Source organism: Amycolatopsis balhimycina FH 1894 (assembly GCF_000384295.1).
GTDB classification, from domain to species: Bacteria; Actinomycetota; Actinomycetes; order Mycobacteriales; family Pseudonocardiaceae; genus Amycolatopsis; species Amycolatopsis balhimycina.
Genome location: NZ_KB913037.1, coordinates 1,159,975 through 1,217,645, shown reverse-complemented (window position 1 = coordinate 1,217,645; position 57,671 = coordinate 1,159,975). Strand labels below are relative to the sequence as shown.

The window sequence follows — 57,671 nt, the reverse complement described above, 5'->3', positions numbered from 1 at the left end:
CGAGCAGGGCACGCTGTACAGCGCGATCGTCGACGAGATGATGAAGAAGATCGAGAACAGCCACGGCATCAAGCGCCGCGGCAACATCCTCGCCGCGATCACGAAACTCAAGCAGGTCTGCAACCACCCCGCGCACCTGCTGCACGACGGTTCCCCGATCGGGCACCGCTCCGGCAAAGTCGTCCGCCTCGAAGAGATCCTGGCGGAAATCCTGGCGTCGGGCGATCGGGTGCTGTGCTTCACGCAGTACACCGAATTCGGCCACATGCTCGTGCCTCATCTGTCGGACCGGCTCGGCACCGAAGTCGCGTTTTTGCACGGCGGCCTGGCAAAAGGGGCACGAGACGCGATCGTGGAACGCTTCCAGTCCGGCGACGGGCCGCGGATCCTCCTGCTCTCGCTCAAGGCAGGCGGCTCCGGGCTCACGCTGACCGCCGCCAGCCAGGTCCTGCACCTGGACCGCTGGTGGAACCCGGCCGTGGAGAACCAGGCCACCGACCGGGCGTTCCGGATCGGGCAGGGACGCACCGTCCAGGTCCGGAAGTTCGTCTGCCCGGGCACCATCGAGGAACGCATCGACACCCTGATCGCCAAGAAGCGCGCGCTCGCGGGAATGGTCGTCGGCGAGGGCGAAGGCTGGCTCACCGAACTGTCCACGGACGCGCTGCGCGGGGTGCTCACCCTGGGGGAGGAGGCGATCGATGACTGAGCCGCTCCCGTGGTGGCCGAAGCGGTTCATCCGGGCGTTGACGGCGATCGGCGTCCTCCTGCCCGCTCGCGGCCAGGGGCGCGTCGTGTCGATGGAGGTCGGCGCCGGGCGCGTCGACGCCGAGGTGCGGGACGACCGGCCTTACCAGGTCCGAATCGGACTGACGGCGTTCGGGAAAGCGGACTGGGCGGCGATCACCCACGCCCTCGCCGCCAAAGCGTCGTCCACGGTCCTGCTGCTCAGCGGCGAGCTGCCCCGTGACGTCGAAGAGACCTTCAAAGCGGTCCGGCTGCCGTTGTTCCCGTCGTCGGCGCGGGAGGTGTCACTGGACTGCACCTGCCCGGACGCCGAGGTGCCGTGCGGCCACCTGAACGCCGTGTTCTCCGCGCTGGTGGCGCGGGTCGGCGACGATCCGTTCACGATTCTCGCTCTGCGCGGCCGGGACCGCGAAGCGCTGCTGGAGGAGCTGAAGAACCGGCTCATCTCGGCCGAGCCGCTCGATCCTGACGACAGGTCCCCGGCCCTGACCGAAGTCATGGACACCTTCTTCGACTGCGGTCAGGCCCCGGGCCTGGGCGGCGCGGCGCCATTGCACGGCCCGCGAACGTCGTCCGACGCGCTGGTGGACCAGGCTCCGCCGTTCGCGATCACGGCGGGCGGCGAAGACGTCACCGAGCTGCTCCGGCCGGTGTATCAGGCACTCGCCGGAGAAAACGGCACTCAGTAGGGGTTGCCGGGCACGTTGAGGTGCGTCTGGTACAGGCCGAACCCGCCACCGGAAACACCGGAGGTGAGGTACAGGGTCCGCCCGTCCGGTCCGCCGAACGCCGCGTTGGTGGTGTTGCGACCGGCGGAGATGGTGCCGAGCTGGGCACCTGACGGGGAGAAGACGTGGACGAGCCCTTCGTCGTAGGAGGCCCAGTACAGGTTGCCCGCGCAGTCGATGGTCGCGCCGTCGGGTGTCCTCATGCTCGCGAACGTCGCGCGGTTGCCGGTGGTGCCGTCGGGGAAGACGGTGTACCTCATGATCGCGTTGGCGCCGGTGGCCCCCACGTAGAGCGTCCTGCCGTCGGGGGACAGGACGACGCCGTTCGGCTGCGGCAGCGTGTCGTCGACGAGGCTGACCACACCGTCGTGGACGCGGAAGACACTGGTCCGGCCGCCTTGCTCGTCGGCGCGGTTGCCGCGCTGGTAGTTGGGATCACTGAAGTAGGTGGTGCCGTCGCGGCCGATGGTCAGGTCGTTCGGTGAGTTGAACGCTCGGCCGAGGTAGTTCGCCGCGACCGTCGTCCGGCTGCGGTCGGTCAGGCTGTAGGCGGACACGGTGCGGTTGTCGTGGGTGGCGGCGAGCACCCGCGTGCCGTCGGCGGTGATCGCCAGGCCGTTGCTGCCGGAGTCGGCGATGAACGTCTCGAAGGTCGCGGGCGGCGTGTATCGGAGCACAGCCGAGGGCTGCACGCCTTGGGGACCGGTGGGGTTCTGCATGTTCGACAGCAGCAGGGTGCCCGTCCGCTGGTCCCAGGTGGGCCCTTCGAGGAAGGTGAACCCTCCCCGGATGAGCTGGGACGCCACCGCCTGGCTCGGCAACGGCGAACCGTAGGTCGCTCCCGGTGTGCACGGTGCGGACGTGGTGGCGCCGGACGTCGCGGGCGCCACCACGCCCGCGAGGACGATCGCCGCCGCCGGTACCGTCCACTTGCGACAGTCAAGTGTCCTGCGGTGAGCCATGACGGCTCTCCTTTCGTGAGCGGCCGGGGTTCACCGTCCGAGCTCGACCTTGAGGATGCTTTCGTTGCTGTTGTCCGGGATGCTGTCCTTGTCGCCGTAGTTGCTGGTGGTCAGCCACAGGCCGCCGTCGGCGGACGGTTCCACGGTGCGCAGCCGCCCGTACGTGCCGTTGAGGTACTGCTGGACGTCGGTCAGGCTGTCACCGGAGATTTCGGCCCGGTACAGCCGCGTTCCGCGCTCGCAGGCGATGTAGAGGCCGGTGCGGACCACGGCGATGCCGCTGCACGAACCCTCGGCGACGGGATAGGTGTGCTTGGGCGCGACGAAGCCGGGTTCGCCGCAGCTGCCCGAGGTGCCCTCGCAGCGGGGCCAGCCGTAGTTGCCGCCGCGGACGATCAGGTTGGTTTCGTCCATTATGGAGTTCCCGAACTCCTGTTCCCAGAGCCGGCCCTGGGAGTCGAAGGCCAGGCCTTGCGGGTTGCGGTGGCCGTAGCTCCACACCGGGGTGCCGAAGGGGTTGTCCGAGGGAATGCTGCCGTCGCGGTTGATGCGCAGGACCTTGCCGGCGAGGCTGGTGAGGTCCTGGGCCCAGTCGCCGTTCTGGCCGTCGCCGGTCGAGATGTAGAGCTTGCCGTCGGGCCCGAAGCGCAGCCGGCCGCCGTTGTGGTACTTGTTGCGCGGGATGCCGGTGAGCAGCACCTGCGGGGTGCCGGTGAGGACGCCACCGGTGTAGCGGACGCGCACCACCCGGTTGTCGGTCGAGCTGGTGTGCATGACGTACAGCCACGGGTCGCTCGCGAAATCGGTGGCCACGGCGAGGCCCAGGACCCCGCCCTCCCCGTCGGTTCCCGAGACGTCCGGCATCCGTCCGGCCACGGTCTTCGTGCCGGTGGCGGGGTCGAGGCGGACGATTTCGAAGGTGTCGCGGCGGCTGTAGAGCACCTGTCCGTCGGGCAGGGTGGTCAGCCCCCACGGCAGGTCGGTCTCGGTGGTGACCCTGGTGACCGAGCACAGCGCCGTGGCGCAGGAGGAGCCCGTGGTGACCGCGACCGCCGGGCTCGGGGCCGACCGGTTGCCCTGGGCGTCGCGCGCCCGCACCTGGTACTGGTAGCGGGTGTTCGCGGCCAGGCCGCTGTCGGTGAACGAGGTCGTGGCCGCGCCGCCGGCCGAGCCGGCCACGGTGCCGTCGCGGAGCACCTCGTAGCCGGTGACGCCGACGTTGTCGGTGGCCGCCGTCCAGCGCACGGTGACCGTGGTCCCCGACGTCGCCGCCGTCACGCCGGCGGGGGTGGTGGGCGGCTCGGTGTCGGCCTGGCACTGCGGCACGGTGACGGGGACCGTGGAGCTGGCCTGGGAGACGTTGCCCGCGGCGTCGCGGGCGTTGACGTACAGGCCCCAGGTGGCCCCCGGCACGACGGTCAGGTCGGCGGACAGGGCCGTACCCGGCACCGACGTTATCAGCTGTCCGTCGTGGTAGACGTCGTAGAACGCCACCGCGACGTCATCGGACGACGCCGACCACGACAACGTCACCCCGGTGCACGTCAGGTTCGAGGTGCGGGGGTTGGCCGGCGGGGTCGGTGGCGTCGTGTCGTCGCCGATCCTGACCAGCTGCCACCGCTGATTGGCGCCGTCGGCGTCGGGCAGCTGGACGACCCGCGCACCGTCGGCGGTGGAGGAGTTCAGCACGTCCACGGCCTTGCCACTGGCCCGGTTGAGCAGGCGTACGTCGCCGCCGGCGGAGCCGGCCAGCCGGAACTGCTGGCCCGCTCGGTCGGCGTCGGCGCTCTGCACCAGGCCGGCCCGGTCGGCGGTGGAGGGAAAGCTCAGGACCTTGGCGCTGTGCTTGGACTTGATGCGGTAATTGCCGCCGCCGGAGTCGACGAACTGCCACTGCTGCGAGACGCGGTCGTCGCGGGTGCGCTGGGTGATCCTGGCACCCTCGTAGGTGGCGCCTCCGGACACTTCCAGCGCCTTGCCGCTGTTGCGGTTGACCAACACGTACGAGCCGTGGGTGTCCACGGTGGCGGCCGACGCGACCGGTGACGGAAGCACGGCACCCAGGCCCAGCAGCACCACTGTGCACACCGCGCGGAGGCCCGAGCGGGCGACCGTGCGCTTCCTTCCCGGGGTATCTCGCATGGTGTTCCTCTCTCAAGGAATTCGCTTTGTTGTCGCTGACAGAGGTAGGCGGCCTCATGCCCTGGCGGCCGTCGGCGCGTCCCGAAGTGCCGGCCCACAAGGCTTTGCGCACGGAGAGCCATGCATCGCCTCCTTGCGAGCAGGGTGCGTACCGAGCGGCGAGGGCGCTGAGCCAGCGACTGGGAGCGCTCCCAGGTCACGGTAGCGCAAACTCTTTGCCGCGGACAAGACCGGTGAGTGGGTATCCAACTACGTCCGCCTCGGCTGTTGCGGCATGCTCCGCAACGACGCACAACCGCACCGAGGAACGGTATGGCTCACTGAGCGCTACTGCGGGCGCGATCAGCTCGTCGAGCGCACCGACGCGGTCGTGGCTCCGCCGACCGAGAAAGTCGCCCCGGGGGCGGCGTGTTCGACGGGCCCGCCGAACCGGGCCGAAGCGCGGGTCACCGCTTGCTCCGGGGTGAGGAACCGGCCGGCATGCCGTGCGACACGGCCCGGCTGGTGAGCCGGAGCGAGCCGATCCTCGCCTGGTGCCCGTCGCGCAAGTCGGTCACCGCGAACGCGGCTTCGATCGGGCTGCGGGCCGGCGTGTTGGTGAGGAAGCCGGCCAGCCGGTCGGCGATCCCCGCCGGATGATAAGAACCCAAGATCCATCTCAGGTTGCTCACCCCGCAGGATCGAGGCCTCGCCTTCACGAACCCGGCGCGGATGCGATGCCGTCGGCGGGTTCGAGCCCGAGCGCGGCGAGCAGCAACGCGCAGTCTTCGGCGTCGATCGCCGCCGACGCCACCACCCGGGCACCGTGGTAGCGCTGGTCGCGGGTGAGCTCGTAGCCGGTCTCCGGGAGTGGTCGTGGCGCGGCGCGCCTCATCGGCGCGGAGACGGGCGTGGGCAGCTGGGGCATCGAGAGGTCGCAGTGGTCATCTGTCCTCCGCCGGTATCGGCTGCCGGTGGCGCCGCCGGGGGTCGGGGCGGGACGCGCGCCTCCGGCTGACGCGGTGTCAACGCAGCCGGACTCTCCATGGTAGCCCCCGCGGCGGGGCTGCGAAGCGGAGTGCGGAACGTCTCCCCGCACCACCCGCCTGGTCGACTACTTCGCCGGCCGGCGGATCTACGCTGGGTGCTCGTGCCCCGGACCTCGGCGACCGCGAATTCCAGCGGGCCGAGGGGACCGGCAATGCCGCCGTCCGAAATCGTCGCCGTTCCGAGTTCCGCCGGATGGTGGACGCACATCACCTGATCCGGGGTCCGACACCGTGCCAACCCGAGGAGATGTGCCGTGACCACGACGACCACCGAACTCGACCCGGAAGAAATCGCGCAGATCGGCAAGGAACTGGACACTCTGCGCCGGCGGGTGGTCGAGGATCTCGGCGCGGCCGACGCCGGCTACATCCGCGGCGTCGTCGCGGCGCAGCGGCTGTGCGAGGTGTCGGGCCGGGCACTGCTGTTCGCCGGCTGGTTCCCGCCCGCCTGGTTCGGCGGGGTCGCCGCGCTGGCGGTGTCGAAGATCCTCGACAACATGGAGATCGGCCACAACGTCATGCACGGCCAATACGACTGGATGAAGGATCCCGCGCTGAACTCGCGGACCTTCGAATGGGACATGGTGTGCCCGGGCGAGCAGTGGCGCCGCTCGCACAACTTCATGCACCACACCTACACCAACATCCTCGGCAAGGACCGCGACGTCGGTTACGGCATCCTGCGGATCAGCGAGGACCAGGAATGGCACCCGTACTACCTCGGCAACCCGATCTACGCCGCGGCGCAGGCGTTGTTCTTCGAATACGGCATCATGCTGCACGACCTCGAGGTCGACCGGATCCTGCAGGGCCGGCGTTCCTGGGCCGACGTCCGCCCGCTGGTGGCCCCGATGCTGCGCAAGACCGCCCGCCAGGCGGGGAAGGACTACGTCGTCTTCCCGTTGCTCACCGGCCCGCTGGCGCCGCTGACGCTGACCGCGAACATCGGCGCCAACCTGATCCGCAACCTCTGGGCGTTCGCGATCATCTTCTGCGGGCACTTCCCCGACGGGACCGAGGTGTTCACCGAGGAGGAAAGCGAAGACGAGACCCGTGGGAAATGGTACCTGCGGCAGATGCTCGGTTCTGCCAACATCACCGGGAGCCCGTTGTTCCACCTGCTTTCGGGAAATCTCAGCCACCAGATCGAGCACCACCTCTTCCCGGACCTGCCCTCGCGTCGCTACCCGCAGATCGCCGCGGAGGTGCGCGAGATCTGCGAGCGGCACAACCTGCCGTACAACACGGGTTCCTTGTCCCGGCAGTTGGGTTCGGTCGTCCGGAGGATTTTCCGGCTGGCTGTTCCGTGGGCGGCGTAGCCTGGATTCGGCTCAGAATCGAGCCACGTCGACGATCGAGCCGACTGCTTCATGCAGTTGCCGGAGCAGCGGCTCGAGTGGTGCGGGGAGTGTGGGACGAAAAGAATTCGCAACTCGCATCAGGTGCGTACCGCTGATCCCGTGGTCTCGGAGCAGGTCGGCGGAGCCGAGTTCGTCAAGAACGCAAATGATGAACCCGCCACCGATGCTGACCCGGGCCGGCTGTTCCGGCATCTGGACGATCAAGGCGAGTGGTCTGGTGGCGTCCCATGCCGATACTGTCGATAGATCTCCTGGCGTCGACCGAGAACCTTGCGTTCCGTACTGGATCTCATGATCCCCTCTGTTACCAGCCGGCGGAGTTCGAGGTCGTGTGCCTGTGTTCCGATGGCTCTGTGCAGCAGTTTGACGGTGGGATTCCGGGTGCGTGACAGCTGATCCACGTGCTGGACGTCAGGAACGAAGGGTGCGCAGGCCGGTGCGGATTTCGCTGACCAGGATCTCGGGCTGTTCCAAGGCCGCGAAGTGCCCGCCCTTGTCGGCCTCGCCGTAGTGGATCAGATTGCGGTAGGTGTCTTCGATCCAGCTTCGGGGCAGGCGTGGGATGTCCTTCGGGAAGACGGTCACCGCGACCGGAAGCGTCAGCTTCGGGCCGGCGAGAGTACCCGATTTGTTCTCCCAGTAGATGCGGCCGGACGACGCTGCGCTGTTGGTGAACCAGTAGAGCGATATCGCGTCGAGCATGTCGTCCATGCTGAGGGCGCTCTCGGCGAGCCCGTGGTTGTCGGTCTTGGACTGGAACTTCTCGTAGATCCACGCTGCCTGACCGGCGGGAGAGTCCGCCAGGGCGAATCCGACCGTCTCCGGCTTCGTGCCCTGAAGGTGGTTCGATCCACCGAGTTCGCCGGTGTAGAAGGCAAGGCCCTCCACGGCGTAACGCTGTTCGGGCGACAAGGTGCCGGGTATCTGCGCGGGAAAGGCGTACTGGGTGTTCAGATGAATTCCGAGAAGCCCCTCGGGTCGCATGGCCCCGAGGGCGGTGGTGACGACGGCACCCCAATCGCCGCCTTGCGCGGCCCATCTCGGGTAGCCGAGACGCTTCATCAGCTCCACCCATGCGCCGGCGATGCGCGCTACGGTCCACCCGGTCTCCGTGGGCTTCTGGGAGAACCCGAACCCGGGGAGCGACGGGACGACGACGTCGAATGAATCGGCGGCGTCTCCTCCGAACGAAACCGGATCGGTCAGCGGGCCGATCAGCTTCAGGAACTCGACGATCGAGCCCGGCCATCCGTGCGTGAGTATCAGCGGCATCGCGTGGGGGTTCTTGGACCTGACGTGGATGAAGTGGATGTCCAGCCCGTCGATCTCGGTCAGGAACTGGGGGAAGCGATTGAGCTCGGACTCGAAGCGCCGCCAGTCGTAGCCGCGTTCCCAGTAGCCGACCAGAGATCTGGCGTTCTCCACGCGAACCCCTTGCGACCAGTCGTCCACCGTTTCCGGATCCGGCCATCGAGTTCTGGCCAGTCGCTGCTTCACGTCGTCGATCTCCGAATCGGGGATCGAGACGGTGAACGGGCGGACGAGGGCCGAGGCCGGTGACGTCGGTGCGGTCATTGCCTACTTCTCCTGAGCTTCGAAGCGCGGCGCAACTCGTCGTTGCACACTGGTGTGCAATCTACCTCGTTGCACACCAGTGTGCAAGAATGTGTCGTGCCCACCGAGTCCTCCCGTGCGCGCTCGATGAACGAGACACGCGATCGCATCCTCGACGTCGCCCTCGATGTGCTGGGGGAGAACCCCGACGCCGGAATGGGCGACATCGCCTCCGCTGCCGGCGTCGTCCGTCGCACCGTCTACGGCCATTTCCCCTCGCGCCTCGACCTGGTCCGGACACTCACGGAACGGGCCGTCACCGAGATGGCGGCCGTGCTCACCGAAGTCAACGCCTCCGGCGCGGAAGCGGACGCGACGTGGGTCGAATTCATCGCCCGCGTCTGGCCGGTGGCGCACCGGTACCGGGTGCTGCTGGCGCTGCGCCGCGGCGAGTACGGCGAGGCGATCCACAGCCTGCTCGGGCCGGTCGACGAGCTCCTCGCCGACCTCGTGAAACGGGGTCAGGACAGCGACGTTTTCGCCCAGCACCTGCCGGCGGGCATTCTGAGCCAGCTTGCCTACGGCGCCGTGTTCGCCATCGCGGACAGCGAACTGCCGGACGGGACCCTCGGCGCCCGGGCAGCGACGATCACGAGCCTGCTGATGCTGGGAGTTCCCGAGACGCGCGCAATCGCTCTCGTGGGCGACCAGCCCTACGCCGCTCCGTGATCAGGGTTGGATCGCGACCGACTGGTACCTGGACATCTGGCCGCGGGCCGGGAACGGGGACCCGGCCAGCGGCGTCAGCTGTCCGTCACGGGACACGTCGAACCCGAACAGCTGGGCGCTGAGGTCCTGGTTCGACACGTAGACGTGGCGGCCGTCGGACGCCGGCCAGAGCGGTACTTCGCCGGTCGCGGTCGGCGTGTCACCCACCCGTCGCAGGGTGCCGTCGGAGCCGATCGTGAAGACCCACACGCCGTCCCCCGCGCCGGCGTCGTCTCCGCCGACCGTCACGAACATCAGGTGGCCGAACGGTTCGCCGGTGGTCTCGACGGGTTGGCCGATCGGTGTCAGCTCACCGCGCGCACCGACCGGTACGACGAGACCTTGGCCGCCCCGCCGTTCACCACGTAGGCGAAGTCACCGCTCGGCGGTAACACGATGCCGCGTGGCTGCTCCAGCGTCTTGACCGGGTCGCCCGCCGGGGCGAGATCCCCGGAGGGCCGGATCGTGAACACGGAGACGCTACGTTCGCGACATTGCAAAACGTCGACAACGAGCGACACGGCGGGCTACCCGGAAGAGAGCTCTGCCGAATTCGGTCGAGACGTCACCAGGTCACCGGCAGGGATGTGACGCCGAGGACCGGCGAGAGGGTTCTGAACTCGAGCTGCTCGAACGGGACCGCCAGGCGCAGCTCCGGGAACCGGCGCAGCAACGCGGGCAGCGCCGACTTCAGTTCGATGCGGGCCAGCTGCTGGCCGAGGCACTGGTGCGCCCCGAACCCGAAAGCCAGATGGGGCACCGGTTTGCGGTGCACGTCGAGCCCGGCGTTCCCGCCGACGAGGGCGGGGTCGTGGTTGGCGGCCAGGAGTGACAGTGACAGCCACTCGCCGGCGGCGACCTGGTGACCGTTGACGTCCACGTCCTTCGTGGCGCGCCGGTCGAGGTAGGTGCCGATGGACAGGTACCGCAGGAGTTCCTCGATCGCGGAGGTCGTCACGTCGTGGTCGTCGCGGACGGCGGCCAGCTGTTCCGGGTGCCGCAACAGGGCCAGGGTGCCGAGCGCGATCATGTTCGAGGTGGTTTCGTGCCCGGCGATGAGCAGCAGGTTGCCGAAGCCGACCAGTTCCTCGTCGGTGATCTCGTTGCCGTGCTTGCCGATCACTTCGCCGAGCAGCCCGTCGCCGGGCTCGCCGCGCAACCGGGCGACGAGCTCGCCCATGTAGGCGTGCATTGCGGCGTAGTTGGCGAACTGCTCTTCTTCGGTGCGGGTGGCGTCGAGCAGAACCGCGCTGCGGTGCTGGAAGTCGGCGCGGTCGGCGTAGGGGACGCCGAGCAGGTCGCAGATCACGAGTGAGGGGATGGGCAGCGCGTAGGCCTGCACGAGGTCCGCCACCGGCCCGGACTCCTGCATCGCGTCCAGGTGCTCGGCGGCGAGCTTTTCGATGGTGGGCCGCAGGTTCTGCAGCCGGCGGACGGTGAAGGCGCTCGCCAGCATCCGCCGCAGCCGCAGGTGGCCGGGACCGTCGTAGCCGAGCAGGAAGCCGGGCTGGTTGAACAGGGTGCGCGGCGCGTCGGGATCGGCGTTCATGTCGGCGCCGATGTGTTCGTGCGCGAACACGGCGCGAACGTCGCCGTAGCGGGTGACGGCGCGGGCGTCGAACTGCCCGAAGAACGGGTGGTAGCGGGGGATGACGGGCAGATCGGGTCGCTCGCGCAGCGCGGTCAGCTCGGCGGCCGGCTCGAAGGGGCAGCGTTCTGCCCGGCGGCCGGTCGGCACCACCGTGGGGTGCGGGGAATCTGGCATGGTCTGCTCCTCGGCCGGAAATGTGAGACAATCTGTCTCATAAGTTTGACTGTGGCACGACTCGATCTATGAGTCAACTTGTCTCAGAGGACCTTGCTCGTATGCTGTGACAGTGAGTTACTCGACGGACCCGCGCGCGGCACGTTCCCGGGAGGCGATCCTCGTCGCCGCCCGGGAGTTGCTGGCGAGCGAGGGACCCGGCGCGGTCACTCATCAGCGCGTCTCCCAGGAGGCCGGCGTGGGCCGGGCGACCGTCTACCGGCACTGGCCGCGGTCCGAGCAGCTCTTGCTCGACGTGATGGAGGGCGCCGACCTGCCGTTGTTCAAGGACCCCGAAACACCGGTCCGGCCGTGGCTGCACCGGCAGCTCCGGCAGCTGGCCGACGAGCTGATGCCCCCGGAGGTGGCCGGTCTGTCGCTCGCCATGATGCAGTCGGCGCTCTGGGACGCGGAGATGGCACGCCGGCGCGACGAGTCGACCCGGACGATCAAGGAGCGGATCCACGCGGCGGTCCGCTCGGCCGTCGCCGGGCAGGAGCTGGAGACAGACGCCGGGCCGGCGGACCTGGTGTCGATGCTGGTCGGGCCGATCGTCTACCGCACGGCGATGCAGCGCGACGTGGTTCCCGACGGACTCATCGACCGGCTTCTCGACGGCATCGGAACCTGGCACCGCTGAGCGCGGGACCCGGTCACCTCCCCGCCACCGGCTCGACGGCACCGGTGGTGCGCAAGGGTGTTTCCCGGATGCGCCAGGCCGCGACGGCGGCCACCGCCGCCACCACCGCGGCGACGGTGAAGATGCGCGACATCCCCGTCGCCAGCGTGCCGCCGGTCAGCAGCGCGCCGAACACCGAGGTGCCGATGGCGCCGCCGATGGTGCGGAACATGGTCGTGTTCGCCGTCGCCACGCCGATCTCTTCGGCCGGGACCGTGTTCTGGGCGATCAACGTCATCATCTGTGTGCTCAGGCCGAGTCCGGCGCCGATGAGCACGAGCGCGGTGCTGGTGAGCCAGACCGGCGTGCCGGCGTGGGCGGTGGCGAGCACCGCGCACCCCACGGCCATCGCCGATGCGCCCATGATCGGGAAGAGCCGGTACCGGCCGGTCCGGCTGCTCACCCGGCCGGCCACCTGGGACGCGACCACGACGGCAAGGGTCATCGGTAGCAGCAGTGTTCCGGAGTCCGACGCCGACGCGCCCTGCACGGTCTGCTGGAACAGCGGCACGAAGGTGATCGTGCCGAAGCTGATGACACCGACGACGAAGATGATCACGGTCGTGAGCCGGATGTTCCGCTGCGCGAACAAAGTCAGTGGCAGGACGGGCTCGCGGCTTCGCCGTTCCACCCACACGAACGCGCCGGACGCCACCACGGTGAGCGGCACCAGCACCACCGCCGCGCCCACGCCGTTGGTGAGCAGCAGCAGTGCGGTGACGGCGGTCGTGAGCAGCAGCGCACCCCCGACGTCCAGGTGCACCCGGCGCCGCGGCGCCGGCGGCACCACCAGGACGATCGCGGTGGCGGCCAAGACGACCAGGCCGAGCGGGAGGTTGAGGTAGAAGTTCCAGCGCCAGCCCAGCAGGCTCGTGACGACGCCGCCGAAGAGCGGGCCGCCGATCTGCCCGGCGGCCATGACGCTCGCGGTCAGGCCCTGGTAGCGGCCGCGGTCGCGCGGCGGGACCAGGATGCCGATCAGTGACAGCGCACCGACGACGAGCCCGCCGCCGCCGAGGCCCTGGACCGCGCGGAACGCGATCAGCTGCGTCATGTCCTGGGCGAACCCGCACGCGACGGACGCGGCGGTGAAGAGGGCGATCGCAGTCAGGTGCACGCGTTTACGCCCGTAGAGGTCGCCGAGCTTGCCCCAGATCGGCGTCGAGGCGGCCGTGGTGAGCGTGTAGGCGGTGACGACCCAGGACAGCCGGTCGAGGCCGCCGAGCTGGGCGACGATCGTGGGCATCGCCGTGCCGACGACGGTGTTGTCGAGCATCGCGAGCAGCATGCCGAGCAGCAGCACGGTGAACGCCGCGCGCAGCCGCGCCGGGCTCATCGGTGCGGCGGCGGGCTGGGGACGCGGAGGTGAGACGACCATGACCGGGCTCCGTTCAGGCCAGGGAGCCGAGGACCAGGCCGGCGACCCGGTCCGGCTGCTCGAGCTGCGGCTGGTGGCCCGCCTCGCGGACCACCGTGAACTCGGCGCCTTCGTCGTTTTCCCCGGCGAAGGCCGCCGCGTACGCGCGTCCGTAGGACAGGTCGGCGATTCCGTCGCTTTCGCCCCAGACCACCCGCACGGGCAACCGCACCGATTCGAGCCGGGTGCGCAGGGCCGGGTCGTGCATGTACGGGTCGCCGGCGTAGCGGTTCAGGGCCACGGCGTTCCCCTGCATCGCGGCGAGGCGCTCCGGCGGCAGCAGGGCGGGGTCCAGCCGGAAGCGGTCGGGGGAGTGGAAGACGACGTCGGCGAGCTTGTCCGGCGGCGTCGCGGAGAGGTCGGTGATCGGGTGCCCGTCGACGGTGATCCCGACGGGGTCCAGCAGCACGAGCCGGCCGACGCGGGGCGCGTCGCCGGCGTCGCGGGCCGCCTGCTCGTCGACGCCCATCTGTGCCGCGATCCACCCACCGACCGAGTTGCCGGCCACGAGGACGTCGGTCAGGTCGAGCTCCTCGAGCAGCCGGCGGAAAATCCGGGCGAGCCCCGGCACTTCGGCGTCGGCGGCCGGGGTGCCGTCGAAGCCGGGGATGACGGGCGTGAGCACCCTTGTCCCGCGCGCGGCGAGCAAGGCGGCCAAGCCGGCGACCGACGCCGGTCCCGCTCCGCCGTGCACCAGCAGGACAGGACGTCCGACGCCGCGGTCCTCGACCCGGACGACGAGGTCGTCGACCCGGACGTCCGTGGTTGCCGGCTCGGCCACCGGCGTCTCGTCGGCGTACGTGGTGGCCGGTTCCGTGTGGTAGCGGGCCATGATCTCGGTGATCTCGGCGTCTTGCGCGGGCCGCCCCGCCTTTTCGGCGAACGCGTGCAGGTCGCGGAAGTACTGGACGTACAGGTCCGGCGTGAAGGTGTTGAGGATGACCGCGGGCTCGTCGCCCGGGTTGGCGAAGGTGTGCGGCGCGCCCGGCGGCACCATGACGAGGGTTCCGGCGGGCGCGTCGTGGGTCTCTTCGCCCACGGTGAAGCGGGCCGTGCCGCGGACGACGTAGAAGCCCTCGTCGTGCTGGGCGTGCCGGTGCTGCGGCGGGCCGGCCGTGTGCGGGGCGACGACGATCTCGCCCAGGCCCAGCCGGTGGCCGGTGGTGCTGCCGTCCTCGAGGATCCGCAGCTGGATCGGACCGGTGAGGGTGATCTCGCCGTCCTCGGGTCCGACGATCGCGATGCGTGTCATGTTCCGCCCCTCATGAGAGTCAACTGTCATGAGGAAGGTAGACCTTCATCTGGTGTTCGTGCAAGTGGACTCTTATGATGAGAGGGCACTCAAGTACGAAAGGTCGTGGAGATGGACGGCGGACGGGTCAACCAGAAGCGGCGGACGCGCAACGCGATCGTGGTGGCCGCCACCGAGCTCGTCCGTGGCGGCCACCCGGTGACGATGCCCGAGGTCGCGAAGGCGGCGGAAGTCTCCGAGGCGACGGCCTACCGCTACTTCCCGGACCTGGCGAGCCTGCTGCGCGAAGCCGTCGCGGGGACGCTGTTCGACCCGGCGGAGGCGCTGGCTCCGCTCGCGGGCTCCGCCGATCCCGTCGCCCGCGTCGCGGCCGCGACGGAACACCTGCTGCGTCACGTACTGACGCACCAGAGCGCGGTCCGCGCGATGATCGCGGCGACCATCACCCGGCCCGCCGACACCGCCGGTCGTCCCGGCCTGCGCTTCGGTCTCATCAACGAGGCCCTCGCGCCGCCGGCCGACCTGGGCGACCTCGACGCATCCGGGTTGGCTCAGCTGAAACGGGATCTCGCGGTCGTCATGAGTGCCGAGGCGCTGTTCGGACTCACCGATCTCCATCGCCTGCCGCCCGAGGAAGCTGTCCGCAGTGTCATCCACACCGCGGTGACGCTCACCAAAGCAGCTCTCGGCGAGAAGGCGACGACGGGCGAAGGACGCTCTGGTGACCCGCGCTGACCGGCTTCCGGTGGCACACCGGCAAAACGACCCCCGTGGCCGCCGGCTGGGACTCGGCCGACGTCGGGCCGCGATGGTCCTTCAGGGGCGCGCGACGGCAGCGGGCGCGGCGAGCAGATCTCCCAGTCCGCCGCGGGCGTCCTCGATCACGAGCGCCTCGGCTGCCGCCGGGTCGCCGACCCGCAACGCCCGGACGAGCGCACGATGGCTCCCGTAGCGATCCAGGCCGAACTGGTCGTTCCCGGCGATGCGTTCGATCAGCCGGGCCCGCCGTTCCGGCGGGGAGAACACTCGCGTCTGGCTGAGCAGGCGCACGAGAACCGGGTTGTGGGCACACGCCTCGACGACCTCGTTGAAGCGCTGCATGGCGTCGAGCAGCCGCTCCAGGTGCCGGGCCACGTCCTGCCCGGCCTGCTGCCGCTGCTTGATGACGATCAGCAGGTCGTCGGCTTCGTCGAGGACGGCGTCGAGGTGGTCCAGCTGGGCCGGGGACGCGTGCCGCGCGGCGAAGCGGGCCACCATGCCCCGCAGGGCCACCTCCACCTCGGCCAGGTCCTGGATCGCGGCCTCTCCGACGGCCGTCACCTGGACCGTCCGCGGCCCGGTCCGTTCCAGCAGGCCGTCCTGCTCGAGGCGCCGGATGGCCTCTCGCACCGGAGTCGGGCTCACCGACAGCCGCTCGGCGAGGCCGCGTTCGGTGACCTTCTGTCCCGGCCGCAGCTCGCCGGTGGTGACCGCGTCGCGGATGGCGCGGTACGCGCGGTCGGCCAGCGTGTCGGCCGTCAGGCCCTTCAACGTCTCACTCGCCATGGCGTCACTCTATCTGCCACAGCAAAGTCAATAAGAGACACTTGACATTCTTGCTATAGCACAAGTAGCTTGGCGGCATGACGACGACGTCGAGCGCACAGCACGTGCGGAGGGGACGGGTCACGTTCTTCGTGGCCCTGGCGGTCTTCGCGCAGGAGTCGACGTGGAACCTCTACGACTCACAGGTGCCGCCGCTGCTCCGCGAACACATCGGCAGTGCCGCGCTGATCGGTCTCCTGATGGGGATGGACAACGTGCTCGGCATCTTCATCCAGCCGTGGATGGGCAACCGGTCGGACCGCACCCGCACCTCGTGGGGCCGGCGCATCCCGTACCTCGTCGTCGGCATGCCCGTGGCAGCGTTGCTGTTCCTCGTCATCCCGCACGTCGCGGCCTCGTTGCCGCTGCTGATCGTGGTGATGTTCGGCTACGCGCTGGTCGCGAACTCGTTCAAGCCGATCGCCGAATCCCTGCTCCCGGACTTCGTCCCGCCCGAGCGGCGCAGCCGGGCGAACGCGGTCGTCAAGATCGCGGCGAGTCTCACGGTGATGTTCGCGGCCCTGATCAGCATCTTCCTGATCGACACCCATCCGAAGCTGTCGTTCGCGATCCCCGCGATCCTGATGGTGGCGTCCCTGGTCGTGCTGGCCGCCAACGTGCGGGACAGCCGGTCCCCGGCCTACCGGAGCGCTGTCGACGAGGAACGCGAACAGCCCGGCGCGGCAGCACATGGCGGGCGGGTGCGGGACACCGTGCTCGACATCGTCCGAGACAGCGATCGCAGCCGGCTGCTGCTCATCGTGGCCATCCTGCTCTTCGGCGGCGCGTGGGCCGCCTCACGGGCGCTGATCACGCCGTACGGCATGGAAGTGCTGCGCCTGTCCCGCGGTGAAGCGGGCGGGCTGACCCTGCCCAGCGGAGTGGCCTTCATCCTGGCCGCCTACCCGGTGGCGAGGCTCGCCGAACGCTTCGGCCGGCTGCGGGCGATGACCGTCGGGATGACGGTGTTCGCGGCCGGCATGGTGCTCGCCACCGTGATCCGGAGCCCCGCCGGCGTCGTCACCGGTCTCTGCGTGGCGACCGCGGGGGCGTCCGCATTCCTGGTCAACGCCGTCGTCGTCCTGTGGAACCTCGCCCCGTCCACCCGCGTGGTCGGGACCTACACCGGGCTCTACACCGTCGGCTGGGTGGGAGGCGGCTTCCTCGGCCCGGCCGTGGTCGGCGGGCTGGTCGACCTGACCGGCTGGTCCCTGCTGCTGCTCCACGTCGCGGTCGTCGCGCTGCTGGCCGTGGTGGCGGTCGCGCGCGTCAGTGCCCTGCAGCGCCGGTCGTCCGCGAGCCGTGCGCTGTGAACGGGCGCGGATGAAGCCGACGGCACTGCAGGTCAACACCGCCCGCGGCGCCATCGTCGACGAAGACGCGCTCGCCGCGGCGGCAGCCCTCGCGGGACGGGCGCGGTTCGTGGTGAACGGAGAGAAATGAGGACCATGGAGACAGTGCGCGTCCTGGCACCGAGCGGCATGCTCGGCGCCGGCTGGGACCACGCGACGGTCGAGCGCGGCATCGCCCTGGGTGCCGACGTCATCAGCATTGACGGCGGGTCCACCGACTCCGGCCCCTACTACCTCGGCGCCGCGACGGCCAAGACGACGGCCAAGGCGGTGGCACGCGACCTGCGCAGCCTGTTCACGGCCGCCGCGGGGGCGGGGATTCCGGTGATCGTGGGTTCCTGCGGCACGAGCGGGACCGACGCCGGCGTCGACTGGGTCGCCGGGATCGCCGCCGGGGTGCTGGCGGAGGAAGGCCTGGACATGAAGGTCGCGCGGATCTACAGCGAGCAGAACACCTCCGACCTGAAGGAGTACCTCGACGCGGGGCGCGTGCACCCGTTGCCCCCGTTGGGGGAGCTCGACGCCGAGACCCTGGAAAGCTGCACGCACGTCGTCGGCGCGATGGGTCACGAACCGATCGTCGAGGCGCTGCGCGCGGGTGCCCAGGTCGTGCTGGCCGGCCGCGCGACCGACACCGCGGTGGCGGCCGCGTACCCGCTCATGAAGGGCATGCCCGCCGGGCCCACGTGGCACGCAGCGAAGATCATCGAGTGCGGCGGCCAGTGCACGAGCAACCCGCGTGCGGGCGGGGTCCTCGCCACCATCGACGCCCACGGTTTCACCATCGAGCCGCTCGACCCCGCGGTGTCGTGCACGCCGATCTCGGTGGCCGCCCACATGCTGTACGAGTCCGTGAACCCGTTCGAAATGCGCGAGCCCGCCGGGACCCTCGACGTCCGGGACGCGCGGTACACCGCGGTCGACGACCGGATCGTCCGCGTCGAGGGGTCGGAATTCCACGTCGCCGAGCAGTACACGATCAAGCTGGAAGGTGCCCGGATCACCGGCTACGAGACGATGTCGTTCTCCGCGGTCCGGGACCCGGTCATCCTCGCCGGCATCGACGCCTGGGCGGAGCTGATGCGCACGATCATCACGCAACGGGTCGGGCAGACGCTGGGACTGACGGACGATGAGTACGCCTTCGACCTCCGCCTCTACGGTCACAACGCGGTATTGGACGACCTCGAGCCCGAAAGCGGGCCGCCGCGCGAGGTCGGCGTCATGCTGCTCGTCAACGCCCCCGACCAGACGACCGCCACGGCTGTGGCCAAGGTCGCCAACCCGGTGATGCTGCACCTGCCGACGCCCGGGATGGACTACCTGCCCAGCCTCGCCTTTCCGTTCTCGCCCGCCGAGATCGAGCGCGGCGCGGCGTACGAGTTCGTGCTGAACCACGTCGTGGACTGCGCCGATCCCGCCGAGCTGTTCCGCACCGAGCCGGGGGAGAAGACCCATGCCTGAGACGACCCTTGCGGATCTCGCCCATGAGGTCCGTTCCAAGAACGCGGGCCCGTTCTGGGTCACCATAGAACTCTTCATGCGCGACGCCGAGGGCTACCGGATAGCCGCGGACTTGGTGAACGAGCGGGTGATTGCGGAGCTCTACCGCGTCGAGGAGAAGTCGGTCCGGCTGTTCCGGATCCCCGCGCTCGACGTCGTGAAGATCTCCTTCCCGCGCCCGGTGAGCCAGGGCTCGCTGCGGGACCGCGACGTCCACGCGGGACAGCACCACGTCCCTCTCGCTCGCTTGCCGATCGCCGGCCGCCGCGGGGAGGTCTCGTGATCCGGGTCGCGGACCTGCCTGCCACCCACCCCGGCCGACGGTTGCTGACCAAACGCTCGCCCTTCTTCGCCGCTCCGGGCGAGCCCCGCTGCAGTTACTGCGTCTACGTGCCCACGAGCTGGACCCCGGACGCCGAACTGCCCGTCCTGGTGGCCGTGCACGGCACCGGCCGCAGCGTCGGCGAGCTGCGCGAGGGGTTCATCCCCTTCGCGGAACGCCACGACCTGATCGTGGTGGTCCCGCTGTTCCCGGTCGGCATCGACGACCCGGACGACGTCGACGACTACAAGCTCCTCGATGCCCACGGCATCCGGTTCGACCTGGTGCTGCTGGACATCCTGGAACAGGTGCGGTTCCGGTGGAACGCGCGGATCGGCACCGTGCTGCTGTGCGGGCACTCCGGCGGGGGCCAGTTCGCCCACCGCTTCCTCTACCTCCACCCCGGCCGGGTCGCTGCCGTCGCGGTCGGCGCTCCCGGCGGCGTGACTCTGCTCGACGACTCGCTCGCCTGGCCGGAAGGCATCGGCGACACCCGGCAGCGGTTCGGGATCACCGTGGATCCCGGCGCGGTCGCCCGGGTGCCGGTGCTGCTCGTCATCGGCGGCGACGACGACGGGCGGGCCGACCTGGCCGCCATGTGCGACCACGGCCACAGCCGGCCGGAACAGCTCGACCGGCTCTCCGAAAGCCTGACCCGCCACGGCACGGCCGTGGAGAAGGCCGTGGTCCCCGGCGTCGGCCACAGCGCAGCGGGAACACGACCGCCGGTCACCGGCTTCTTCGCCCGGCTACTGTCCGAATGAGACATCTCGTGAAAGGCAATTCCTTGCCCAAAACCGGCTCCGGTCTCCGCCGGCGTCGTAGCGGACCTGGTCAGATCCCGGCGCGGGTTTCCGCCTTCGTATCAGTGTTCTTCGAGGAGTGCCTTGAGGGCGCCGGCGACCTGCGTGGGGCGTTGGATGGGGCCGAGGTGGCCGCCGGGGCACCCACATCCGGGGCCTCGCCGACCTGCAGGAGCGCGTCGCGGTGCTCGCGCTCACCCAATGGGCCGACGCTGCGCCGGGGGATGCTGTTCGGCGCACCCGGCAGTCCAGTGAGGGGAGTGCCCGCCCGATACCACTATCGAGAGCTATCAAGGGGCTGCGTGTCAGGCTTTCGCGGGCGCCGGGCTCAGGAAGACGATGAGGAACGTCGCGAGGGGACCGAGCAGGAGCGAGAGCAGGAACCAGAGCAGGCCGCTGCGATTCTTGCTCTGAGCGAGTCCGGCGTTGATGAGGCTCAAAGTGCCCCAGCCCGCGTAGTAGCCGGTGTTGATCATCGAATGCTCCTTGACGTCGGGTTGTCGGCCGCGTTCAGAATCGGCTACGAAGGTCAAAGTAGCGGTGTCATCGAACAGCCGCGACCCGTCGCGTCTGGAAACGGTCTTCGGTCGGCTTTATGGCGGTTTCGCGTCCGATCCCGCTGGTCGAGCCCGTGAGTTGCGCACTGCGGAGTCGTTGCCGCTCATGGGGATTTCCTTCAGTTGACGATGAGGACCAGGCGGCCGCGGACGTGGCCGGTTTCGGCGGCGCGGTGGGCTTCGGCGATGTCGGCGAGTGCAAAGGTCCGTTCGACCGGGAGCCAGAACTTGCCGGCTTCGATGAGTTCGCCGATGGTCGCGAGGGTGTGGAAGGCGTTGCCGTCGGCGAAGCCGTTGCTGAAGTGCACGCCGTGCCGCTCGGCCCCGGCGAAGTCGGCGAGGGTGATCACGTTCTTCGCGTCGCCGCCGGCGAGAGCGATGAGCTCGGGTAGTACGCCGTTTCCGGCGACGTCGAGGGCGACGTCGACGCCGTCGGGTGCCAGGGCGCGGACGCGGTCGGTCATGCCGTCCCCGTAGATGACCGGTTCCGCGCCCAGCATGCTCAGGAAGCCGCTGTTGCGCGCGCCGGCGGAGCCGATCACCCGTGCGCCGCGGGCAAGGGCGAGCTGGACGGTCGCGGTGCCGATCCCGCCGGAGGCGCCGTTGACGAACAAGGTGGTTCCGGTGGTCACGTGGAGCTGGTCGAGGCCGCGGGTGGCGGTTTCGAGGGCGACGGGGATGCCGGCGGCGTCGACGAACCCGAGCGACGGTGGGATTTTCGCCCGGAAGCTCAGCAAAGCGAACTCGGCCGCCGCCGCTTGGTCGTCCGAGATCCCGAAGACGCGGTCGCCGACGGTGACGTCGGTGACGCCGTCACCGATTTCGTCGACGATGCCGGCGACGTCGGCGCCGGTGGTCTGGGGGAGGGTGGCGCCGAAGCTGAGTTCGCCGCGGCGGATCTTCGTGTCGCTGGCGCTGATCCCGGCCGCCCGGACGGTGATCCGGACCTGGCCGGGGCCGGGGTGCGGATCGTGCAGGTCCACGAGCTCGAGGACTTCGGGACCGCCGTACTGCTTGAACTGCACTGCTTTCACGGTGATCGTCTCCTGTCAGACGTTGCGGCTGTGGGGAACTTGCTTCGTGTAGTCGACGTCCCAGTCTTCGACGCCGATGGCGATGATGCGCCGGGGGTGGACGCGGATCATCGCGTCGTCGTGGTGGCCGGGGGTTTCGACGTCGGTGAGGGCCTCGGCGTGGCCGCGGATCTCCAAGGAGCGGACTCGCCAGGGGTCGGTGCTGGGGACGTCGTCGATCACGAGTGCGATACGCCCGTTGTCGGCGACGTTGCGGAACCTGCGGCTCTTGCGGAGGTTGAGCCCCATCAGGTCGATGGTTTCGGTTTCGGGGTTGTAGGTGAAGCCGACCGGGCTGACCTGGAGGGTTCCGTCCGGCTGGGCGGTCGCCACCCGGCACAGCGGCTGGTCCTCGAGGTACTGGACTTCCTTTTCGGTGAACACGTGTCTCCTCGGGTCGGTCAGTGGGTGGGGACGGGTTCGGCGTCGGGCTCGACGGCCAAGGGACCGCCGCGGAACAGCACGGCCGAGAACAGGGCGCCGCCCAGGAACAGCGCGGCGGCGATCCAGAACACGAAGTGGTAGCCGGCGAAGGTCGCCGCGGCGATGGTGGCCGGGTCGGTGGCGGGGTGGGCGGCGAGGTAACCGGCCGTTGCGGTGGCGCCGAGGGAGCTGAACACGGCCAGCCCGATCGAGCCGCCGACCTGCTGGGTGATGTTGGCCATCGCGGACGCCACCCCGGTTTCGTGGGGCCGGACTCCGCTGGTGGCGGCGTTCTGCCCGGGCCCGAAGACCATGCCGAGACCGAGGCCGATGACGAGCAGGGCCGGCAGCACTCCGCCGGTGTAGGTCGAGCCGGCGTCGATGCCGGTGAGCAGGACCATGCCGGCCGCGGCGAGGAGGCTGCCGAGCGGGACGATCGGACGGGGTCCGACGCGGGGGAGCAGCACCGCGCCGGAGAACACCGCGCCCGCCATCACCAGGACGACCATGGGCAGGAACGCCAGGCCGCTCTGCACCGGGGTGAACTTCAGGGTGTCGGCCAGGTAGTACGTGACGAACAGGAACACGGCGAAGCCGCCGGTGCCCGAGATCCCGATCGTCAGGTAGGACGCGCCGCGGTCGCGGTCCAGGACCACCGACAGCGGCAGCAAAGGGTCCCGGATGCGGCGTTCGACCACGACGAACGCGATGACGAGGACCAGGCCGAGCGTGGTCGGTCCGAGGGTCCACGGGTCGGTCCAGCCACGGGTGGCGGCGTTGCCGAGGCCGTAGACGATGCCGAAGAGGCCGAGCAGGGCCAGCGCGGTGCCGGCGAGGTCGAGCGGGGTGCGTTCCGGGCGGGTGCGGTCGACGAGAAAGACGAGGGCGCCGGCGATGGCGATGGCGGCGATGACGACGTTGACGTAGAGGCACCAGCGCCAGGACAGGTTTTGGGTGAGTACGCCGCCCAGCAGCAGGCCGAGTGCGCCGCCGGCGCCGGAGATGGCGCCGAAGACGCCGAAGGCGCGGCCGCGTTCGTCGGCGTTGTCGGCGAAGGTCACCGAGACCATGGACAGCGCGGCGGGGGCGAGGATCGCGGCGAAGGCGCCTTGGGCGATGCGGGCGAGGAGCAGGAGGCCGAATCCGTCCGCGGCGCCGCCCAGTGCCGAGGCGGCGGCGAAGCCGATCATCCCGATGATGAACAGCCGCTTCCTTCCGTAGAGGTCGCAGAGGCGGCCGCCCAGCAGCAGGAGGCTGCCGAACGCGAGGGCGTAGCCGGTGACCACCCATTGGCGGTTGTCGTCGGAAAACCCCAGATCGCGCTGGGCGGTCGGAAGGGCGATGTTGACGATCGTGGAGTCCAGGATGACCGTCAGCTGCGCCAGGCTCAGGACGACGAGCGCGAGCCACCGGTTCGGTACGGCTTCGGATTTCATGGGGGACCTTCGATCGCTCACGAGCTTGACTTACCAATGTTATATTAACTTACCGACGATAAGTCAAGTGCCGACGGGTAAGGTGCTCGGTCATGACCGATGACGTCCTCTGGCTGCGGGACGAGGCGCCGCGTCCGCCGAGGCGGAACACACCGCTCACCCTGGAGCGGATCATCACCGCGGCGATCGCCGAACTCGACGCGGCGGGAGCGGAACGGCTGACGATGCGCAAGCTCGCCGAACGGCTCGAGGTGACTTCCACCGCGCTCTACTGGCACGTCGCGACCAAGGAAGACCTGCTCGACCTCGCGCTCGACCACGTCGTCGGCGAAGTGCCGGTGCCCCCGCCCGGCTCGGAGCCCAGGTCAGGACTCCGGGCGCTGCTCGTCGGCTGGCGTGCCGCGATGCTCGCCCATCCCTGGTCGCCCGCCCTGCTCGGCCGTCCGCTGCTCGGACCCAACGTGCTGGCGCGGACCGAGTTCATCCAGGCGATGCTCGTCCGGTCCGGGTTGGCCGGGCTGGAGCTGGCCGCCGCCACCAGGACGCTCGCGGGCTTCGTACTGGGGGCGGCAATGGCGGACGCCACCTGGCGGCGGCTGGACGACCCGGCCGCGATCGCCAAGGTCCGCGCGCACATCCTCGCCTCCGCCGAGCGCTATCCGACGCTCAGCACGTCCGGGTTCGTCGAAGCCGGGTGGTCGGACGACGAGCTGTTCGTCTTCGGGCTCGACCGGGTGCTCGACCGGCTTCTCGCCGGCACCTGATCGGGGCCGGCGGCATGGCGTTGTGGGCGGCGGGTTGTTGTTCGCCCGTGCCGGGAAAGCGGAACCCCGCCGCGGGCATCGCCTGAACCTGCGCGTCATTGCGCCGCTTGCCGCCTTTACGGCGCCCTCGGCGTTCTGGTCGGCGCCGCGGTGCCCGCCGCCTGCACAGCAATCGCCACCCGGCGCCGCGCAGGTCTTCGTGCTGGCCACCGAGGCACTCATGGTGCTGTTCGCCTTCGTCTCCGGCGACCCGCGCCGGCAACGCCGGACAAGCCTCCTACGCCGCCAAAGCGGGGGTGTCCGGCCTCGCGCAGGCGCCGGCCATCGAAGGCAAGCCCATGGAATCACGGGAATCCACCTGTGGACCTTCGACGTGACCGGTTCCGCGGTGCGCGTACGCACAGAGGAATCCTGGGACGGAGACCGGGTTCGTGCTGACACCCCGTTCATGCAGGCCGCCCTCGACCAATCCCTCGCCGCCTGGCCCAACCACCTGAAGAAAGCGGCGGAAAACGCAAGCTGATAACCGCTTGCGCAGGTCATCCCCTACTTCACCCGAAACCTCGACACCGCCGCCCTGTCCTGGTCGAGAACTTGGTCAACTGGAAGTGCCAGATGAGCATTGCCGGCACACCTTCGTTCGCGGCTTGTGCTGCCTCGGGAATCAGGGCGGCCAAGCTCCACGGCCAGACGTCCCATGGACCCATCGTCCCGGACGCTGGATGGGAGTCCGGCGATTCGGCGTGGTCCCTCGTCGGTGTGCGGGGCTCCTCGCAGCTACGGGGTTGCAGGCCCACTTGCAGGGCTGTGCGCAGGTAGTCCCCGATCAGGTGGCGGTAGCTGACCAGTCGCCCGGGTCGCCCGTCCGGTCCGCGTACCGGTGGGATCGAGCCGCGCGCTACCGCCTCTGGGTGCACATCGGCGATCACCAGGTGCCCACCTGCACGCAGGACCCTGGCGAACTCCGCCATCACTGGCTTGAGCGCAGGGAGATGCGTCAGCGCCAGGCCACAGACGACCAGGTCCACTTCGGAGTCCGCGACCGGAAGCTGGTACAGATCGCCGAGCAGGAACTCGCCCGGCGGCACCCGCACACGGGCGCGTGCGAGCATGTCGGGCGAGCTGTCCACTCCGATGACCCGATGTCCGCGCTCGGCCAGCCATTGTGCATACCGGCCCGTGCCACATGCGGCGTCCAACGCAACGCCCGTTGGCAGCGAATCGAGTATTCGCTTCACCTCGGGCTCGTCGATGGAGAACGCCGCGTTGCCGGGCTGGTCATACGTATCGGACCACCTTCGGTAGCCCTCAATCGTGTCGACGCGGTCTACGTCCACGGCCGCGTTTGCCAGCGACGCCTCATCGAGCAACCGACGGACTTCGGCGATCCGCGAGTCCACGAAGTCGCGGTCGAACTCCCCGGTGAACCCGCGCATCAGAGCGAGACCCTCAAGCCCGAGCAGGTAGGCCAACGGATGTTCGTAGATCACCGGGGCGAGGGTAATGGTGAACACCTGAACGGGCCATCGATTTGTCAGCCCGCCTGCGGGGCGTGCGGATCAGTCGCCTGGTTCGAGGTGGCGCCGCAGCGCGCCGGTGAACTCTTCCACGTGCGCGAGCTGCTCCGGAGACAACGCATCGACGAACAGTTCGCGAATGTCTCGCAGGTGCGGTGCCGTCGACGCGCGGAACGCTTTCGATCCGGCGTCGGTCAGGCGCACGTCGATGCCGTGGACGCTGTCGTTGCACGCGGTCCGGGTGATCAGCTCGCGCTTCTCCATCCGCCCGAGGTGGTGCGAGAGCCGGCTGCGTTCCCAGCCGATCGCGGTCGCGATCTCCGAGGATCGCAGGGTGTTCTCCGGCGCTTCGCTCAGCGCAAGCAGGACCTGGTAATCGCCGGAGGACAGCGCCGAGTGCTGTTGCAGCCGGCCGGCGAGGCGGACGCGCAGGGCTTCGGCCGTCTCGATGTAGTCCCGCCAGATGCGCAGCTGGTCCCGTGTCGGCACTGTGCGGCGCGTCTCGTGGGTCATGGAGCCTCCTCGACTTGACATGTCAATCCTAACGAGCGCACGGGCGAGCTGGCGCCGTCGTACGCGCCGGAGCTGCACGTCGCCGGCATCACGGCCGGCGGGACGCCCGCGGACCTGAACGTCGTGGCGAAGAACCTCGACGGCAGTGTCGGGTTCGGGTTCCTGCTGCTGTCGGCGCTAGGCCTGGACGCGGCGTACCCGGAGCTGGACCTGCCCGCCTACCTCAACGACCGTGGCCGCACGCTGTACGAGACGCAGCAGGACGCGTGCGTCGACGCGGTCTTCGGGTACGCCTTCGGGCACATCGCCGACTACACGACGTCGAACCCGCTCACGACGGCGAAACGGCAGGCCCGGCTGGCGCAGAACGAGCTGGGTGCCCGCCCGCCGCACGCGCCGGTCTTCCTGTTCCACGGCAGCCTCGACGAGATCATCCCGCTGTCGCAGGCACAGACGCTGCGGCGCGAGTACTGCGCGGCCGGGGTGGACGTCACGTGGGGCACCTACGTCGGCGAGCACGTGACGACGCTGGCGTTCTCCGCGGGTGACGTTGTGAACTACCTCGGTGACCGGTTCGCGGGCAGGCCCGCGCGGTCCAGCTGTTGACCGATTTCGTCCTTCGGGTAAGGCGTCATGCGACTTTCCCCGTGCAGGGACACGGAGAAGTCGTTGACGACGACGGCGAGCGGGGCGTACCGCGGCAGGGAGGTGGTTCCCGGGGGAGATTCCGGTGGCAATCACACCAATCGTGCTGCCGGACGGGCTGCTGATCCGGGTCGACGTGCTGCTGGTGATGGAGCGTCGGCCGCGGGGGAGCAGCCGATGAGCGTGATGCGCAGGTTCGAGTCTTCGGCGGGACCACCAAAGGACGGGAACAGTACTGAACTGCGGTTGTTGACCGGGACGTTGGTCGTGGAGGCAAGGTTCGGCTCGAGCGATGGGCGCTCGGACCTTCATCGCGCTCGCCAACATCGGCGAACTCGTCATCGACAACACTGTCACCACCTGGCAGACCGCCGACCGTCACCTGCGCACCCTTCTGACACCGCGCCGGCGCGGACGCGCTACTGGTTTGACCACGTCCGACTGGCGCGCACGCGCTCCCAAAGGGATACGAATTCCTGGCTCGGCGCGTGCCACTGCGGCGGAATCAGGCCGTCGCACTTGCCCAGCACGCGCAGTCCATACTACGGCTGCAGTTCTCTATTCATAGCTACGCCGATCATGGCAGTTAGATCAAATCGCCCAGCGCGACCCCCGGTGGAGTCGAAGGTGATCTTTCCTCTATATTATGTGAACTGAACTGCTGAACGTCCCTGTCGTCAACGGAGGTGGGATGGAAAATCCACAACCTGCGGTCCATCGTACGATCATCGCGGTGGACATCGAGGGATACGGCGACCCGCGTCGCACCAATCCCCATCGAGTCGCGGTACGTACTGGACTGTATTCGGTCATGCGGCAGGGCTTCGAGAACGCGAATATCCCGTGGGCTAATTGTGATCTTCAAGACCTGGGTGATGGGCTGTTTATACTCGCGCCGCCAGAGATGCCCAAAGCTCAATTCGTGGAAGTGCTACCCCCTCTACTGGTTGCCGGTTTATGGGAGCATAATTCAACTCATCCGGCGGAGGAGCGGATCCGACTGCGGATGACACTGCATGCCGGTGAGGTGGCTTACGATGATCACGGGGTTACGGCAACGTCGATCAACCTCGCTTTTCGGCTGCTGGATTCGAAGCCGTTGAAGGATGCACTTGCTGAATCTTCGGGCCCACTTGCCATCATTGCTTCCGAATGGTTTTTCAATGAAGTTATCAGAAACTGTCGTGAAATTGATCCGTCCATGTTCAGGTTGGTTCAAGTCAGTGTGAAGGAGACGATGGCAACCGGCTGGGTCAATGTAATTGACCGCCATGTGCCTGACAGTGTGAGCCGGGCTGCCAGTAATCTACCTGTCGAGCTGACCAGTTTCATTGGCAGGCGGCACGAGTTGAAGAAGGCGAAGCGCCTGCTGTCGACGGTGCGGTTGTTGACGTTGACCGGTACCGGCGGTGTCGGCAAGACGCGGCTGGCGCTGCGGATCGCGGCCGAGCTACGCGAGGGTTTCGCCGATGGCGTGTGGCTGGTCGAGCTCGCCGAGCTGCGGGACTCGAGGTTGTTGCCGAGCGCGGTGGCAACCGTGTTGGGGCTGCGTGATACCGCTGATCCGGCTGCCGGTCTCGCGGAATTTCTCAGGGACAGGCAGTTGCTGTTGGTACTCGACAACTGTGAGCACATGGCTGACGAGTGCGCGGCCCTGGTCGCCAAGTTGCTCGCAGTGGCCGACCGGGTTCGCGTTTTGGCCACCTGCCGCCATGTACTACACGCTGAGGGCGAGCACGTCCTCTGTGTCGAGCCGATGGCGGTCCCACACGACGTCGACGCGAGCGGTGGAAGGGGAGCGGCCGGAGGGAAGCGTCAGACCGACGCGGTTGCCCTATTCGTCGATCGGGCGGCCGCGGCCCTGCCTCACTTGAGGTTCGCGCCGCGCGACATGGCGGTAGTGAAGCAGATCTGTGTGCGGCTGGAGGGCATTCCGCTCGCACTGGAGTTGGCCGCCGTTTGGTTGCGGGTGTTGTCGGTCGATCAGCTGCTGCAACGCCTGGTGGACCGGTTCGCCTTGCTCACTATGGGCCCATGCACCGTACAGGCGCGGCAGCGGACGCTCGAGGCCACGATCGATTGGAGCTATGAGCTGTGCTCTCCGGACGAGCAGTGGCTGTGGGCGCAGCTGTCGGTCTTCCCCGGTGGGTTCGACCTGGAGGCGGTCGAGTACATCGGTGAGGTTGAGCACGCGCCGAACGCCGGTGTGCTCGGTGTCCTGACCGGATTGATGGACAAGTCGGTCCTGTTCCGCCAAAACGGCGCGTTTTGCGGGCACACCTGGTATCGGATGTTGGAGACGATGCGCGTATACGGTGCGGGCAAGCTCGCCGAGCGGGGCGGCGAGCAGGAGGTGCGATTGCGCCAGGCCGAGTACTACGTGGCTCTGGCCCGGCAGTACCGATGCGACGGGTTCGGGCCTGGGCAGCTGGAGTGGGTCGCGCGGCTGCGACGTGAGCACGCGAATCTCCGGGCCGTGATGGACCACTGCCTATCGATCCCCGACCGGGCGAGCCGGGCGCTGGACATCGCCGCTTCCCTGTGGAACTTCTGGTACGGAGGCGCTCTCGTGCGCGAGGGCTACAGGTACCTGTACGAGGGACTTGAACTCTGCCACGGCTACACACTGGTGCGGGCGCAAGCTCTGTATGCGGCATCGTTTCTGGCAATCCAGATCGGTGAGGCCGACCTCGCGGGGGAGATGCTGGCCGAACTGACTGGCCTGGCCGAAAGGTTCGGTGACGAACGGCTCCGCGCCGGCTACGCCGAGTGCAGCGGGATGTCCGCATTCTTCGCGGGTGACCTGTCCGGTGGCGCCGAACTGCTGGAACGTGCTTTGTCCGGCTACCGCGCGGCCGGTGATGCGCTCTTGGAGTTCAACGCACTGGTCCTGCTCGCCGCCGTGTACTTCTTCCTCGACGATCCGCGCGGCGAGGCTGTCGCTGCGGAGGCGGTGACGTTGACTGAGCGACACGAGGCCCGTTGGTCACGGGGGTACGCGTTGTGGGCGGTCGCAATCCACCGTTGGCGATCGGGTCACCCTCGTGAGGCCGCAAGCATCCTCCGTGAGGCCATCGCGTTGCGGTTGGCCGATCGCACTCTGCTCGCGTTTCTCTTCGAGGCGCTGACCTGGTGCTACTCATCGGCTGCCGAGTACGAACGGGCCGCCCGCCTACTCGGTTGTACTGTGGCAGTTTGGCGACAATCCGGCGCGCGCATCAACGAGACGAGCCCCTACCGGACCTTCGACGAGCAATGCGCCGAGCAAACTTCCGCAGCACTAGGGGCCGAAGTGTTCGAGAAAGCCTTCACCGGAGGGGCCGGCTTCGGACTCGATGAGGCAATCCGGTACGCACTCGACGAGAATCCATTAGCGGCTGGGGGATAGCCTGGCAATGTCTGCTGGGACTGTTCCAAGATCATGGGGATAGACCCCCAGCGGCGCGTCGTACCCGAGACCGTGGAACATCCGATGCGATAGTCCTGGTGCGGTGCGCCTGTCGTATCGGTGGCGCTGCTCAAGTTGAGCGTGACACCGGTGACCACAACCAGCGCGGCCGTGGGGAGGTCGACGGAGGTGAACGTGGTAGTCGCACACGACGATGCCCCTTTCGGTTCGACGGGGTTTCTCATTCGAAATGGTTTCCACCGTGCCGCGCTCAGGGCGTGGTTATCGTCTTGCCGAGGCATCATGTCGGCATGCGACTGAGGCGGTCGTGGAGTGCCGTGCGGTACTGCGCCGGGCGGCCCGGCGAGGTGGGGGACCTTGGTGAAGCCGAGCGCCGCGTCGAGCGAGGTGGCGGCCAACACGACGACCGCCACACCGACCGGGTACCAGCGCCGGGCCGCCAACGGGAGGCACGTCACCGCGGCGGCCAGTACCGGTCGTCGTCGATCTGGGCGTGCGACTGGAGCCGCTACTGCCCTGGCAAGGAACCAGGACGTCACGTGGAAGGGCGGCAAGAACCCCACGCCGGAGCGTGCGGAGGCGATTCACCGGGAGTTCCACCACGAGGGCATGACGCTGCAGGAGATCCTGCAGCTCGGCTGGCAGATGACGGGTATCCCGGACGCCATAAGCTGCAGTAACGACCCGTCCTGGTTCGGCTGCGTTGGCCATCGTGCCGTACCTCAAGGGCGGGAAGGCGCTCGCGGCGCTGGCGAATTCGTCGAAGTTGGGACGCGTCGCGCGTTTCGCGGGTGTGATCGACGACGCTGTCAAGGGTCAAGACGGGTTGTGGATCTGGCTCAGGCGGCGTGCACCGCACCGCACCGCTTCACGGGCGACACACAGGTCTTGATGGCGGATGGAACGACGAGGCCGATCGCGGAGATCAAAGTCGGCGACGTTCAACTCCCGCGCGATTCCGGCCACGCTGCGTCCGGTAGCTCGCTGCTCGAAGCACCGCGCACTACGCAGCCGCCCATCGGGTCGAGGCCGGCGCATCCACCGCCTGAGCGGAGCGAGCCGACGCCCCGCCTGACGAGCGCGCTACGGACACCCGGGGAACGCGGCGGTCAGCTCGAAGATCTCCGGCACGTGCGTGGCGCCCGGCCGGGAGTCCTGATCTGCGGTGTCGACCGGTTGTCGACGGATCATGGACAGCCCCTGCCACGGTGAATCCCCTACCAGCCACTTGATCACAGCAAGGCGGCCGGCCTCTGCAGCACGCCACAACGACGAGCTCTTGCCCCTCGAGGCGCACCGTTGCGTAGTCCGCCTCGGGAACGATCCGTTTTGCTGCCACAGAAAGAGGGGAAATCATGAAGTCCCATGCCCGCTGGGGGCGGCGGTCCCTGGATGTGTGACATTTGCGGTCGAGGTCTTCCGGGTGGCCGTTGGGGCGAGGAACGGCGTGGCCGGGGGCACATCTTCGGGCCGGCGGTCGAAGTTCGGGAATTTGCTGTATCCACGGCTCCGCCGTCGACCCTTCTGGGTATGACTCTGCTCCCGTCCTCCGGATCCGTCATCCCCCCGGCGCTCAGCGCGTTCGCCTACGTCCGTGACGAACACCCCGAGAAGTCCGGAGAGCCCCGGGCGGATCCGGCGACGGTGCTGCGTGACCGGGTCAAGGCCGGTGACCGGGTCGCCGCGGAGCTGCTGCTCGCCGGCCTCGGTGAGCAGGCGTCGGGCACCGGGTTCCCGGACAACGGGAAGCAGCCTCCCGTGGCGTGGCGGGCGGCGCTGGTCGCGTACTGCGGGACCGGGCTCGCCGAGGTGGTCGAGCTCCTCGGCGAAACGCAGACGGCCGGGCAACCGGCCCGCGAAGACGTGCAGTTCTCGCTCCTCGCCGCGGTTTGGTACCTCGCGTGGGGCGACCTTGCGGGCAGCCGCGAGCTGGCCCGTCACGCCGGCGAGGTCGCTCGGGACCTCGATGCCGCGGCTCGGGCCGCCTGCCACCGCGTCCTGGCTGTGCAGGCGAGCCACGACGGCGACGATGCGCTGGCCGACGAGCACTCCCGGACCGCGCTGGAGCTGGCGCCGGGCGCGCACGGGACGCTGCTGGCGTTGACGATGTCCCTGTACCGAGCGCGGCACGCACTGGAGCGGGAGCGGCTCGCCGAAGCGGTCGCGGAATCCGAGGCGGCGGTCCGGGTCGGGCGGGTGGCGGGCTATCCGGGTTTCGAGCCGTTCGCGCTCGGCATCGCCGCGGCCGCGAAAGCCCAGCTCGGTCGACTCGGCGAGGCGCTCGCCGACGCGCTCGGCGCGGCCCGGACCCCGGCCACCGGTGCTGCGCGCCGCGACCGGGCGTTCGGGCTGACGGTGCTCGGCGGGGTGCATCGGCGCCGGCGTGAAGCGCTCCAGGCCCGCGAGGCGCTGGAGGCTGCGCTCGGGGAACCGATGGACTGCCCGGCGGCCGGGGTCGTCAGGACGGTCGCACTGGCGGAACTGGCCCGTGTCCGCGCCACGGACGACCTGCGGTCGGCTCGCGAATACGCGCGCCAGGCGGTCGAGTCGGCGACGGGGCCGGGCCGGACGGCGGCCCTGCTGGGCCGCAGCTGGGTGGCGCTGCTGAGTGGTGACACCGCCACGGCCGCGGCCGACGCCGAGGAGGTCAAGGCCATCGCGTCCCTGGACGAGCGGCCCGCGGCCACCGCCGAGGCCCTCGAGCTGCTGGGGCTCCTGGCGGCCGCCCCGAAGGCGGCGGCCGACCGGTTCCACGAAGCGGGCCTGCGTTACCGCCAGGTCGGCGACCGGCTCGGCGAGGCGCGGGTCAGGATGGCCGCGGCCGCCCTCCGCGGCATCACCGGCAGCCGGTCCGTGCGCTGGGAACAGGAAACGCTGCGCCACCAGGGTGTCCGGTTGGATCCCGGGGTGGCGGACGCGCTGACGGTGGTCGCGCGGCGCGCGCCCGTGATCGCCGTGCACGCACTCGGCGGGTTCCGCGTGCTGCGAGGCGGCGTCGGCGTCGAGCCGGGGGAGTGGCAGTCGAAGAAGGCCCGCGACCTGCTCAAGATCCTGGTGTCGTACCGCGGACGTCCGGTGCCGCGGGCCCGGCTGATGGACCTGCTGTGGCCGGGTCAGTCCCCGTCGACCGGCGGGAACCGGTTGTCGGTGCAGCTTTCCACGCTCCGGCGCGTGCTGGACCCCGACCGGCGGATCCAGCACGGGAGCCCGATCATCGCCGATCGGGCGGCCATCGCGGTGAACCTGGACCTCGTCGACGTCGACGTCGAGCGCTTCCTGATCACCGCGTCGGACGCCTGCACGGCCCACCGCCACGGGCACGACGACACGGCCGAGCTGCTGTCCGCCGCGGAATCGCTCTACGTCGGCGAATTCATGCCGGACGAGGTGTATGCCGACTGGAGCCAGGAACTCCGGGACGAAGCCGAAGCCGCGTACATCAGCGTCCTGCGGGCCAAGGCGGCGCGCTCCGGCGACGTCGACCAGCGCGTGTCCAGCCTGCTGCGCATCCTGCGCTGCGACTCCTACGACGAGGAAGCGCACATCAAGCTCGTGCAGGTGCTGCACGAAGCGGGCAGGCACGGTGAGGCCCAGCGCCGCTACCGGGCCTACGCGCTCTGTATGCAGGAGATCGGTGTGGTGCCCGCGATGCCCCAGCATCCGAAGAAAAACCGGGCGCTCTGACCTGCGGGGCAAAGGAAACCGCAAGCCGCCCCGAGGGCGACCTGAAGGCAACCGACAGACCCGTTGTGGAGACTGGGAACAGATCGGCAGCGGCGGGGAGGTACTGCGGTGGGATCGTCCTTTGCGGACATTTTGGGGGATCGGGCGGTGAGCGTGACACCGTATCCACGCGAACGGACCGTGCACGGGCTCTTCGAGGACTGGGCCGATCGCACGCCGGACGCGCCGGCCCTGCGTTACCGGGGTTTGGTGGTGTCCTACGGGGAACTGGACCGCCTGGCCAACCGCCTGGCGCATCGTCTGCGCCGCATGGGGATCGGCGCGGAGGACCGGGTCGGTCTCTGCGTCCGGGACGGGAACTGGGTCGTCGGCGCACTCGCGACGCTGAAGGCGGGCGGCGCCTACGTGCCGCTCGACCCGGCGTACCCGGCGGACCGGTTGCGGTACATGTGCCGGGACGCGGGTGTCGAAGTCGTGCTGCGCGGCGGGGAGACCGACATCGAACTGGCGGGGGAGCAGGTCTTCCTGGATACCCCGGCCACCGGCCGCGAGCCGGAAACCCGGTTGGCCGCAAGGGTCTTCCCGGAGTCGCTGGCGTACGTGATGTACACCTCGGGCTCGACCGGGACGCCCAAGGGCGTCGCGGTCGGGCACCGCAACATCGTCCGGCTGGTGCGCAGCGGGGACTCGATAGCGCTGGGCCCGGGCGACACCGCGGTGCAGGCGGCGAACATCTCGTTCGACGCTGCCACGCTCGAGACCTGGGGTGCGCTGCTCAACGGCGCCCGGCTGGCCGGGCTCGAGCCCGGCGACGTGCTCGTGCCCGACCGGTTCCGGCAAGACCTGCTCGAGTCCGAAGCGGACGTGGTGTTCCTGCCGACGGCGCTGCTCCGGCAGCACGCGCTCGACGCGCCCGGGATTTTCCGTTCTGTGCGGCACCTTTCGTTCGGTGGCGAGCAAGCGGACCTGCGTACCGTGCGGGCCGTCCGGCGGGCGTGCCCGGACACCGAGCTCGTGAACCTCTACGGGCCGACCGAAATCACCACCTACGCCACCGCGTTCCGCTGCCACGACCTCGACGGCGCCGACGTCGTGCCGATCGGCCGGGCCACGGCCAACAGCAGCGCCTATGTGCTCGACGACGAGCTGACGCCCGTGCCGCCGGAGACGCCGGGCGAGCTGTACCTCGGCGGCGACGGCGTCGCCCGCGGCTACCTCGGACGGCCATGGGCGACGGCGGAACGGTTCCTGCCGGATCCGTTCGCCACGGCTTCCGGGGCGCGCATGTACAGGACGGGTGACCTCGTGCAGCGTCGGGCGAACGGTGAGCTGGAGTTTCTCGGCCGCGCGGACCGGCAGGTCAAGGTCCGCGGGCACCGGGTCGAGCCGGCCGAGGTCGAGGCGGTGCTGCGGGGCTTTCCCGGCCTCTCCGACGTCGTCGTGACCACCGGCCGCGACGCCGGTGACGATGCCTGCCTGATCGCCCACGTCGTGCTCGACGACGGCCTCGGCGTGAACGCTCTTCGCCGTCACCTCGGCGAGCGGGTGCCCGGATACCTGGTGCCCGCGGTCTTCGTGCCGGTGGACCACCTGCCGCTCACGCCCAACGGCAAGGTCGACACCGCGGCGTTGCCGGCTCCGGAAGCCGCGGGCGCGGCGCCGGTCACGGCCGGGAACCGGGCCGAGCGCGCGGTGCGGCAGATCTGGCAGGACGTCCTCGGGGTCACCGTGCCCGCGGGGGAGGTGCATTTCCCCGACCTGGGCGGGCATTCGCTCGCCGCCGCCCGCGTGCGCTCCCGGCTGTCCGCACTGTCCGGTGTGGACGTTCCGCTGCGCCTGGTGTTCGACCATCCGACACCGCGCGCGCAGGCGGCCGCCGTCGCCGAGCTGACGGCGACCGCCGAGCACCTCGCGGACACCACGGCCGCACCGGCGGCGGTGAAGCTGGACCCGGCCGAGCTGCTGGCCGGATTCGAAGACTGAGCTGCATTCGACGGCTGAGCTGCGTTCAAACTGAGCTGATTCAAAAGCTGAGGGGCTTCTTCCGATGACCGAACTGCTGGGGCGCCTCCGCGCGCTCACCCCCGAACGCCGCGCGGCGTTCCTGCGGGCTCTCCGCCAGGACCACGAACGGTACGACCTCCACCCGCTGACCGCCGCCCAGCGCCGGATGTGGCTGCACGAGAAGCTGCGCCCGGGCAGCAGGCGGGACCACGTCAGCTTCCGCATCGACCTCGACGGCGACCTGGACGTCCCGGCGCTGACCGCCGCGTTCGACCGGGTACTGGCCCGCCACCAGGCGCTGCGGACGGTGTTCGCCGACATCGACGGCGAACCCTGGCAGCTGGTGCTGGCCGAACCCGCCGCCGAATCCCGCCTCCGCGTGGCTTCCCACCCCGGGGACCGGCCCTTCGACCTGGAGCACGCGCCCCCGGTGCGGGCGACGCTGAGCCTGGCCGGCTGGCACAGCTGGGTGCTCCACCTCGAACTGCACCACATCGTGTGCGACGGCTGGAGCATGGGCCTGATCTTCGACGACCTTTCCCGCTTCGCCGCGGGAGGAAGCGCCACCGCGCAAGCACCACGGCACGTCGACGTGGCCTTCTCGAAGCCGCGGGAGGAGCTGCTGCCGTTCTGGCGGGACCACCTCCGGGACGCACCCTCCACAGTGGAGCTGCCGGCGGATCGGCCCCGGCCGGCGGTGCTCGACGAGGACGGCGAAGAGGTCGCCTTCAGCTGGCCCGCCGAGCTCGCCGAGGGCGTGGCGGCACTGGCGGTGGAGCTCGGCGGCACGCCGTTCATGGTGCTGCTCGCCGCCTGGGAAGCCGTGCTGCGCCGCTACGGGCGGGAGCGCGACTTCGTGGTCGCGACCCCGGTCTCCGGCCGGACCGAACTGTCCACCGAGGACGCCGTCGGCCTGTTCGTCAACACACTGGCGCTCCGGGCGACGGTGGACACCGCAGACACGTTCCGTGAGCTCGCGGGCCGCGTGCGGGACACGACGCTGGACGCGCTCACGCACCAGGACCTGCCGTTCGACACCCTCGTCGACGACCTGCGGCCGGAGCGCGACCCGTCCCGGATGCCGCTGGCTCAGGTCATGTTCGCGGTGGAAGAGGCCTGGGCGGACCGGCTGCGGCTGCCCGGGGTCGCCGTCCGGACCGCCGAGCGGGCCACCGGCACGGCGACCTACGACCTCACGCTGCTGCTCACCCCGCGGCCCGGCGGCATCGACGGCCGCCTCGAGTACCGCACCTCGCTGTTCGACCGGGGCACGGCGGAGCGGATCGCCGGACACGTCCGGACGTTGCTCACCGCCGCCCTCGCCGGCCCCGATCGGCGCGTGGGCGAACTCCCGTTGCTGTCGGCCCCGGAACGGCGCGAGATCGACGGCTGGAGCACGACGAAACCGCCGGTCGAGGGGCCCCGGGCGGACGAGCTGGTCGCCGGTGTCGCGGCCGAGCGGATCGCCGTCGTGGCCGGGGACAGCCGGCTCACCTACGGCGAGCTCACCGCCCGGGCGAACCGGATCGCGGCGCTGCTGCGGCGGCACGGGGTCACCGCCGAGACGCCGGTGGGTGTCTGCCTCCCGCCGTGTCCGGACGCGGTGGCCGCCTTCCTGGGCGTGCTCGCCGCCGGCGGCATGTACGTCCCGCTGAACGCCCAGCTGCCCGCCGACCGGATCCGCTACCTGGTGGCGGATTCAGGGGCGCACGTCGTGCTGGCGGACGAGACGACCGCACCGCTGCTACCCCCGGGCACCGATGCCGTGCTGCTGGACGAGGTGGGCGCCGTGCCGGGTCCGCCGCACCGGGCGGAGATCCCGCCGGACGCGGCGGCGTACCTGATCTACACCTCGGGTTCGACCGGCCGCCCCAAGGGCGTCGTCTGCACCCACCGCGGGCTGACGAACCTGGTGGGCGCGATCCGCGACCTGCTGGCGATCGGCCCGGACGACCGGGTCCTGCAGTTCCATTCGGCAGGCTTCGACGCGGTCGTCTCGGACATCGTGACCGCGCTGTGCACCGGCGCCGAGCTGCACCTCGCGGCGCGGCACGACCGCACACCCGGCCCCGACCTCGTCCGGACCCTGCGCGAGCGCCGGATCACCATGCTGGACGTCCCGCCGGTGGCGCTGCAGGCCATGGACCCCGCCGGCCTGCCGGACCTGCGGGTGCTCACCGTCGGCGGCGAGGTGTGCCCGGCGGACGTCGCCGCGGCCTGGTCACGCGGCCGCGAGTTCTTCAACACCTACGGCCCCACGGAGACCTCCGTGATGGTCACCGGCGGCCGCTACCCGGGCGGCCCGGCCGTCCCCATCGGAGCGCCGATGACCGGGGCGCGGATCCACGTCGTCGACGAGGACCTCCACCCGGTGCCGGCCGGGGTGACCGGCGAGATCTGCATCGGCGGGGCCTGCGTGGGCCGCGGCTACCTGGGCCGGCCCGCCCAGACCGCGGCGGCGTTCGTGCCCGATCCGTTCGCCGGTGACGGCACCCGGATGTACCGCACCGGCGATCTCGCGAAGTGGCGCCCGGACGGCTCGCTGGACATCCTCGGCCGGGCCGATGCCCAGGTGAAGATCCGCGGCCACCGGGTCGAGCCCGGCGAGGTCGAGGCGCGCTTGCGGGACTGCGCCGGGGTCGACCGCTGCGCGGTGGTCGTCCGCGAGGACGTCCCCGGTGACAAGCGGCTGGTCGGGTACGTCGTGTCCGGCACCCCGCTGGGCGCCGACGAGCTGCGGGACGAGCTTTCGCGGGAGCTACCCGACTACCTGGTGCCGACCGCGTTCGTCCGGATCCCGGAGCTGCCGGTGACCCCGAACGGCAAGCTCGACCACCGGGCGCTCCCGGCACCGGGCGCGAGCCGGCCCCGGCTCGGCACGGCGTTCCGCTCGCCGCGGGGGGCGGCGGAGGAGGCCGTCGCCACGGTGTGGCGCGCGGTGCTCGGGCTGGACGAGGTCGGCGTGGACGACAACTTCTTCGACCTCGGCGGCAATTCGATGCTGCTGGTGAAAGTCCACGAAGGACTGCAAGCCGTGCTGGGTGTCCGCGTGGCCGCGGTGGAGCTGTTCCGGTACCCCACGGTGGCGCAGCTGGCTCGCTTCCTCGCGGACGGCGAACCCGGAGCGCGCCGTCCGGAGAGCGACGGCAGCGGCCGGCGAGCGTTGGCGACGCGTACCCGCCGGGTGCGCGGGGAGCGGGGGAAACGATGAACGACGAAGCGGAACTGGATCTCGCGATCGTGGGGCTGGCCGGGAGGTTCCCCGGCGCGGCCGACGTCGGCGCGTTCTGGCGGCACGTCCTGGCCGGGGTCCCGGTGGTCTCCCGGTTCACCCCCGCCGAGCTGGCCGAGGCCGGGGTGCCGGAGCACGAGTACCGGCACCCGGACTACGTGCCGGCGTTCGGGGTGCTCGACGACGTCGAAGGGTTCGATGCGGCGTTCTTCGGCTACTCGCCGCGGGACGCGCGGTTGATCGACCCGCAGCAGCGGCTCTTCCTCGAGTGTGCGTGGCAGGCGCTGGAGTCGTCCGGCCACCTCACGCGGGCCGACGAGGAGCTGGTCGGCGTCTACGCGGCCACCGGCATGAGCACGTACCTGCTGAAGAACCTCCTGGCCGCCGGCGATGCCGCCGGGTCGGAGTACGAACTGTCGCTGGGCAACGACAAGGACGCCGTCGCCACCCGCGTCGCGTACCACCTCGGCCTGCAGGGTCCCGCGGTCGCGGTGCAGACGGCGTGCTCGTCGTCGCTGGTCGCCGTGCACGTGGCCGGGCAGGCCCTGCTTGCCGGGGAATGCGACGTCGCGCTGGCCGGGGCGGCGCACGTCCGGGTGCCGATGCGTTCGGGTTACCGGTACGAGCCGGGCGGGATCATGGCCCGGGACGGCGTCTGCCGTCCGTTCGACGCGGCCGCGACCGGCACGGTCGGCGGCAACGGCGCCGGGGTCGTCGTGCTGCGGCGCCTCGCCGACGCGGTGCGCGACGGCGACACGGTCCACGCCGTGGTCAAGGGTTCGGCCGTCAACAACGACGGCCGGGCCAAGGTCGGCTACACCGCGCCGGGCGTGGCCGGGCAGCTCGCGGTCATCCGGACCGCACACCAGGCCGCGGACGTCGACCCGGCCACTATCGGGTACGTCGAGGCGCACGGCACCGGCACCGCGCTCGGCGACCGCATCGAGCTGGCCGCGCTCACCCAGGCGTTCGGCACCGCGGGACGCCACGCGCTGGGCTCGGTCAAGGCGGTGACCGGGCACCTGGACGTCGCCGCCGGGGTCACCGGGCTGATCAAGGCGTGTCTCGCCGTGCGGCACGGCGTCGTGCCGCCCAGCCCCTACTGCACGACACCCCAGCCGGAGCTGGCGGACAGCCCGTTCTTCGTCAACACCGAGGCCGAGCCGTGGCCGGTGGCCGGGCCGAGGCGGGCGGCGGTGAGCTCGTTCGGCATCGGCGGGACCAACGCGCACGTCGTGATCGAGCAGGCCCCCGAAACCGCCCGCACGGAGACCGGCGGCGAACACGTCCTGGTCCTTTCGGCGCGCACGCCGGCCGCGCTCGAACAGGCGCGGAAGGACCTGCGCGAGCACCTCCGCGGCGAGGACGTCCCGATGGCGGACGTCGCGTACACGCTCCAGACGACCCGCCGCCGCTTCGAGCACCGGCTCGCGCTGGTGGCCCGTGACCGGGACGAGGCGGTCCGCCGTCTGGGTGGCGGACCGGACGCCGACACGGCCTCGGGCGACCTGACCGACGGCTCGGTGGCGTTCCTCTTCCCCGGCCAGGGCGCGCAGTACACGGGGATGGGCGCCGAGCTCCACCGGACCGAACCGGTGTTCCGCGAGCACTACGACACCTGCGCCGGCCTCCTGGGCTTCGACCTCGCGGAAGCGCTGCGGGGCGAGCAGCTCGGGCAGACCCGGATCACCCAGCCCGCGTTGTTCACCGTCGAGTACGCCCTCGCGAAACTGTGGCAGAGCAAGGGGATCCAGCCCGCCGCCATGGCCGGGCACAGCATCGGCGAGTACGTCGCCGCGTGCCTGGCCGGAGTGTTCGACCTCGAAGACGCGCTGGCGATCGTCGCCACCCGCGGCCGGCTGATGCAGGCGATGCCGGTCGGCGCGATGCTCTCCGTGTCCTTGCCCGCGGACGAGCTGGTGCTCCCGCCGGGCGTCGAGCTCGCCGCCGCCAACGCACCGCGGCTGTCCGTGGTAGCGGGGGAACGGGACGCGGTCGCCGCGTACGCCGGACGCTTGCGCGGCGACGGCGTGAAGTGCCGGGAGCTGCACACCTCCCACGCGTTCCACTCGGCGATGATGGACCCGGTCGTCGCGGAGTTCGCCGGGTTCGTCGCCGGGTTCCTGCTGCGGGCCCCGCAGATCCCGGTGCTGTCGAACGTGACCGGCGACTGGCTCACCGACGGCGACGCCCGTGATCCGGGCTACTGGGCCCGGCAGCTGCGCGCGCCCGTCCGGTTCGACGACTGCGCGAGCCGCCTGCTCGCGCGGCCGCACGCGCTGCTGGAGGTCGGGCCGGGCACGACGTTGACCACGTTGGTCGGCCAGCGCCCCGGCGCGCCGGCCCGGGCCACGGCCTCACTGGGCGGGCCGAAGTCGAGCGAGAGCGAGCGCGTCGCGATGGCGGGCGCGCTGGGACGGCTCTGGCTGGCCGGGGTCGCCGTGGAATGGCCGCGCGCCGGGCGGCATGTGCCCCTTCCCACTTACCCGTTCCAGCGCGAACGCCACTGGGTGGGGCCGGCGGCGACTCCGGAACCCGCGCCGGAAACCGTGCCCGCGGAACGGGACCGGACGCCGCTGGCGGTTGTCAGCGAAATCTGGGCCGAGCTGCTCGGCCTTCCGGACATCGGGGTCGACGACGACTTCTTCGTCCTCGGCGGACATTCGCTGCTCGGCACGAAGGTGGTCGCCCGGATCCGCGAAGCCCTCGGCGTCGACCTCCCGGCCGGCGCGGTGTTCGACGCGCCGACGATCGCCGGGCTCGCCGCCGCCGTCGAACAGCTCCTGGCCACCGACCCGATGGCGGAGCTGCTGGCGGAAATCCGCGCACTGTCACCGGAGGAGCTGCGGGCGCAGCTCGCCGCCACGAGGGGAGAAGACCGATGAACGGCGAGCCACGCCACCGCGTCGTCGTGAACCACGAAGAGCAGTACTCGATCTGGCCCGCGCACCGGCAGAACCCGCCGGGCTGGCGGGACACCGGCCACGAGGGCACCCGCGCCGAGTGCCTGGACCACGTCGAGCGGGTCTGGACCGATCTCCGGCCGCGCAGCGTCCGCCAGTAGCCCCGAAAGGACCTGAAGATCCATGACGCACGACATCTCGCCGGAGCTCGCCGAGCTCACCCCGGACCAGCGGGAACTCCTGCTGCGCCGGCTGGGGAGGCGACAGCCGCGGCCCACCCGGCTGCCGCTTTCGCCGACCCAGGAACAACTGTGGTTCCTCGACCGGATGGACCCCGGAACCGCCGTCTACAACGTGCCGTTCGCCTTCCGCCTGCGTGGCGCCCTCGACGTCGAAGCGCTGCGCTCGGCGCTCAACGCCGTGGCCGCCCGGCAGGAGGCGCTCCGGCTGGTCTTCGCCGAGGACGAGACCGGGCCGCACCAGCTCGTCCGGGCCGACGTGGACATCCCCTTGCCGGTCGCCGACCTGCGGGACCTGAGTGCGGCCGCGCGGGACGCCGAAGTGGCCGAGCACGGCCGCGTCTCGTTCGACCTGCGGACCGGCCCGCTGCTCGCGGCCCGGCTGCTCGTGCTCGCCGACGACGAGCACCTGCTCCTGGTCACCGTGCACCACATCGTCTACGACGCCTGGTCCGGTGACGTCTTCACCACCGAGCTGGTCGCGTACTACGGTCAGTTCGCCGGCGGCGTCCCGGCCGCGCTGCCACCGCTGCGCGCCACCTTCGCCGACCACGCCCGCCGGCAACGCGATCCCGCCTTCCGGTCCGAAGTGGACGCTCAGGTCGCGCAGTGGCGCGACCGGCTGGCCGGTGCGCCGCCGACGTCCACCCCGCGGCCGGACCGTGCCCGCCCGGTCGTCCAGACCCACCGCGGCGGCCGCCACAGCCGATTGCTCCCGGCCGCGCTGACCGGCGCGATGGGGACATTGGCGCAGGAAGCCGGCGCCACCCTGAACGCTGTCGCGCTGGCCGGGTTCGCGGCCGCGCTGCGCCAGGTGACCGGCCAGGACGACCTCCTGCTCGGGATGCCGGCCGCGGGCCGGTCCCGGGTCGAACTGGAGCCGCTGATCGGCTCCTTCGCGAACATGCTGGTGCTGCGGCTGGACCTCTCCGGTGACCCGGCCGTGCGCGAGCTGGTCCGGCGGGCGCACCGCACGGTGGGGGAGGCGGTCCGGCACCAGGACGCGCCGTACGCCCGGGTCGTCGAAGAGCTCGCGCCGCCCCGGGACCCGGGCATCAACCCCCTGTTCCAAGTGCTGTTCACCGTGGCGGACACGAGCGACGGGACGGCCACCGCGGCGGGCGTGGAATTCGCGCCGCAGCCGGTGGACAACCAGCTGACCGACTTCGACCTGTTCGTCACGTTGTCGCGGCGCGACGACGAATGTGAACTGGTCCTCGACTACAACGCCGACCTGTACCTCGCCGACACCGTCGAGCGGCTCGCGGACCGCGTCGTCGCCGCGCTGACCGGCATGGTCCGCGACGCCGGGGCACCGCTCGGTTCGGTGCCGGAGCTGCGCCGGGACGTCATCGCGCTGGCGGGGACCTTCACCACCGATCTCGCGGCCGCGCCGCTGCAGTTCTGGCTGGACTTCGCGCAGCTGCCCGCCGCCGTCGAGCGGGTGCCGTACGGGCAGCTGGTCCGGCACCTGCTGACCGGCGGGGAAGCCGCGGCGACCGTCGTCCTGCTGCGCTGGGAAGACTGGCTGCGGCAGTGGAAACCGGGCACCGGCGAGCCGTCGGCCGTGCTCGGCGCGGCCATGCGCGACCTCGAGACCGCCGTGGCGGCCCACCGGCAGCGGACGGACGCGCCCCTGGTCTTCGTCCGTTGCCCGGCTTCGCCGCGGGCCACCGGCCACGCGGTGCCGTTCGCCCGGCTCGACGACCGGCTCGCGCTGCTGGCCGCGCGGATCCCGGGGGTGACGGTCGACTGGGCCGAGGAAAACCCGGTCCCGGTGGCGCACGACCCGGCCGCCGACGACCTCGGCCACCTTCCCTACACCCCGGAGTACTTCGCCGCGCTCGCCGGGTTCGCCGCCCGGCGGCTGCCCGCACCGGAGGCGGCCGCGGAGCGGGCGGCTTACCGGGACGAGTACCTGACAGACCCGGCGGAGGTCGCCGAGCGCGTCGCCCTGCGCGCGGTGTCCTCATCGGCCGACAGCGCACCGCCGGCCGAGCCGGCGACCCCGGCGCAGCGGCGGCTCGCCGACATCTGGCGTGAGGTCCTCGGCGTCGCGGAGGTCGGGGCGAACTCCGACTTCTTCGCCCTCGGCGGGCACTCGCTGCTGGCCACCCAGCTGCTGTCCCGCCTCCAGCGCGAGTTCGGCCGCGAAATCTCGCTGTACACGCTGTTCACCCACCCGACCGTCGCCCAGCTGACGCTGGTGCTCGACGAGGCCGGGGCGGCGGCGGACGAGCCGATGCGGCCGGCACCGCCGGACGCCGAGCCCGCCGCGTCGTCCATCCAGCAGCGGCTGTGGGCCACGAGCCGGATCGACCGCGAGGACGCCCGGCACAACACGACGTTCGCCGCGGTCCTGCGCGGCGTCCTCGACGAAGGGGCGCTGGAGCGCGCGGTCGCCGAGATCGTGCGCCGCCACGACGTGCTGCGGACCACCTTCGCCGAACACCGTGGCCGCCCGCGTCCCGTGGTGCACGCGGAAATGGCGTGCTGGTGCGAGCCCGCCGACCTCGCCGAGGACCCGGAAGGGGCCATCGAGGCGATGAGTGCCTTCCCGTACGACCTCGACGAAGGACCGCTGCTGCGCGTCCGGCTGCTGCGAGCCGGCGCGCGGGAGCACTACCTGCTCGTCGGCATGCACCACATCATCTGCGACGCGACGTCGTGGGGCATCTTCCTCGACGAGCTCGCCACGTTGTACGACGCCTACACGGCGGGACTGCCCTCTCCGCTGCCCCGCCCGCCGCTGCAGTTCGGCGACTTCGCCCACCACCAGCAGGCCTGGCTGGCCGGCGACGACGTCGAAACCCACATCGCGTACTGGCGCGAAAAGCTGCGTGGCGCTCCCGCCCCGCTCGAACTCCCCGGCGACGCTCCCGGGTGCGGTACCGAGGAGGTGGCCGGGCGGGCCGTCCGGCGGTTCGCCGCCGGTGCCGCGGTCCGCGAGCTGGCCCGCGCCGAGAGCGTCACGCCCTACAGCGTGCTGCTCGCGGTGTACGCGGTGCTGCTGTACCAGGAGAGCGGGCAGCCGGACGTCCTGATCGGGATGCCGACGTCCGGGCGGGACCGCGCCGAACTGGAGGGCGTGATCGGGTGCTTCGCCGACCTGCTCCCGCTGCGGCTCGACGTCGGCGGCCGGCCGAACTTCCGGCGGCTGGTCCGCCGCCTGCACTCGACGGTCAAGGACGCGCAGGCGCACCAGCGGCTGCCGTTCCCGAAGATCATGGAGGCGCTGCGCCTGCCGCGCGACTCGGCCCGCCACCCGCTGAAGTGCGTGCTGAACTACGCGGACGCGGCCGAGGAGACGCTCTCGCTGCCCGGCATCGAGGTCGAACCGCTGCCGGTCGGCGCGGCCGGCGCCGACTTCGACGTGCTGTTCACCCTCGACTGGCAGGACGGCGACCTGCAGGCCGACCTCACCTACGCGAGCGAGCTGTTCAGCCGCGACCGCGCCGAAGGCCTGGTCGACCGCTTCGGCGAGCTGCTGGCCGAGCTGGTCGCCGCGCCGGACACGGTGATCGGCGACGTGCCGGCCGTCGAGCCTGCGCCGGACCGCGCCGCGCTCGCGATCGGGCTGGCCACGTCGTTCCGGGCCACCCGGGTGGTGCCGACCGTGGAATTCTGGTCGGAGCTCCTCGGCGAGCCGGCCTGGGCGCTCGTCACCGCACCGGCGGGCCAGGTACTCCGTCCCCTGCTCGACCCGGCCGGCCCGTTTCGCGCCGGCGCGCTCAACGTCGTCCTGCTGCGCTGGGAAGACTGGCGGCCCGGGGCGGCGCTGTCCGGCGTCACCGCGCTGGAACGCGACCTCGACGAGCTCTGCGAGGCGGTGGCGGTCCACCGGGCCCGGACCGGCGCGCAGCTGCTGCTCGGGGTCTCGGCGGCGGCGCCGGACGCCCGCTGGGCGCGCATCTTCGACGGCCTCACGCAGCGGCTGCGCGGGTTCGCCGAGAGCGTGCCGGACGTCGCCGTGCTCGACCTCGACGACTGGGCGCGACGCTACGACGTCACGTCCGAGGCCGAGTTCGAGACGGCGGCCGCGACGGCGGTCGTCCGCTGGGCCCGGCGGCCGTTCCACCCGCCGGTGCCCGCCCTCGTGCTCGACCCGGCCGGGTTCGCCGAGCCGGACCTGATCCGGGTGGTGCGCGAGCAGCTCGGACGCCGGGACGTCGTGCTCACCGCGGAACCGTCGTCCGCCGAGCTGGCCGCCTTGGTGACGATCGGGGCGCTCCGGGTCGGGGCCGCGGAGGGGTACCCGCTGCACCCGGAGCACCCGGCCGGGCACGTCTGGCCGCTCGACGAACCCGCCGACGGCGCCGCGCAGCCGCTGCCGGCGGACCTGGTCGCCGACATCGCGACCAGGCTGAACACCGCCGCCCGGATCGCGACGGCGGTCGGGTCCGGGTTCCGCCGCACGGCGCAGCGGACATCGGCGGCTCCCCGCACCGACCGCGAGCGCGCGCTGGCCGGGATCTGGGCCGAGGTCCTGCACCTGCCCGAGGTCGGCATCCACGACGACTTCTACGAGCTGGGCGGTGATTCGCTGCTGGCGATCACGGTCGCCTTCCACGCCGCCGAGGCGGGGATCCGGCTGTCGGCGCGGCAGCTCACCGAGAACCGTACGATCGCGGAACTCGGCCTGGACGCCGGGACCGCGCCCGTCGCCGCGGTGACGCACGAGGTCGCCGCGGGCGAGCAGCCGCTGACCCCGGCCCAGCTGTGGTGGTTCGAGACGGTGGCGTCCACGATGGACCGTCCGGCGTGGTTCAACCACCCGTACTACCTGGAGTTGCGCCGCCCGGTCGCCGTGGAACACCTCGAAGAAGCCGTCCGGCGCCTCGCGGCCCACCACGATTCGCTGCGGCTGCGGTTCCGCCGTGACGGCGAAGGCGTGCTGTGGCAGCACCACGCCGACGTCGAGGGCGGGGTGCCGTTCGCCAGTCACGAAACCGACGACGAAGACGCGATCGCCGAGCTGGCCGCGGCGGCCCAGCTCACGCTGGACCTCGCCGACGGCCCGACCTGCCGCGTCCTGCACTTCGCCGGCGGCGGTACGCGGCCCGACCGGCTGCTGATCATCGCGCACCACCTCGTCGTGGACGCGATCTCCCGGGACGTCCTGCTGGGTGACCTGCAGACGCTGTGCGGGCGGCTGGAACGGGGAGAGGAGCCGTCCCTGCCGGCCAAGACCACGGCCTACACCACGTGGGCCCGTCGCCTGTCCACCAAGGACATGTCCGCGGAGCTGCCGTTCTGGCGGGCCCAGGCGCCGACGGAGGCGGCGTCGCTGCCCGCCGACCTCGACGGGGTCACGACCATGGGTGCCAGTGCGATGCTCAGCCACACGCTGAGCACCGAGGAGACCGACGGCCTGCACGAGGTCACGCGGCGTCGGCGGGTGAACGTCCGCGACCTGATCGTCTGGGCGGTCACCGAAGCCGTGGCGGCCCGCACGGGCGGCCGGGAGTGCGCGCTGGCGACCACCGGGCACGGCCGCGAAGACCTGTTCCCCGACGTCGATCTCCATCGGACGACCGGCTGGTTCCAGGTGATGTACCCGGTCCTGCTGCGGCTGCCCGACGGCGGTGACCCGGTCGCCGCGATCGCCGCACAGCTCGCTCGCGTCCCGAACAACGGGATCGGGCACGGGATGCTCAAGTTCACCGCCCGCGCCCCCGGACTCACCGCGATCGCCGAACCGCGGCTCGCCGTCAACTACATGGGCACGTTCGGGTTCGACGAAGTCACGCAGGCCGAGGAGCTGTTCGAGGTCTGCAAGGCGCCCTACGGCGAGACCGAGGACGGCACCGGCGCCTGGCCGTACGACCTCGATGTCGGCGGCGTGGTCGTGGGCGGCCGCCTGCGGATCGACGTCGGCTACGGAACCGCCGTCTACCGCGCCGCGACCGCCACCGCGTTCCTCGAGGACGTGACCGCACGCCTGCTCGGCCTGCTCGCCTGAGGGCGGAGCAAGCCGGAACCCCCACGAAAGGACTTTGAGACCATGCAACGACGACCGTCCGGATTCTCCGCGTTCACCGCGGTGTGGTTCGGTCAGCTCCTGTCCGTGGTCGGCACCCGGATGACCAATTTCGCGGTCAGCATCTGGGTGTGGGACGCCACGGGCCGCGCCACCGACTTCGCGCTCGTCCTGCTTTCGGCGTTCGCCGCGACGGTGATCTTCAGCCCGCTGGCCGGGGTGTTCATCGACCGCTGGAACCGGCGGCTGACGCTGATGATCAGCGACCTCGGCTCGGCCGTGGCCACCGGACTGCTGCTCGTGTTCTTCCTGACCGGTTCGGTCAGCATGTGGCAGCTGTACCTGGTCAACTTCGCGACCGGCGCGTTCCTCGCGTTCCAGGTCCCGGTGTTCTCCTCGACCATCACGCTGATGATGCGGCGCGGACAGTACCCGCGGGCGAACGCGATGATGTTCGCGGTGCGCTCGGTTCCGGGCCTCTTCGCGCCGGCGCTGGCCGCGGCCCTGCTCGCGGCGTCCGACATCCGGACGATCCTGCTGGTCGACACGCTGTCCTACGTCGTGGCCGTCGCCGCCGTCCTGCTGGTCGGCATCCCCGAGGTGCCGCGGCAGGCGGGCGCGGTCGTGATGTCGATGTGGCAGGACTGCCTGTTCGGTTTCAAGTACATCCTGCGCAACCGCTCGTTCCGCAACCTCCAGGGCTTCCTGATCGTGATCAATGTCCTGGCTTCGATCGGGTTCGTGCTGCTGCGGCCCCTCGTGCTGGCCAGAACCGGCAACAGCGCCACGGCGGTGTCGGTGGTGATGACCACCGGCGCGGTCGGCGGCGTGCTCGGCGCCCTGGTGCTGGGCACGCTGAAGTCGCCGCGCGACAAGATGCTGCGCGTCCTGCTCGCGATCGTCGTGTTCAGCGTGTTCGGCAGGCTGATGTACGGCGTCGCCGACGTGCTGCCGCTGCTCGCCTTCTCGATCATGTTCGTGTCCTTCACGATCCCGATCATCGACGGCTACACGAACACCATCTGGCAGGAGAAGGTCGAACCGCACCTGCAGGGCCGGGTGTTCGCCGCCCGGCAGTTCACCGAAGAGCTCACCGTCCCGATCGCCACGCTGATAGCGGGCCCGCTGGTGGATTTGGTCCTCACACCGTGGATGCAGCCCGGTGCGCCGGGCGCGGGCCTGCTCGGCGGCCTGTTCGGCACCGGTCAGGCGGGCGGGATCGGGCTGGTCTTCGCGGCGATCGGTGTGCTCGGTGTCGGCGTGGCGGTCGCCGGGTTCGTGATGCCCAGCGTCCGCCGGATCGAGCGGATCCTGCCGGACCACGAACCGGCCGAGGCGGCAGACTCCGCGGCGGACTCCGCCGCGGATGACGGTGACCCGGCGCCGGTGGGGGTGTCCCGATGACCGCCGCGCGGCCGCAGGAGCGGCTGATCGAGCTGATCGCCGACGTGCTCGAGGTCGATCCGGCGTCGGTGACCGACGCCGACGGTCCAGCCACCCTGCCCGGGTGGACCAGTCTTCGCCACCTCCAGCTGATCGTCACGCTCGAGGAGACCTACCGGCTTTCCTTCGCCTACGAGGATGTCCGGCAGGTGGATTCGGTCGGCGGTCTGCGGGCGGTGCTGCGCGCCAAGGGGGTGCCGGTATGAGTGCGCTGACACCCGGCGAAATGCGGTCCTCGTGGCGCGCGGCCTCCCGGTCGGAGACCAGGCCGGCGCTGCGGATCGGCCTGCTCGCCAGCTACACGATCGACCAGATCGTGCCCTACCTCGGGATGGCCCTGCACGATGCCGGCTTGCCCGCGGCGTTCGACGTCGGCCCCTTCGGCCAGATCGTCCGGCAGTGCCTGGACGACGACGGTGTCGTGGCTCGCACGAACCCGGACGTGCTCATCGTGGCACCCCGGTTCGAGGAACTGGGCGAGAGCGGTCCGAAGTGGACCGCCGATCTGCTCGACGTGGCCTCGGCGGCGGTGCCGACCATCGGCCGGTGGAGTGGGGCGGTGGTGTTCGTGCTTCCCGCGCTCCCGGAGGCGCGGACCTTCGGTGCCGGTGACGCCGGGCGCGTCACCGGGGTCGTCGCCGAGGCACACCGGGCCCGGGACGCGGTCCGCTCGAAGCTGGCGGGCCTGCCCAACGTGTACCTGGCGGACACCGAGGAGGCCGTCCGCGCGATGGGCAGCGGCCGGGCCCACCACCCGACGATGTTCCGGCTGGCCAAGGTGCCCTACACGGAGGAGCTGTTCGCGAGCCTCGGCGGGCAGCTCGCCCGGGTGCTGGGCACGCGGTACGGCTCCGCCTGCCGGGCGGTCGAATTCGATGTGGACAGCCTGGCCGGGGGACTCGCCCAGCTGCGGGAACCGGTGCTCGAACTGCACCGCGCCGGCGTGCGGATCTCGTTCCGGGCCACCGGTGACGTGTGGGACGAGCTGGCGCGCGACTGTCCCGAACTCGTCGAGTTCGCCGGGGAGCCCGGGGTCGCGTTGCTGATCACCGCCGATCCGGAGCGGGGCGGGCTGCTGCTGGAGCGGCAGCCGGAGTCGTGGCCGGGGCAGCTGCTGGCGGCCGGGCTGTTCGACCGGCCGGCGCCGATCCGGAAGGCGGGGGAGCCGGTGGCGCCGGAAGTGTCACCGGCCGCCTCGGTGGCTTCCGGGGTTTCGCTGACCGGCTTCGTGGCGAGCCTGAACGTCGAGGTCGGGTTCTCACCGGCGCAGGAGCACCTGGCCAAGGTATCCGAAGTGGTCGCCAGGGCGAAGGACTTCACGCTCGGGAACGGCCAGGGCGCCGACGAGATCGCCGGGTGCGCCGACGAGGTCGTGGCCGTTTCGGTGCGCGACCGGTTCGGCGACTACGGCGTCAGCGGTGCCGTCGGCCTGCACCGGGCGGACGGCGTGTGCCTGGTCGACCTGTTTTCGCTGTCCTGCCCGGTGCTGGGCAAGGAGGTCGAGGACGCGGTGCTGGGGGAGATCCTCCGCCGCGCCGAGGGCGACGAGGTCGTGTTCCGCTTCCAGGACACCGAGCACAACGCCGCCGCGACGACGTTCCTGCGCACCGCGGCGGAGAACTTCCCCTCGGTGCACGCCGGAACGAGGGACGGGCCGGCCGTGGCCGGTCCGGTGGTGCCGTTCGGGATCGTCGCGTTCGGCCGGTCGCTGCCCGAACCCTCCGATGTGGACAGTGCGGCGCCGGACTACACGACCGACCTCGACCGCGTCCGCGGCTGGGGCTACCGGACGTTCCACCGCGCCCCGGAGGGCGTCGGGCTGACCGACCTGGCCGTCGCCGCGGGGGAGCAGGCCCTGGCCGAGGCGGGCGTCGCGGCGGAGGACGTCGACCTGGTCGTGCTCGCCATCGCCGATCTCGCCGAATACCTCTACTGGGATCCCGCGGCGGCGACCCAGGCCCGGCTCGGGGCGAGCGGCGCCGAAGCGCTGCTGGTCAACCAGGCGTGCGGGGGCGGCGTGGCCGCCTTCGACCTGGTGGCCGGCAAGTTCGCCGCGCATCCGGGCTACCGGACCGCACTCGTGGTCGGCGCCAACCGGGTCGCCGAACCCTACTGGAACCGGATGGAGATCAACACGAGCATCTACTCCGACGGCGCGGCCGCCGCGGTGATCCGGCGCGACCACGGCTCGTGCGCGTGGCTCGCCACCGAGATCATCACCGACGGCACCTACGCCGACTTCATGCGGATGGACGTCGGCGGTGCCGCGCGGCCGTTCACCGCGGGGGACGGGGAGCAGCCGCAGGTCCGCAGCCCGCAGGACCGGCTGGACGACTTCTTCGCCGGAGACGTCCGGAAGATGTTCACCTTCGTCTCGATGATCCGGGCTCGCAGCCGCGAGGTCGTCGACGCCGCGTGCAGCCGTGCCGGCGTCGCCCGCGCGGACCTGCGGCGGGTGATCCATTTCAACGACAACGCCCGGCAGCTGGCCGACCTCGCATCGGACTTCGGTATCCCCCTCGAGTCGACCAACCGGGAAATCGCGCTCGAGCTCGGCCACGTCGGCTGCGCCGACCAGCTGCTGACCCTGGAGCGGTTGCTCGGTGACGGCGAACTGGCCGCGGGCGACCTGGTGGCACTGACCAGTACGAGCAGCGGCATGCACTGGGTCTGCACGCTGCTGCGGGTGTGAAAGGAGAAAACCGTGGAAGACATCCTCACCCGGATCCGCGCGGTCCGGAACCCGGAGGCGGCACCGGACCAGGGCCTGCTGGCGGCGCTGGATTCGTTGCGGCCGGCGGTGCACGCCGAAGCGGGCCGGCTGCTGGACGGCGTCGCGTCCGCCCGGATCTCGCCGAAAGCGCTGCAGCCGGTGAAGGTCGCGGTCGCCGGAACCTTCACCGCCGAGAACGTCGCGCCGATGCTCCGCCTGGAACTGCTGCGGGTGGGCATCGAGCCGCAGCTGCACGTCGCCGGCTTCGACCAGCTGCTGGTCGAGCTGGCGGATCCCGGCTCGGCCCTGGCGGGCTTCGCTCCTGACGTCACCTTGTGCCTGCTGCACGACCAGGCGCTGCTGCCGCAGACGTGGGACCCGGCCGACCTGGCCGGACTGGCCGAGCGGATCGACGGCCGGCTCACGCTGCTCGAGCAGGCCGTGGCCGGATTCGTGCGGCGCTCGGCGAGCACAGTCGTGCTGCACACGGTCGCCCTGTCGCGGCCCGAACAGCGCAAGGTGATCGGGTTCGCCGGACGGGCCGAGCTGGGCAGGCTGTGGCGGGAGGTCAACTCCCGGTTGCTGCGGCTGGCCGCGGACCACCCGGCGGTCCAGGTCCTCGACTTCGAGGCGCTGCTGGCCGACGTACCGGGACCGGTGCGCGACGACCGGCTGTACCGGTTCGCCGGCATGGCGTGGACGCCCGCGGTCGAGCTCGCGTACGCCCGCGAGGCGGCGGCGTTCTGCCGGGCCGCGTCGGGACTGGCGAAGAAGCTGCTGGTCCTGGACCTGGACAACACGTTGTGGGGCGGTGTGCTCGGCGACGACGGCCCGGATGGCATCCAGCTCGGGGGCGGCTATCCGGGCAACTGCTACACCGGCCTGCAGCGTGCCCTGGCCGGCCTGCGCAGCCAGGGCGTCCTGCTCGCGGTGTGCAGCAAGAACGAGCAGGCGCTGGTCGACTCGGTGCTTACCGGCCATCCCGAGCAGGTCCTGCGATCGGACGACTTCGTCGCGCGCATCGCGAACTGGGGCCGGAAGGACCACAACATCCGGCAGGTGGTGCAGGCGCTGAACCTCGGGCTGGACAGCGTGGTGTTCGCCGACGACAGCCCGTTCGAATGCGACCTCGTCCGCCGCGAGCTCCCGGAAGCGACGGTCGTCCAGCTCGACGGCGACCCGGCCGGGCACCTTGCGGCCGTGCTGGAGCCGCAGTTCTTCGGCGCCGTCGCCACGACGTCGACCGACCGCGAGCGCACGTCGATGTACCGCGCGAGGGCCGACCGCGAGCAGTTCGCGGCCTCGATCGACTCGGCGGAGGACTACCTGACCGAGCTCGGCCTGCGCGTGCGGATCGCCCCGGCCGACGAATACAGCCTGCCGCGGGTGATCCAGCTCGGCCTCCGCACGAACCAGTTCAACCTCGCTCCCCGGGCGCACACCGAGGGCCGCACCCGCGAGATGGCCGCGTCGCCGGACCACCTCGTGCTGGGCTTCGAGGTCGAGGACCGGTTCGGCAGCGAAGGCATCGTCGGGGCGGTCTGGGTGACCCGCGGAGCCGGGCACTGGCTCATCGAGAACTTCGTGATGAGCTGCCGAGTGTTCGCGCGCGGGGTCGAGCACGCCGTGCTGGCCCGGCTCGCGGCCATGGCCCGCGCCGCGGGGGTCACGGCCCTGCACGCGGTGTACCGGCCGGGGGAGCGGAACAAGGCCGCGGCGGGGCTCGTCACCGACTTCGGTGTCCTGCCCGGCGGGCGGTACGCCCTCGACCTCACCACCAACGCCGTTCCCGTCCCGGAATGGATCACCCTGGAGGAGTTCACCCATGTCTGACGTCACCGGAACGCTCGTCGGCCTCGTCGAGGGCGTCACGGACAACCCCGAAATCTCGGCGTTCTCCAAGTTCGAGAGCCTGGGCAACTGGACCAGCCTCGCCGCGCTGCGGCTGCTGACCCAGATCGAATCGACCTTCGGCGTCTCACTGGACCTGCGTGCCTACTTCAAGGTCGCCGACGTCGCCGAACTGTCCACTTTGGTCAGTGCCGCGGTGGTCGCGCCGTGATCCGCCGGATCGACCACGTCGGTGTCGTCGTCGCCGACCTGGCCGCCGCGGGCGTCGGCCTGCGCATGCTGACCATGCAGCCGGGCGGTACCGACGTCGTCGACACCTACCACGTCGCCTGCCAGTTCTGGCACTGCGCAGGCGATCGCACGGCGATCGAGGTCGTCGCCCCGGCGAGCGACGGTGACATGGTCAGCGGCCAGCTCGCCCGCCGGGGCCCCGGCCTGCACCACGTCGCCTTCGAAGTCGACGACATCGAAGCCGAGCTCGCGGCCTTGGAAAACCGCGGCGCGGTCCTGGTCGACAGCGCGCCGCGACCGGGTGGGCAGGACGGTCTGCGAGTCGCGTTCGCCCACTTGGGCCCCGCGACCGGCTTGCTCGTCGAGCTCGTCGAGTACGCGAAACCCTGACCGGCAGAATTCCGGAACGTACCCTGAAGGGTCGTTTCCAGGCTTGGCGTGGGCGTTCACAGAGGGGAGAATCACCACCATGGCACAGCACGTCGACGAGCCGGCCACGCCAGTTCTGGATCCCGACGACCCGGCGGGGAAACGCGCGTGCAGTCCGAACGCGGTTGCCAGGGCGGAAACGGTGTTGGGATAGGGGTGGCGGCGCTCCTCCCGTTCCAGCGCGCGGATCGCTTTGGCGCTCACGCCAGCTCGCTGGGCCAGTTGCTCCTGGGGCAGGGACGTGTGCTCCCGTAACCTCCGCAGCTGGGCACCGAAGGATTCCCGAAGAACTCCCACACTTCATGGTAGCGCTTACTCACTGAAGTGTGGGGCTTCGTGTGGGTGGTCGCCGCCCACCTTCCGGTGGGAACTTCAGTTCCTGGATGCCGGAGCGCCGGACAGCCGGGGGGATCAGGGGAGCAACGGTCTGCCGGGAACGCCTCGACGCGGGGCGTCCTACGCGTGAACCCCGTGACCGGAGCATGTGAAGGGTGGAGGAAACCATGCGCAATCTCAGGAAGCGTCTTGTCGTCGTCGCGTTCACCGCGGGCCTCGCGCTGATCGGCACGTCGGGCGCCACGCTGGCCGCGGCGGCCGAACCAGTCGCCGCTCACGGGCAGGCCGGTGTGGCCGGCGTGACCTACATGGGCAGTACCCGAGATCTGTCCGCCTGCCATTCCACGGGACTGTGGTACGTGACCTACGGCGGCGCCACCTATTACTACTGCCAGGAGTACTACGACCAGAGCACCGGCCGTTGGTACGCCCTTTACGTCGGCGTTTAGGACCTGGTTTTCGCCCGGAAAGACAACGTGCACACGAATGGGAGGGAACATGCGCGTTCTCCGGAAGTACCTCATCACCGCCGCGCTGACTGTCGGCTTCGCGCTCGCCGGCGTGCTGGGTGCCACCGGCGCCTCGGCCGCCGAGGCACCCGCGATCGCGGAGGAGACGGCGTCGCAGACGGCGGTTCCGCAGCCGGGCTACATCTGGGTCGCCCGGCAGAACATCGTGTTCAGCGAGTACGGCGGTCCTTCGTCGATCGGCTCGACCGCGGCCGAGATGATCTATGCGCAGTGCCAGCACAACGGGATCTGGGGCTGGCAGACCTACGCCTGGGTCCCTTCGCTGAACAGCTGGGGCTGGCTCCGCAACGGTGACATCACCGGGTTCACCGATCCGATCTGGTGGCTGGACGTCTGCTGACCCGAAGGGGTGAAGCGGATCCTGCGCAAGCCTCTGGCGGCGCTGGTGCCGCCCTGGGTTGCCTGAGCGCCGGCCCGCAACGGGAGCCGGGGGTCACCGTTGGTGACCTCCGGCCGCCCGGCGGCCACGAAGCGCCGGCGACGCAGACGATGAGGACGACCTCGAGCCGCTGTGCCCCACCCGGGCACGCCGCTCGGTGCCCGGCGCTGTCGTGCCGTCGTGGTAGCGGCCAACCCCTGCGACGCGCGGCAGATGACCATTCAGCCTGTTGACCGGCGGGATCACCGCCGAGGACAGGGCGGTGACCAGGGACGTGTCGGAGTAGGCGGCGTCCGGCCAGCCGCGTTGCTCGGCCGGGAGGCTGCCGTCGGTTTCGGTCCAGCCGCCGGTCAGCGTCCGTGCGTAGAACCGGCGGACCAGCTCGTGTCGGGGGTCGCGCGCACCGCGGCGGCCCGGGACAACCTCGGCGTGGACGCCCACGACCCGCGGAGCACCGCGGCGATTGACGGCGCTGACGAGAACGCAGCGATCTTGCGGGGCTTGCCGCGCGAGACGGTGGACTGGTCCTCGCCGCCCCCGGACGGTCGCCGGGTCGTGCTGCGGTTCCACTCGGCCCCGCTGGAGTTCACCGGTGACACCGAGGTCCGCGGTGTCCGCGTGACCGGCGACGTCGAGATCGTCGCCGGCCGGGTCGTGCGGGCGGCGGGATCGGCGCGAACTAGGCGTGTGCCCGTGAGACGGTCGGGGCGTTGCTCGAGGATGCCGTCGCCGGCCGGTTGCCGGCCCGCGCATCGCGGTGCGGGCCGGCGAAGCTGCTCGGGCCGTGCTTGACCTGTCAGAGCCGGTGGCTGGTGTGGGTGAACTCCACAGTGGACAGCATCGACGTGTCCGAGGGGTTCGTCCGCTGCCGGCCGAAGACGAGGACCTTCGCCGGTTCGACGGCGAAGACCGCGACGTCGTCGTGGTCGCCTTGCCGGAATCCGTTGTCGGTGGCCTCGTAAACCCAGCTGCCGTCCCACTTCCGCAGCCAGGCCGCGGCGAGCCGGTCGAGCGTCGGGCGGTCCGTGACGCGGCGGGCCACGCCCTCGACGACCACGTCGAGGGCGTCGTCCCAGGCGTTGCGGCCCGTGGTCAGCACGACGTTCGGGTTCGCCGTGAGGTTGAGGTACTTCTGTTCGGTGGCGCCGGTGCTGAAGTGGACTGTCCCGTCCAGCCACACCGCGACCAGCGGTGTCACGTGCGGCCTGCCGTCGGCGCGGACGGTCGTGAGCCAGCTGATCTGGGCCTCTTCCAGCGCCCGCGTGGTTTCGGCCCAGCCGGTGGCCTCGGTGCCGGGATCGCTGAACCGTTCGTCGAGCCGGGTTTCCATCGTCACTCCGTTCGGTCGGCCACGGATGCCGCGTAGGCGGCGTC

49 protein-coding genes and 1 pseudogene (1 of these 50 running past the window's edge) are annotated in these 57,671 nt (G+C 70.6%); 29 read left to right on the top strand and 21 right to left on the bottom strand.

Annotated elements, in window-relative coordinates:
• On the top strand, positions 1–709 hold the final stretch of the coding sequence (locus tag A3CE_RS0104700) for a DEAD/DEAH box helicase (protein ID WP_026468143.1). The gene continues 2,309 nt to the left of window position 1, outside the view; only the last 709 of its 3,018 coding nucleotides appear in the window; the start codon falls outside the window, past its left edge; its stop codon occupies positions 707–709.
• The gene (locus tag A3CE_RS0104695) at positions 702–1,436 is read left to right on the top strand and encodes an SWIM zinc finger family protein (RefSeq protein ID WP_020638908.1); all 735 of its coding nucleotides are present in this window, start codon (positions 702–704) and stop codon (positions 1,434–1,436) included. Before A3CE_RS0104700 ends, A3CE_RS0104695 begins: the two co-directional genes overlap by 8 nt.
• Here A3CE_RS0104695 and A3CE_RS0104690 read toward each other — a convergent pair.
• The 4 genes from A3CE_RS0104690 to A3CE_RS0104670 all read right to left on the bottom strand — a co-directional run bounded on the left by A3CE_RS0104690 (position 1,430) and on the right by A3CE_RS0104670 (position 5,486).
• Positions 1,430–2,437 (bottom strand): SMP-30/gluconolactonase/LRE family protein, encoded by a 1,008-nt coding sequence (locus tag A3CE_RS0104690; protein ID WP_020638907.1) that lies wholly within the window; start codon positions 2,435–2,437, stop codon positions 1,430–1,432. The two genes, A3CE_RS0104695 and A3CE_RS0104690, sit on opposite strands and share 7 nt — an antisense overlap.
• Before the next feature lie 30 nt (positions 2,438–2,467).
• Positions 2,468–4,525 (bottom strand): PQQ-dependent sugar dehydrogenase, encoded by a 2,058-nt coding sequence (locus tag A3CE_RS0104685; RefSeq protein ID WP_020638906.1) that lies wholly within the window; start codon positions 4,523–4,525, stop codon positions 2,468–2,470.
• Between the two features lie 500 nt (positions 4,526–5,025).
• Positions 5,026–5,250, bottom strand: coding sequence for a hypothetical protein (locus A3CE_RS0104675; protein WP_020638904.1), 225 nt, complete (start codon positions 5,248–5,250; stop codon positions 5,026–5,028).
• 23 nt (positions 5,251–5,273) lie between these two features.
• Positions 5,274–5,486 carry a hypothetical protein gene (locus A3CE_RS0104670; protein ID WP_020638903.1) on the bottom strand — a complete coding sequence of 71 codons (213 nt, stop codon included), beginning with the start codon at positions 5,484–5,486 and terminating at the stop codon, positions 5,274–5,276.
• A gap of 375 nt (positions 5,487–5,861) precedes the next feature.
• Between A3CE_RS0104670 and A3CE_RS0104665 the strand changes: the two genes are divergently transcribed.
• Positions 5,862–6,926, top strand: coding sequence for a fatty acid desaturase family protein (locus tag A3CE_RS0104665; protein ID WP_020638902.1), 1,065 nt, complete (start codon positions 5,862–5,864; stop codon positions 6,924–6,926).
• 12 nt (positions 6,927–6,938) lie between these two features.
• On the opposite strand, the gene A3CE_RS56135 is transcribed toward A3CE_RS0104665, so the two are convergent.
• Positions 6,939–7,172: a hypothetical protein gene (locus tag A3CE_RS56135; RefSeq protein ID WP_125591785.1), complete on the bottom strand. Its 234-nt coding sequence runs from the start codon at positions 7,170–7,172 to the stop codon at positions 6,939–6,941.
• A gap of 207 nt (positions 7,173–7,379) precedes the next feature.
• Complete coding sequence (locus A3CE_RS0104660) at positions 7,380–8,543, bottom strand: epoxide hydrolase family protein (RefSeq protein ID WP_020638901.1); 1,164 nt, start codon at positions 8,541–8,543, stop codon at positions 7,380–7,382.
• A gap of 96 nt (positions 8,544–8,639) precedes the next feature.
• Here A3CE_RS0104660 and A3CE_RS0104655 point away from each other — a divergent pair, with 96 nt between their 5' ends.
• Positions 8,640–9,251 carry a TetR/AcrR family transcriptional regulator gene (locus A3CE_RS0104655; protein WP_026468141.1) on the top strand — a complete coding sequence of 204 codons (612 nt, stop codon included), beginning with the start codon at positions 8,640–8,642 and terminating at the stop codon, positions 9,249–9,251.
• Here A3CE_RS0104655 and A3CE_RS0104650 read toward each other — a convergent pair whose 3' ends face one another.
• The 3 genes from A3CE_RS0104650 to A3CE_RS0104640 form a co-directional block, all read right to left on the bottom strand.
• Positions 9,252–9,539 carry a hypothetical protein gene (locus tag A3CE_RS0104650; protein ID WP_125591787.1) on the bottom strand — a complete coding sequence of 96 codons (288 nt, stop codon included), beginning with the start codon at positions 9,537–9,539 and terminating at the stop codon, positions 9,252–9,254. It lies immediately after the preceding gene.
• Positions 9,540–9,595: 56 nt separating this feature from the next.
• Positions 9,596–9,763, bottom strand: coding sequence for a hypothetical protein (locus A3CE_RS56130; protein WP_020638898.1), 168 nt, complete (start codon positions 9,761–9,763; stop codon positions 9,596–9,598).
• 92 nt (positions 9,764–9,855) lie between these two features.
• Complete coding sequence (locus A3CE_RS0104640; RefSeq protein ID WP_043790680.1) at positions 9,856–11,055, bottom strand: cytochrome P450; 1,200 nt, start codon at positions 11,053–11,055, stop codon at positions 9,856–9,858.
• Between the two features lie 112 nt (positions 11,056–11,167).
• Between A3CE_RS0104640 and A3CE_RS0104635 the strand changes: the two genes are divergently transcribed.
• Positions 11,168–11,734 carry a TetR/AcrR family transcriptional regulator gene (locus A3CE_RS0104635; RefSeq protein WP_020638896.1) on the top strand — a complete coding sequence of 189 codons (567 nt, stop codon included), beginning with the start codon at positions 11,168–11,170 and terminating at the stop codon, positions 11,732–11,734.
• A 13-nt stretch (positions 11,735–11,747) separates the two neighbouring features.
• Here the strand turns inward: A3CE_RS0104635 and A3CE_RS0104630 are convergent, their stop codons facing one another.
• The gene (locus A3CE_RS0104630; RefSeq protein ID WP_020638895.1) at positions 11,748–13,151 is read right to left on the bottom strand and encodes an MDR family MFS transporter; all 1,404 of its coding nucleotides are present in this window, start codon (positions 13,149–13,151) and stop codon (positions 11,748–11,750) included.
• A 13-nt stretch (positions 13,152–13,164) separates the two neighbouring features.
• Entirely contained in the window at positions 13,165–14,442 is a 1,278-nt protein-coding gene (locus A3CE_RS0104625) for an alpha/beta fold hydrolase (protein WP_020638894.1), read from the bottom strand.
• Positions 14,443–14,553: 111 nt separating this feature from the next.
• Between A3CE_RS0104625 and A3CE_RS0104620 the strand changes: the two genes are divergently transcribed.
• Positions 14,554–15,177: a TetR/AcrR family transcriptional regulator gene (locus A3CE_RS0104620; protein WP_043791790.1), complete on the top strand. Its 624-nt coding sequence runs from the start codon at positions 14,554–14,556 to the stop codon at positions 15,175–15,177.
• 81 nt (positions 15,178–15,258) lie between these two features.
• Here the strand turns inward: A3CE_RS0104620 and A3CE_RS0104615 are convergent, their stop codons facing one another.
• Positions 15,259–15,987 carry a GntR family transcriptional regulator gene (locus tag A3CE_RS0104615; RefSeq protein WP_020638892.1) on the bottom strand — a complete coding sequence of 243 codons (729 nt, stop codon included), beginning with the start codon at positions 15,985–15,987 and terminating at the stop codon, positions 15,259–15,261.
• A 77-nt stretch (positions 15,988–16,064) separates the two neighbouring features.
• Here A3CE_RS0104615 and A3CE_RS0104610 point away from each other — a divergent pair, with 77 nt between their 5' ends.
• The 5 genes from A3CE_RS0104610 to A3CE_RS0104590 are packed head-to-tail and all read left to right on the top strand — an operon-like array spanning position 16,065 to position 19,967.
• On the top strand, positions 16,065–17,339 hold the full coding sequence (locus tag A3CE_RS0104610; protein ID WP_020638891.1) for an MFS transporter: 1,275 nt from the start codon (positions 16,065–16,067) through the stop codon (positions 17,337–17,339).
• Positions 17,340–17,349: 10 nt separating this feature from the next.
• Positions 17,350–17,469: an NAD(P)-dependent oxidoreductase gene (locus tag A3CE_RS59205; protein WP_020638890.1), complete on the top strand. Its 120-nt coding sequence runs from the start codon at positions 17,350–17,352 to the stop codon at positions 17,467–17,469.
• Positions 17,470–17,474: 5 nt separating this feature from the next.
• Positions 17,475–18,842 carry an acyclic terpene utilization AtuA family protein gene (locus tag A3CE_RS0104600; RefSeq protein WP_020638889.1) on the top strand — a complete coding sequence of 456 codons (1,368 nt, stop codon included), beginning with the start codon at positions 17,475–17,477 and terminating at the stop codon, positions 18,840–18,842.
• Entirely contained in the window at positions 18,835–19,164 is a 330-nt protein-coding gene (locus A3CE_RS0104595; protein WP_020638888.1) for a DUF4387 domain-containing protein, read from the top strand. Before A3CE_RS0104600 ends, A3CE_RS0104595 begins: the two co-directional genes overlap by 8 nt.
• Complete coding sequence (locus tag A3CE_RS0104590; RefSeq protein WP_020638887.1) at positions 19,161–19,967, top strand: alpha/beta hydrolase family protein; 807 nt, start codon at positions 19,161–19,163, stop codon at positions 19,965–19,967. The genes A3CE_RS0104595 and A3CE_RS0104590 overlap by 4 nt, the downstream gene beginning before the upstream one ends.
• A 344-nt stretch (positions 19,968–20,311) precedes the next feature.
• Here the strand turns inward: A3CE_RS0104590 and A3CE_RS57310 are convergent, their stop codons facing one another.
• From A3CE_RS57310 to A3CE_RS0104570, 4 genes are all read right to left on the bottom strand, one after another.
• Positions 20,312–20,482 (bottom strand): hypothetical protein, encoded by a 171-nt coding sequence (locus A3CE_RS57310; protein WP_020638886.1) that lies wholly within the window; start codon positions 20,480–20,482, stop codon positions 20,312–20,314.
• A gap of 200 nt (positions 20,483–20,682) precedes the next feature.
• On the bottom strand, positions 20,683–21,597 hold the full coding sequence (locus tag A3CE_RS0104580; RefSeq protein ID WP_026468140.1) for an NADP-dependent oxidoreductase: 915 nt from the start codon (positions 21,595–21,597) through the stop codon (positions 20,683–20,685).
• A 15-nt stretch (positions 21,598–21,612) separates the two neighbouring features.
• Positions 21,613–22,020: a PPOX class F420-dependent oxidoreductase gene (locus A3CE_RS0104575; protein WP_020638884.1), complete on the bottom strand. Its 408-nt coding sequence runs from the start codon at positions 22,018–22,020 to the stop codon at positions 21,613–21,615.
• 17 nt (positions 22,021–22,037) lie between these two features.
• The gene (locus A3CE_RS0104570; RefSeq protein ID WP_020638883.1) at positions 22,038–23,495 is read right to left on the bottom strand and encodes a DHA2 family efflux MFS transporter permease subunit; all 1,458 of its coding nucleotides are present in this window, start codon (positions 23,493–23,495) and stop codon (positions 22,038–22,040) included.
• 92 nt (positions 23,496–23,587) lie between these two features.
• On the opposite strand from A3CE_RS0104570, the gene A3CE_RS0104565 reads away from it, so the two are divergent.
• On the top strand, positions 23,588–24,259 hold the full coding sequence (locus A3CE_RS0104565; RefSeq protein ID WP_020638882.1) for a TetR/AcrR family transcriptional regulator: 672 nt from the start codon (positions 23,588–23,590) through the stop codon (positions 24,257–24,259).
• A 22-nt stretch (positions 24,260–24,281) separates the two neighbouring features.
• Entirely contained in the window at positions 24,282–24,782 is a 501-nt protein-coding gene (locus A3CE_RS56120; protein WP_125591789.1) for an SRPBCC family protein, read from the top strand.
• A gap of 28 nt (positions 24,783–24,810) precedes the next feature.
• On the opposite strand, the gene A3CE_RS0104560 is transcribed toward A3CE_RS56120, so the two are convergent.
• Together A3CE_RS0104560 and A3CE_RS0104555 are read right to left on the bottom strand one after the other, a co-directional pair.
• Positions 24,811–25,749, bottom strand: coding sequence for a class I SAM-dependent methyltransferase (locus A3CE_RS0104560; protein WP_026468139.1), 939 nt, complete (start codon positions 25,747–25,749; stop codon positions 24,811–24,813).
• Between the two features lie 69 nt (positions 25,750–25,818).
• Positions 25,819–26,289 (bottom strand): MarR family winged helix-turn-helix transcriptional regulator, encoded by a 471-nt coding sequence (locus A3CE_RS0104555; protein ID WP_020638880.1) that lies wholly within the window; start codon positions 26,287–26,289, stop codon positions 25,819–25,821.
• Positions 26,290–26,337: 48 nt separating this feature from the next.
• On the opposite strand from A3CE_RS0104555, the gene A3CE_RS50145 reads away from it, so the two are divergent.
• The 14 genes from A3CE_RS50145 (at position 26,338) to A3CE_RS0104485 (ending at position 55,013) form a co-directional block, all read left to right on the top strand.
• A complete protein-coding gene (locus A3CE_RS50145) occupies positions 26,338–26,895 on the top strand; it encodes a lipase family protein (protein WP_051183736.1) in 558 nt (185 codons plus the stop codon).
• 1,240 nt (positions 26,896–28,135) lie between these two features.
• The gene (locus tag A3CE_RS0104545) at positions 28,136–30,322 is read left to right on the top strand and encodes an ATP-binding protein (protein ID WP_020638878.1); all 2,187 of its coding nucleotides are present in this window, start codon (positions 28,136–28,138) and stop codon (positions 30,320–30,322) included.
• A gap of 1,551 nt (positions 30,323–31,873) precedes the next feature.
• Positions 31,874–34,027, top strand: a complete 2,154-nt coding sequence (locus tag A3CE_RS53305) for an AfsR/SARP family transcriptional regulator (RefSeq protein ID WP_020638877.1) — start codon at positions 31,874–31,876, stop codon at positions 34,025–34,027.
• Positions 34,028–34,174: 147 nt separating this feature from the next.
• Positions 34,175–36,010, top strand: coding sequence for a non-ribosomal peptide synthetase (locus tag A3CE_RS50135; protein WP_020638876.1), 1,836 nt, complete (start codon positions 34,175–34,177; stop codon positions 36,008–36,010).
• 64 nt (positions 36,011–36,074) lie between these two features.
• Complete coding sequence (locus tag A3CE_RS0104530; protein ID WP_020638875.1) at positions 36,075–39,242, top strand: non-ribosomal peptide synthetase; 3,168 nt, start codon at positions 36,075–36,077, stop codon at positions 39,240–39,242.
• On the top strand, positions 39,239–42,148 hold the full coding sequence (locus A3CE_RS0104525) for a type I polyketide synthase (RefSeq protein WP_020638874.1): 2,910 nt from the start codon (positions 39,239–39,241) through the stop codon (positions 42,146–42,148). Before A3CE_RS0104530 ends, A3CE_RS0104525 begins: the two co-directional genes overlap by 4 nt.
• The gene (locus A3CE_RS0104520) at positions 42,145–42,327 is read left to right on the top strand and encodes an MbtH family protein (RefSeq protein ID WP_020638873.1); all 183 of its coding nucleotides are present in this window, start codon (positions 42,145–42,147) and stop codon (positions 42,325–42,327) included. Before A3CE_RS0104525 ends, A3CE_RS0104520 begins: the two co-directional genes overlap by 4 nt.
• Before the next feature lie 22 nt (positions 42,328–42,349).
• Entirely contained in the window at positions 42,350–48,367 is a 6,018-nt protein-coding gene (locus A3CE_RS0104515; RefSeq protein ID WP_020638872.1) for a condensation domain-containing protein, read from the top strand.
• A gap of 42 nt (positions 48,368–48,409) precedes the next feature.
• Positions 48,410–49,789: an MFS transporter gene (locus tag A3CE_RS0104510; RefSeq protein WP_020638871.1), complete on the top strand. Its 1,380-nt coding sequence runs from the start codon at positions 48,410–48,412 to the stop codon at positions 49,787–49,789.
• Complete coding sequence (locus A3CE_RS0104505) at positions 49,786–50,034, top strand: acyl carrier protein (protein ID WP_020638870.1); 249 nt, start codon at positions 49,786–49,788, stop codon at positions 50,032–50,034. The genes A3CE_RS0104510 and A3CE_RS0104505 overlap by 4 nt, the downstream gene beginning before the upstream one ends.
• Positions 50,031–52,520: a 3-oxoacyl-[acyl-carrier-protein] synthase III C-terminal domain-containing protein gene (locus A3CE_RS57875; protein WP_211231807.1), complete on the top strand. Its 2,490-nt coding sequence runs from the start codon at positions 50,031–50,033 to the stop codon at positions 52,518–52,520. The genes A3CE_RS0104505 and A3CE_RS57875 overlap by 4 nt, the downstream gene beginning before the upstream one ends.
• Before the next feature lie 12 nt (positions 52,521–52,532).
• A complete protein-coding gene (locus tag A3CE_RS0104495) occupies positions 52,533–54,374 on the top strand; it encodes an HAD-IIIC family phosphatase (RefSeq protein WP_020638868.1) in 1,842 nt (613 codons plus the stop codon).
• Entirely contained in the window at positions 54,367–54,603 is a 237-nt protein-coding gene (locus A3CE_RS0104490; protein WP_020638867.1) for an acyl carrier protein, read from the top strand. The genes A3CE_RS0104495 and A3CE_RS0104490 overlap by 8 nt, the downstream gene beginning before the upstream one ends.
• Complete coding sequence (locus A3CE_RS0104485; RefSeq protein WP_020638866.1) at positions 54,600–55,013, top strand: VOC family protein; 414 nt, start codon at positions 54,600–54,602, stop codon at positions 55,011–55,013. Before A3CE_RS0104490 ends, A3CE_RS0104485 begins: the two co-directional genes overlap by 4 nt.
• A 159-nt stretch (positions 55,014–55,172) precedes the next feature.
• Here A3CE_RS0104485 and A3CE_RS59735 read toward each other — a convergent pair.
• Positions 55,173–55,349, bottom strand: a pseudogene (locus A3CE_RS59735) (helix-turn-helix domain-containing protein); the annotation flags it as partial.
• A gap of 206 nt (positions 55,350–55,555) precedes the next feature.
• On the opposite strand from A3CE_RS59735, the gene A3CE_RS0104475 reads away from it, so the two are divergent.
• Both A3CE_RS0104475 and A3CE_RS0104470 read left to right on the top strand, forming a co-directional pair.
• A complete protein-coding gene (locus A3CE_RS0104475; RefSeq protein WP_043791774.1) occupies positions 55,556–55,837 on the top strand; it encodes a hypothetical protein in 282 nt (93 codons plus the stop codon).
• Positions 55,838–55,886: 49 nt separating this feature from the next.
• The gene (locus A3CE_RS0104470) at positions 55,887–56,258 is read left to right on the top strand and encodes a hypothetical protein (RefSeq protein WP_020638863.1); all 372 of its coding nucleotides are present in this window, start codon (positions 55,887–55,889) and stop codon (positions 56,256–56,258) included.
• Positions 56,259–56,351: 93 nt separating this feature from the next.
• Here the strand turns inward: A3CE_RS0104470 and A3CE_RS56110 are convergent, their stop codons facing one another.
• Both A3CE_RS56110 and A3CE_RS50130 read right to left on the bottom strand, forming a co-directional pair.
• On the bottom strand, positions 56,352–56,738 hold the full coding sequence (locus A3CE_RS56110; protein WP_020638862.1) for a hypothetical protein: 387 nt from the start codon (positions 56,736–56,738) through the stop codon (positions 56,352–56,354).
• Between the two features lie 355 nt (positions 56,739–57,093).
• Positions 57,094–57,627: a pyridoxamine 5'-phosphate oxidase family protein gene (locus tag A3CE_RS50130; RefSeq protein WP_020638861.1), complete on the bottom strand. Its 534-nt coding sequence runs from the start codon at positions 57,625–57,627 to the stop codon at positions 57,094–57,096.
• Positions 57,628–57,671: the final 44 nt, after the last annotated feature.

Coding starts and splice junctions, on each gene's coding strand:
- A3CE_RS0104595 (WP_020638888.1), top strand. CDS start 18,835: ATGCCTGAGACGACCCTTGCGGATCTCGCCCATGAGGTCCGTTCCAAG.
- A3CE_RS0104670 (WP_020638903.1), bottom strand. CDS start 5,486: ATGCCCCAGCTGCCCACGCCCGTCTCCGCGCCGATGAGGCGCGCCGCG.
- A3CE_RS53305 (WP_020638877.1), top strand. CDS start 31,874: ATGACTCTGCTCCCGTCCTCCGGATCCGTCATCCCCCCGGCGCTCAGC.
- A3CE_RS0104690 (WP_020638907.1), bottom strand. CDS start 2,437: ATGGCTCACCGCAGGACACTTGACTGTCGCAAGTGGACGGTACCGGCG.
- A3CE_RS0104525 (WP_020638874.1), top strand. CDS start 39,239: ATGAACGACGAAGCGGAACTGGATCTCGCGATCGTGGGGCTGGCCGGG.
- A3CE_RS0104565 (WP_020638882.1), top strand. CDS start 23,588: ATGACCGATGACGTCCTCTGGCTGCGGGACGAGGCGCCGCGTCCGCCG.
- A3CE_RS0104470 (WP_020638863.1), top strand. CDS start 55,887: ATGCGCGTTCTCCGGAAGTACCTCATCACCGCCGCGCTGACTGTCGGC.
- A3CE_RS0104505 (WP_020638870.1), top strand. CDS start 49,786: ATGACCGCCGCGCGGCCGCAGGAGCGGCTGATCGAGCTGATCGCCGAC.
- A3CE_RS0104640 (WP_043790680.1), bottom strand. CDS start 11,055: ATGCCAGATTCCCCGCACCCCACGGTGGTGCCGACCGGCCGCCGGGCA.
- A3CE_RS57310 (WP_020638886.1), bottom strand. CDS start 20,482: ATGATCAACACCGGCTACTACGCGGGCTGGGGCACTTTGAGCCTCATC.
- A3CE_RS0104555 (WP_020638880.1), bottom strand. CDS start 26,289: ATGACCCACGAGACGCGCCGCACAGTGCCGACACGGGACCAGCTGCGC.
- A3CE_RS0104515 (WP_020638872.1), top strand. CDS start 42,350: ATGACGCACGACATCTCGCCGGAGCTCGCCGAGCTCACCCCGGACCAG.
- A3CE_RS0104520 (WP_020638873.1), top strand. CDS start 42,145: ATGAACGGCGAGCCACGCCACCGCGTCGTCGTGAACCACGAAGAGCAG.
- A3CE_RS0104490 (WP_020638867.1), top strand. CDS start 54,367: ATGTCTGACGTCACCGGAACGCTCGTCGGCCTCGTCGAGGGCGTCACG.
- A3CE_RS0104630 (WP_020638895.1), bottom strand. CDS start 13,151: ATGGTCGTCTCACCTCCGCGTCCCCAGCCCGCCGCCGCACCGATGAGC.
- A3CE_RS0104545 (WP_020638878.1), top strand. CDS start 28,136: ATGTTCAGGTTGGTTCAAGTCAGTGTGAAGGAGACGATGGCAACCGGC.
- A3CE_RS0104625 (WP_020638894.1), bottom strand. CDS start 14,442: ATGACACGCATCGCGATCGTCGGACCCGAGGACGGCGAGATCACCCTC.
- A3CE_RS0104695 (WP_020638908.1), top strand. CDS start 702: ATGACTGAGCCGCTCCCGTGGTGGCCGAAGCGGTTCATCCGGGCGTTG.
- A3CE_RS0104530 (WP_020638875.1), top strand. CDS start 36,075: ATGACCGAACTGCTGGGGCGCCTCCGCGCGCTCACCCCCGAACGCCGC.
- A3CE_RS59205 (WP_020638890.1), top strand. CDS start 17,350: ATGAAGCCGACGGCACTGCAGGTCAACACCGCCCGCGGCGCCATCGTC.
- A3CE_RS0104510 (WP_020638871.1), top strand. CDS start 48,410: ATGCAACGACGACCGTCCGGATTCTCCGCGTTCACCGCGGTGTGGTTC.
- A3CE_RS0104475 (WP_043791774.1), top strand. CDS start 55,556: ATGCGCAATCTCAGGAAGCGTCTTGTCGTCGTCGCGTTCACCGCGGGC.
- A3CE_RS0104600 (WP_020638889.1), top strand. CDS start 17,475: ATGGAGACAGTGCGCGTCCTGGCACCGAGCGGCATGCTCGGCGCCGGC.
- A3CE_RS0104615 (WP_020638892.1), bottom strand. CDS start 15,987: ATGGCGAGTGAGACGTTGAAGGGCCTGACGGCCGACACGCTGGCCGAC.
- A3CE_RS0104610 (WP_020638891.1), top strand. CDS start 16,065: ATGACGACGACGTCGAGCGCACAGCACGTGCGGAGGGGACGGGTCACG.
- A3CE_RS0104660 (WP_020638901.1), bottom strand. CDS start 8,543: ATGACCGCACCGACGTCACCGGCCTCGGCCCTCGTCCGCCCGTTCACC.
- A3CE_RS0104570 (WP_020638883.1), bottom strand. CDS start 23,495: ATGAAATCCGAAGCCGTACCGAACCGGTGGCTCGCGCTCGTCGTCCTG.
- A3CE_RS50130 (WP_020638861.1), bottom strand. CDS start 57,627: ATGGAAACCCGGCTCGACGAACGGTTCAGCGATCCCGGCACCGAGGCC.
- A3CE_RS57875 (WP_211231807.1), top strand. CDS start 50,031: ATGAGTGCGCTGACACCCGGCGAAATGCGGTCCTCGTGGCGCGCGGCC.
- A3CE_RS0104620 (WP_043791790.1), top strand. CDS start 14,554: ATGGACGGCGGACGGGTCAACCAGAAGCGGCGGACGCGCAACGCGATC.